The 57,671-nt window shown below is 45.3% G+C and carries 43 protein-coding genes (1 of these 43 running past the window's edge); 17 read left to right on the top strand and 26 right to left on the bottom strand.

Annotated elements, in window-relative coordinates:
• Positions 1 to 120 precede the first annotated feature (120 nt).
• Complete coding sequence (locus tag ITG09_22755) at positions 121 to 1,134, bottom strand: substrate-binding domain-containing protein (GenBank protein UPR54197.1); 1,014 nt, start codon at positions 1,132 to 1,134, stop codon at positions 121 to 123.
• 96 nt (positions 1,135 to 1,230) lie between these two features.
• Positions 1,231 to 4,329 carry a glucosylceramidase gene (locus ITG09_22750; protein ID UPR54196.1) on the bottom strand — a complete coding sequence of 1,033 codons (3,099 nt, stop codon included), beginning with the start codon at positions 4,327 to 4,329 and terminating at the stop codon, positions 1,231 to 1,233.
• Between the two features lie 65 nt (positions 4,330 to 4,394).
• Between ITG09_22750 and ITG09_22745 the strand changes: the two genes are divergently transcribed.
• On the top strand, positions 4,395 to 5,342 hold the full coding sequence (locus ITG09_22745) for an aldose 1-epimerase (GenBank protein ID UPR54195.1): 948 nt from the start codon (positions 4,395 to 4,397) through the stop codon (positions 5,340 to 5,342).
• A 73-nt stretch (positions 5,343 to 5,415) separates the two neighbouring features.
• Here ITG09_22745 and ITG09_22740 read toward each other — a convergent pair whose 3' ends face one another.
• From ITG09_22740 to ITG09_22695, 10 genes are all read right to left on the bottom strand, one after another.
• Complete coding sequence (locus ITG09_22740; GenBank protein UPR54194.1) at positions 5,416 to 7,830, bottom strand: glycosyl transferase; 2,415 nt, start codon at positions 7,828 to 7,830, stop codon at positions 5,416 to 5,418.
• 108 nt (positions 7,831 to 7,938) lie between these two features.
• Positions 7,939 to 9,030 carry a sn-glycerol-3-phosphate ABC transporter ATP-binding protein UgpC gene (gene ugpC / locus ITG09_22735; GenBank protein ID UPR54193.1) on the bottom strand — a complete coding sequence of 364 codons (1,092 nt, stop codon included), beginning with the start codon at positions 9,028 to 9,030 and terminating at the stop codon, positions 7,939 to 7,941.
• Positions 9,030 to 10,379 carry a beta-glucosidase gene (locus ITG09_22730; protein ID UPR54192.1) on the bottom strand — a complete coding sequence of 450 codons (1,350 nt, stop codon included), beginning with the start codon at positions 10,377 to 10,379 and terminating at the stop codon, positions 9,030 to 9,032. The genes ugpC and ITG09_22730 overlap by 1 nt, the downstream gene beginning before the upstream one ends.
• Before the next feature lie 17 nt (positions 10,380 to 10,396).
• A complete protein-coding gene (locus ITG09_22725) occupies positions 10,397 to 11,245 on the bottom strand; it encodes a carbohydrate ABC transporter permease (GenBank protein UPR55240.1) in 849 nt (282 codons plus the stop codon).
• Positions 11,246 to 11,291: 46 nt separating this feature from the next.
• Positions 11,292 to 12,278: a sugar ABC transporter permease gene (locus tag ITG09_22720; GenBank protein ID UPR54191.1), complete on the bottom strand. Its 987-nt coding sequence runs from the start codon at positions 12,276 to 12,278 to the stop codon at positions 11,292 to 11,294.
• A 67-nt stretch (positions 12,279 to 12,345) separates the two neighbouring features.
• The gene (locus ITG09_22715) at positions 12,346 to 13,593 is read right to left on the bottom strand and encodes an extracellular solute-binding protein (GenBank protein UPR54190.1); all 1,248 of its coding nucleotides are present in this window, start codon (positions 13,591 to 13,593) and stop codon (positions 12,346 to 12,348) included.
• A gap of 18 nt (positions 13,594 to 13,611) precedes the next feature.
• Positions 13,612 to 14,619 (bottom strand): LacI family DNA-binding transcriptional regulator, encoded by a 1,008-nt coding sequence (locus ITG09_22710; protein UPR54189.1) that lies wholly within the window; start codon positions 14,617 to 14,619, stop codon positions 13,612 to 13,614.
• 651 nt (positions 14,620 to 15,270) lie between these two features.
• Positions 15,271 to 16,611, bottom strand: coding sequence for a carbohydrate porin (locus tag ITG09_22705; protein ID UPR54188.1), 1,341 nt, complete (start codon positions 16,609 to 16,611; stop codon positions 15,271 to 15,273).
• A 375-nt stretch (positions 16,612 to 16,986) separates the two neighbouring features.
• Positions 16,987 to 19,047 carry a S9 family peptidase gene (locus tag ITG09_22700; GenBank protein ID UPR54187.1) on the bottom strand — a complete coding sequence of 687 codons (2,061 nt, stop codon included), beginning with the start codon at positions 19,045 to 19,047 and terminating at the stop codon, positions 16,987 to 16,989.
• Positions 19,048 to 19,058: 11 nt separating this feature from the next.
• The gene (locus ITG09_22695) at positions 19,059 to 19,976 is read right to left on the bottom strand and encodes a LysR family transcriptional regulator (protein UPR54186.1); all 918 of its coding nucleotides are present in this window, start codon (positions 19,974 to 19,976) and stop codon (positions 19,059 to 19,061) included.
• A 234-nt stretch (positions 19,977 to 20,210) separates the two neighbouring features.
• Between ITG09_22695 and ITG09_22690 the strand changes: the two genes are divergently transcribed.
• From ITG09_22690 to ITG09_22680, 3 genes are all read left to right on the top strand, one after another.
• The gene (locus ITG09_22690; protein ID UPR54185.1) at positions 20,211 to 21,917 is read left to right on the top strand and encodes an L-lactate permease; all 1,707 of its coding nucleotides are present in this window, start codon (positions 20,211 to 20,213) and stop codon (positions 21,915 to 21,917) included.
• Positions 21,918 to 22,122: 205 nt separating this feature from the next.
• Positions 22,123 to 23,262, top strand: coding sequence for an FMN-dependent L-lactate dehydrogenase LldD (lldD, locus tag ITG09_22685; GenBank protein ID UPR54184.1), 1,140 nt, complete (start codon positions 22,123 to 22,125; stop codon positions 23,260 to 23,262).
• Between the two features lie 447 nt (positions 23,263 to 23,709).
• Positions 23,710 to 26,565 carry an FAD-binding oxidoreductase gene (locus ITG09_22680; protein UPR54183.1) on the top strand — a complete coding sequence of 952 codons (2,856 nt, stop codon included), beginning with the start codon at positions 23,710 to 23,712 and terminating at the stop codon, positions 26,563 to 26,565.
• 121 nt (positions 26,566 to 26,686) lie between these two features.
• Here ITG09_22680 and ITG09_22675 read toward each other — a convergent pair whose 3' ends face one another.
• The 7 genes from ITG09_22675 to ITG09_22645 form a co-directional block, all read right to left on the bottom strand.
• Entirely contained in the window at positions 26,687 to 26,929 is a 243-nt protein-coding gene (locus ITG09_22675; GenBank protein UPR54182.1) for a hypothetical protein, read from the bottom strand.
• A gap of 152 nt (positions 26,930 to 27,081) precedes the next feature.
• A complete protein-coding gene (locus ITG09_22670) occupies positions 27,082 to 28,818 on the bottom strand; it encodes an ABC transporter permease subunit (protein ID UPR54181.1) in 1,737 nt (578 codons plus the stop codon).
• A 4-nt stretch (positions 28,819 to 28,822) separates the two neighbouring features.
• Positions 28,823 to 30,334: an ABC transporter substrate-binding protein gene (locus ITG09_22665; protein UPR54180.1), complete on the bottom strand. Its 1,512-nt coding sequence runs from the start codon at positions 30,332 to 30,334 to the stop codon at positions 28,823 to 28,825.
• A gap of 64 nt (positions 30,335 to 30,398) precedes the next feature.
• On the bottom strand, positions 30,399 to 31,250 hold the full coding sequence (locus ITG09_22660) for an ATP-binding cassette domain-containing protein (protein ID UPR54179.1): 852 nt from the start codon (positions 31,248 to 31,250) through the stop codon (positions 30,399 to 30,401).
• Complete coding sequence (locus ITG09_22655) at positions 31,247 to 32,005, bottom strand: ATP-binding cassette domain-containing protein (GenBank protein ID UPR54178.1); 759 nt, start codon at positions 32,003 to 32,005, stop codon at positions 31,247 to 31,249. The genes ITG09_22660 and ITG09_22655 overlap by 4 nt, the downstream gene beginning before the upstream one ends.
• Before the next feature lie 225 nt (positions 32,006 to 32,230).
• Entirely contained in the window at positions 32,231 to 33,565 is a 1,335-nt protein-coding gene (locus tag ITG09_22650) for an MATE family efflux transporter (protein UPR54177.1), read from the bottom strand.
• A gap of 256 nt (positions 33,566 to 33,821) precedes the next feature.
• Complete coding sequence (locus tag ITG09_22645) at positions 33,822 to 34,691, bottom strand: AraC family transcriptional regulator (protein ID UPR54176.1); 870 nt, start codon at positions 34,689 to 34,691, stop codon at positions 33,822 to 33,824.
• 115 nt (positions 34,692 to 34,806) lie between these two features.
• Between ITG09_22645 and ITG09_22640 the strand changes: the two genes are divergently transcribed.
• The 7 genes from ITG09_22640 to ITG09_22610 all read left to right on the top strand — a co-directional run bounded on the left by ITG09_22640 (position 34,807) and on the right by ITG09_22610 (position 42,756).
• Positions 34,807 to 35,955 carry a PLP-dependent aminotransferase family protein gene (locus tag ITG09_22640; GenBank protein UPR54175.1) on the top strand — a complete coding sequence of 383 codons (1,149 nt, stop codon included), beginning with the start codon at positions 34,807 to 34,809 and terminating at the stop codon, positions 35,953 to 35,955.
• 190 nt (positions 35,956 to 36,145) lie between these two features.
• Complete coding sequence (locus ITG09_22635) at positions 36,146 to 37,045, top strand: LysR family transcriptional regulator (protein ID UPR54174.1); 900 nt, start codon at positions 36,146 to 36,148, stop codon at positions 37,043 to 37,045.
• A 116-nt stretch (positions 37,046 to 37,161) separates the two neighbouring features.
• Positions 37,162 to 39,036: an MBL fold metallo-hydrolase gene (locus ITG09_22630; GenBank protein ID UPR54173.1), complete on the top strand. Its 1,875-nt coding sequence runs from the start codon at positions 37,162 to 37,164 to the stop codon at positions 39,034 to 39,036.
• A gap of 111 nt (positions 39,037 to 39,147) precedes the next feature.
• The gene (locus ITG09_22625) at positions 39,148 to 40,026 is read left to right on the top strand and encodes a hypothetical protein (GenBank protein ID UPR54172.1); all 879 of its coding nucleotides are present in this window, start codon (positions 39,148 to 39,150) and stop codon (positions 40,024 to 40,026) included.
• A 97-nt stretch (positions 40,027 to 40,123) separates the two neighbouring features.
• Positions 40,124 to 41,038 carry a GNAT family N-acetyltransferase gene (locus tag ITG09_22620; GenBank protein UPR54171.1) on the top strand — a complete coding sequence of 305 codons (915 nt, stop codon included), beginning with the start codon at positions 40,124 to 40,126 and terminating at the stop codon, positions 41,036 to 41,038.
• 314 nt (positions 41,039 to 41,352) lie between these two features.
• Positions 41,353 to 42,342, top strand: a complete 990-nt coding sequence (locus tag ITG09_22615; GenBank protein UPR54170.1) for a rhodanese-related sulfurtransferase — start codon at positions 41,353 to 41,355, stop codon at positions 42,340 to 42,342.
• Between the two features lie 156 nt (positions 42,343 to 42,498).
• Positions 42,499 to 42,756 carry a YdcH family protein gene (locus ITG09_22610; GenBank protein UPR54169.1) on the top strand — a complete coding sequence of 86 codons (258 nt, stop codon included), beginning with the start codon at positions 42,499 to 42,501 and terminating at the stop codon, positions 42,754 to 42,756.
• A gap of 82 nt (positions 42,757 to 42,838) precedes the next feature.
• On the opposite strand, the gene ITG09_22605 is transcribed toward ITG09_22610, so the two are convergent.
• Positions 42,839 to 44,110 carry a HAMP domain-containing histidine kinase gene (locus tag ITG09_22605; protein ID UPR54168.1) on the bottom strand — a complete coding sequence of 424 codons (1,272 nt, stop codon included), beginning with the start codon at positions 44,108 to 44,110 and terminating at the stop codon, positions 42,839 to 42,841.
• Positions 44,082 to 44,750 carry a response regulator transcription factor gene (locus ITG09_22600; GenBank protein ID UPR54167.1) on the bottom strand — a complete coding sequence of 223 codons (669 nt, stop codon included), beginning with the start codon at positions 44,748 to 44,750 and terminating at the stop codon, positions 44,082 to 44,084. Before ITG09_22600 ends, ITG09_22605 begins: the two co-directional genes overlap by 29 nt.
• A gap of 84 nt (positions 44,751 to 44,834) precedes the next feature.
• Here ITG09_22600 and ITG09_22595 point away from each other — a divergent pair, with 84 nt between their 5' ends.
• Both ITG09_22595 and ITG09_22590 read left to right on the top strand, forming a co-directional pair.
• The gene (locus tag ITG09_22595) at positions 44,835 to 46,013 is read left to right on the top strand and encodes a hypothetical protein (GenBank protein ID UPR54166.1); all 1,179 of its coding nucleotides are present in this window, start codon (positions 44,835 to 44,837) and stop codon (positions 46,011 to 46,013) included.
• 168 nt (positions 46,014 to 46,181) lie between these two features.
• Positions 46,182 to 46,643: a GNAT family N-acetyltransferase gene (locus ITG09_22590; GenBank protein UPR55239.1), complete on the top strand. Its 462-nt coding sequence runs from the start codon at positions 46,182 to 46,184 to the stop codon at positions 46,641 to 46,643.
• A gap of 16 nt (positions 46,644 to 46,659) precedes the next feature.
• Here ITG09_22590 and ITG09_22585 read toward each other — a convergent pair whose 3' ends face one another.
• Entirely contained in the window at positions 46,660 to 49,575 is a 2,916-nt protein-coding gene (locus tag ITG09_22585) for an alkaline phosphatase family protein (protein ID UPR54165.1), read from the bottom strand.
• A 142-nt stretch (positions 49,576 to 49,717) separates the two neighbouring features.
• On the bottom strand, positions 49,718 to 50,056 hold the full coding sequence (locus ITG09_22580) for a DUF1840 domain-containing protein (protein UPR54164.1): 339 nt from the start codon (positions 50,054 to 50,056) through the stop codon (positions 49,718 to 49,720).
• Between the two features lie 315 nt (positions 50,057 to 50,371).
• Here ITG09_22580 and ITG09_22575 point away from each other — a divergent pair, with 315 nt between their 5' ends.
• Entirely contained in the window at positions 50,372 to 51,562 is a 1,191-nt protein-coding gene (locus tag ITG09_22575; GenBank protein ID UPR55238.1) for a diguanylate cyclase, read from the top strand.
• Positions 51,563 to 51,590: 28 nt separating this feature from the next.
• Here ITG09_22575 and ITG09_22570 read toward each other — a convergent pair whose 3' ends face one another.
• Positions 51,591 to 51,875: a hypothetical protein gene (locus ITG09_22570; protein UPR54163.1), complete on the bottom strand. Its 285-nt coding sequence runs from the start codon at positions 51,873 to 51,875 to the stop codon at positions 51,591 to 51,593.
• A gap of 158 nt (positions 51,876 to 52,033) precedes the next feature.
• On the opposite strand from ITG09_22570, the gene ITG09_22565 reads away from it, so the two are divergent.
• Positions 52,034 to 52,900: a pirin family protein gene (locus tag ITG09_22565; protein ID UPR54162.1), complete on the top strand. Its 867-nt coding sequence runs from the start codon at positions 52,034 to 52,036 to the stop codon at positions 52,898 to 52,900.
• Positions 52,901 to 53,093: 193 nt separating this feature from the next.
• Here ITG09_22565 and ITG09_22560 read toward each other — a convergent pair whose 3' ends face one another.
• Positions 53,094 to 53,375 carry a DUF1255 family protein gene (locus ITG09_22560; GenBank protein UPR54161.1) on the bottom strand — a complete coding sequence of 94 codons (282 nt, stop codon included), beginning with the start codon at positions 53,373 to 53,375 and terminating at the stop codon, positions 53,094 to 53,096.
• Positions 53,376 to 53,682: 307 nt separating this feature from the next.
• On the opposite strand from ITG09_22560, the gene ITG09_22555 reads away from it, so the two are divergent.
• A complete protein-coding gene (locus ITG09_22555; GenBank protein UPR54160.1) occupies positions 53,683 to 54,147 on the top strand; it encodes a DUF2850 domain-containing protein in 465 nt (154 codons plus the stop codon).
• Positions 54,148 to 54,548: 401 nt separating this feature from the next.
• Positions 54,549 to 57,083 carry a chitinase gene (locus ITG09_22550; GenBank protein ID UPR54159.1) on the top strand — a complete coding sequence of 845 codons (2,535 nt, stop codon included), beginning with the start codon at positions 54,549 to 54,551 and terminating at the stop codon, positions 57,081 to 57,083.
• A 158-nt stretch (positions 57,084 to 57,241) separates the two neighbouring features.
• Here the strand turns inward: ITG09_22550 and ITG09_22545 are convergent, their stop codons facing one another.
• A protein-coding gene (locus ITG09_22545; GenBank protein ID UPR54158.1) for an alpha/beta hydrolase crosses the window boundary here: on the bottom strand, positions 57,242 to 57,671 show its 3' portion. It continues 419 nt past the right edge of the window; 430 of the gene's 849 nt are visible here — the last part of the coding sequence; the start codon falls outside the window, past its right edge; its stop codon occupies positions 57,242 to 57,244.

The following is a 57,671-nucleotide window of genomic DNA, read 5'->3' as shown; positions in this document are numbered from 1 at the left end:
TGAACGAGTAAAAGGTCTAGCCAATAATGGGGCAGAAGTATTTTAGCTTACCTGCCCCATGCCCTGCATTTACGTCAATCCGAATCATCACGGGCACACACCTTGATGCTTGTCTTGAAATTAACGATACAAAGACTTGGTCGACTCTCTCACAATCAAATCAATGGGTGGCAGTCGAGCCTCATGCCTCTCGCCAGATAACAGGTTCAAAATCGATTGAGCACATACCTCTCCAATTTCTTCAATAGGCTGTCTTAATGTCGTTAATGCAGGCGTAAAATACTTAGACGTTGGCAAGTCATCAAAGCCTATCACCGACACATCTTCTGGTACTTTGTAGCCGTGATCATGCAACGCCTTAATCGCGCCGTAAGCCGTCTGATCATTGGCCGCGAACAGAGCTGAAAAATGAATCTTAGACTCGATCAGTTCGACGGTTTTCTCGTAGCCAGACTCACTACTAAAATCACCCTGCTTAACCAGTTTTGGCATCACTTTTATGCCCGCTTCTTGAAGTGCTTTTTTATAGCCCTCGAAGCGGCTCCCAGAATCTGGCTGACTAGAAAGCCCTTTGATATGTGCAATATTTACATGTCCTTGCTGGAGGAGATGCAAAGTGGCCATATAGCCTCCAAGCACATTATCAATGTTGATCGTGCGGATGTTGTCATCAACAATGTCGTATCCTACCGCCACGACAGGAATGTCTTGAGCATACTTGGTTATGTCTTCTTTAGTCACACTGCCAGTCACGATGATCATGCCATCAACATTACTTTTCGCCAGATACTCCAGCGCATGTAATTCCAGCTTTTTCTGCCAATGCCCTGTTGCGATCACTAATGAATAGCCTTGAGCGATCAGAGTTTTTTCCATGTCGTTGAGGATACGACTGGTGTAAGGACTGTCAGGGTGTTGCACCAACACACCAATAGTTAGCGAACGTCGGTTGGTATTTTCTTGCATTTGGAAGTTAGGTTTGTAGCCTGTGTCTTTAATGGCTTGCTCAATATTTTGGCTTTTATCATCCGACACATAAGTGGTTCGATTAAGGAAGCGAGACACGGTACTGGGAGAAACACCAGCCAATCTTGCTACATCGTATACTGTTGTTTTTTTTGTTTTAGTGCGCATCTCGATACCCTAATCAAGTGACATTTGGGGAGCTTTAAGCTCCCCGTCAATTTCAACTTGCATACCACTGCTTTAGTTGAAGCCTGTGTCGTTAAGTTAATACAAGTAGGCGAATATCATCCCCGGTCTAAAGTAACGGCCAGCCGTATATTTCAAGCCAGTACTCAATAGCCATTTGTGCAAGCCTGCCAGCTTTTCTAACGGAATTTCACCGTCCATCATTTTAACAAAATTGTTAGTATCTTTCGTTAATGCTGGGTTGATACGACCGTCAGACAGCACACAGTTTTGATATTTAAGTGCACTTAGCCAGTTTTTCGCATCATTTTGAGACACTTTAAATGCTTCTATAAGATCTTTCTCATTGACAGACACAGAACAATTGAATCCCTCTGGCGCTGCAAATGGAATTTTCGAATAGTCATAGAGTGCGGTATACACGGTATCCATCAATGTTTCTGCTTGCTGCGATTTACCCGCCAAATTCAACGCAGTCGCTACGCTAAACTGAACGCCAATCCACACATCTTGCGCCTGAAAAGCTTCATGTGGGGAACCATCGGCCAGCGTCATATTTGCTACACCCAGCTTAGGGCTGTTGATCTCAAAGTTGTGCTTATAAACATAGTCTAGTGCTCGTTGTATTCTGTCTTCTGGGAAAATGCCCTCTAGACCGATGAGCTTTAAGTAGCTGTCGGCTAATAGTGCATCACCAAAACTGTTGTCAGAATCTGGCACTAAATTTAAATACTCTTGTGTAAAGGCTTGAGGAGCTGTTTCGCTCAGTAAGCGTTTCTTAGAGACTCTTTGATATACCTTACTAACATCAATTGAAGTATCTGTTTGGTTAAGATAATCATTCAGAATGTTCTTATCGGCAATCGCATCGCCAGTCAGCGCAAGCCCCAAGGTTTCCAATACTTGGTAGCCTTGTCCCGTTAAATGCTTAGCTTGAACCGGAGTGACGAAGAAATGGTAGTAACCTTCTTTATCATCCCATAAGCTTTGCTCGACAGTGGCCAAGGCCTTCTTAGAACGAGCTAAGTAGTCAGCAGCCAATTCATTCTCATTCATCAATAGAGCAAGCTCATTCGCCGCTTGAAGTCCTGCTACCCAAAGGCTCGCACAGTAAATTGAGATGCCATGAGAAGCGAGGTTATCAAAGGTATCGTCTGTGCCTCGGGTTAGTGGTAAATCATCACCTTCAGCGATCAAATTCGATAAGAAATCGATGCTTTCAGTTACCGCTTGCCAGCACTCTTTAACCACAGAGATATCTTGGGTGTTTTGGTAATGGCGGTACACCATCAGAATGTATTTGGGCGCTAAGTCCTTCCACTCTTTCACGTTGTGCCAGCTGTAAGCATCGGGCTGGATGTCGAATGGGCTGCCCAAGTCGTGGATTACCGCACCTCGAATGGCACGCACACCTTGGTACTTGTCATCAATCAATTCGGCATTCGGTGTCGCTTCGTATTCCCAGTAGCGGCGCTGAGTGAAATCTTCGGCTAAAATAGCTTTCGAGAACTCTTTCATCACACAACCATCAAGCTCAGGCAACAAGTAAAGCAGCGAAAATGAACCGTAGAAATACACGTCCAGAGAGTTAAAGAATGGGTAGTCGACACACTCTTTTACTAAGAACTTATCTTCTTTGTCCCATACCGTTGATTCCGCTAAGAATGATAGTGAGTTCATCGCCATCGTCGCATAGCGCAATGCAGAATCAGGCTGCGATATCTTGCTTTGAGCTTGCTCTAGGAAAGCCGTTTGTTGCTTCACGATCTGTTGCTCAATCGCTTCTAGCTGTGGCAATACCTCTTCTAACATCGGCAGAGCCGGTTTCGTTTGCGGGTAGAATTGCGTGTACGCTTTATCTGAATGCCAGCCATTAAGCATGACTTTGCTGTGCGCCATCACCTGTGCAAAACGCAAATCAACAGACTCACCCGCTTCCAATTCAACCTGAACCACAACCAATGCGCTCAGTGCTTCACGTCCTGTATAGATACCGGTTTGGAACTCAGTGTTGGTACGGCCTGTTTTGAGTGCGAATTCTGTTTGCTGAGCTGTCTTAGAGGTGTAGAGCGTTGGCTTCACAGAAATCGAGACCTTGCCTAATTCCGTCAAGTGGTTATCCGCTTGAACACCAAACACCACTTCGCCTTCAATATCGCTCTGATAAGGCGATTGGCTAGAGAGCTGAACACCCGTAAAACTGTGACTTTCGCCTTTTAAGTTGACCACTTCATGCTGCTGAGCGATTGGATTTTGAGACAAGGTACAAGCCGAATCTTGAATGCCATCGCGACCTTTTTGATAGGTTGAGCCAATCAAATTTTGTAGAGGTTGAGCAAGCGTGATAACGCGTGTTTGCGATGAATTATTGGTTAATTCGAAGTGATTCCAGTGCATCGGTAAAGAACAAAGGCGTTTGTTCTCTTTAACGATCGGAGAGACGACCTTACGCTTTATATTAATATCATCGAAGCTACTGTATTTATATTCAGCCAATGGATACAAAGCTTGATATTCTATATCACTGCCATTAACACTGTCTATATCACTGTCATTAAAACTATCCATATCATTATTATCACCCGCAGTAAGTGATAACAATCTCGTCGTGTCATTAATTAATAAACCATTAAAGAAATCTAAGGCGACATATAACTGACAAACAACCGATGATGAATCCGATTCAATTAATAACTTCGTCTTATTTGAAAATTCAACGTTCCACTTTGTAAAGTTAGCTTTATTTTCTTGGTAGAAGTGACCGTTTTTTAATGCTGCGCGAATGTGGTTAATCGCATTCAACATTTTTGCGCTTTCAATTTTCTTGCCATCGAACAAGGCAGGATAGAAGTTTAGATGAACACTCAACTCTTGCTCATCAATGATTTGTAGCGTGTCGATGGTCGGCACGTTCATCACCGATGCATAAAAATCATTAAAATTAATAACTTGCTCTGAGCAATCAACAAATATTCCCGGAATAAAACTAAAATTTGGCGTGTTGCCATTTGGTGTTAGTGTAAATGTGTTACCAATTCCGCCTACCGCCATACCAGTGTTTTCTGGCGTAGTGGAAATTGGCGTGTACCAAGGTTGAATAAACTCAACCGCATCACCTTTTTTGCAAAGATGTTCGGAACTTCCTGAATAGCTTGTGTATGGAATTTTATTATTCATTTTAAAACCGCCATTGAATATTTTTTTCTTCTTGTTAATATCTTTTTTAAAATGGAGACATCAACATGTTTAAAATTATAAATGAAAAATTTGGAAATATTGACTCAGTCACATTAATAAACCACCAACATGGTATAGAACTTCAAATAATCAATGGGTTTGGCGCTGTTATAAATAAATATATTGTAAACAACAGTCCATTCTCTTTTATTTGTGGTTATCAGAATTATGATGAACTGATCAACCAACATCCGTTCTTTTCCCGCAGTGCTAAATTATTCCCTTTTCCAAACCGTTTAAACTTAGGTCGTTACAGTTTCGATAACCAAAACCATCAACTTCCAGCTAACTTTCCTTGGTCTGATCATGCCGTACATGGTCTGCTTTACGACCAACCTTTTTCAATCACAAACCACGTAATCACTGAAGAATCTGCCAGTGTGACGTTGCAGTATCAAACGTCGTCTTTGCATCCTGCTTTCCCGTTTGCATTCAACCTTGAAGCGACTTTCACTGTCGATATCACGGGTAAACTCACGTCTTCAACAACTGTTTCTAACCTTGGTGATTCAGCCTTCCCATTCGGTGATGCTTGGCACCCTTATTTCTCACTCGGCACTGAATTAACACAATGTGGACTCGCTATGTCACCTTGCTCTGAAGTCATACACGAGAACGATCTTCCTAATGGTGAAAAGCATGCTTTCGACTGTTTGTCTTTGGACGATTCACTCACCAGTCAAAGCCTAAATCACTGCTTTGAATTTGATTCAAAGACAATCAATCAACTTGCGTTTACACGCTCAGATTTGTCTGCCGCTATTCACTATCAACAAGATAAAAGCTACCCATTCGTTCAGCTGTACACGCCGACTAGTGAGCAAAGTATTGCAATAGAACCAATGACTTGCCCAGCTGATGCATTCAATAACCAGATCGGCTTATTGACGCTTGAACCGAACCAATCTCAAACCTTCACTTGGCAATGCCAAGCTAGCTATCAACCAAAGTGATGCAACCAAAATAAAGCAACACTAAAGAGAAACCAAAAACCAATAAAGGGCGCATAACGCGCCCTTCTCTTTGCTAACCTAAAATAACCTCAACGGTATGCTCACCTGACGTGAATACCGGTGCTTTGTTGCCTGAAATCAGGTCACCATTGACCTTCATCTCAACGACGCCCTTACACACGTTATTTGGGTTAGTGACATGAATATGGTATGTCGCGCCACGGAACTGACGACGCACTTTGAATTCAGGCCACTCAGACGGAATACAAGGGTCCACCAGCAAACCATCCACTTCAGGACGAACACCCAGAATCCATTGTGTACCCGCCACATATGTCCAAGATGAAGTACCCGACAGCCATGCATTACGCCCTAAACCGAACTGTTTGTGCTCGTCACCCAGAATGTTTTGTGGGTAGCAGTAAGGTTCAGATTCAAAGGTATCAATGTCATCGTTCTTAGACGCTGGGTTGATTTGACGGTAGTACTCGTAAGCACGCTCACCGTTGCCCATTTTCGCTTCTGCGATCATTACCCATGGGTTTGAATGCAAGAAGATGCCGCCGTTCTCTTTCGCACCTGGTGGGTAAGTTGAAACGCCACCTAGTTGCGGATCAAAGCCGTTGTACCCAGGAGTTGAGAGCTTGATGCCATTAGCTGTGTTTAGCTTGTTGTAAACCGAATCTAGCGCCTGAGTAGCACGCTCTTGTGTCGCGAAACCAGAGATCACAGGCCAGCTTTGACCGTTGGTGTAGATCTGCCCTTGCTCGTTCTTGTGAGAACCAATTGGCAAACCTTGCTCATCAAAGTAACGAACAAACCATTCGCCATCCCAACCGCACTCGTTGACCGTACTCTGCATTTGCTGATATTGGTCTTTGAACTTAGCCGTCAGTTTCGCTTCGCCGCGCAACTCACACAGGTCTAACATATCGAGTAATGCCTTACCGTACATGTTAGCTACCATCATCGATTCAGCACCGGTTGGCAGGTTCACCGTGTCATTCCAGTCAGCAAAACCTAATAGTGGTAGACCGTGCTCACCGGTATTGGTGTAAGTAAATTCAATAGAACGACATAAGTGGTTCCAAACCGTTCCGGTTTCAACGGGGTTGCCAGCTTTGTCTTTTTGATAGAACGGGATCTCTTTATTCAAGAAGTCTGCATTGCCCGTTTCTTTCACATATTGAGTGACCGCGTAGATGATCCACAAGTGATCATCGCCGTAATAATCAGGGCGATCTTCTTCTTCACGCGAGTCACCCGCGTTCGCTTCCATCGTCGATGGGAAGAACTGGTGCATCGCAGAACCGTTAGTATTCTGCACTGAAAGCAGACGCTCAATGAACTCGCGCGCCTCTTCTGGCATATGAGTAATAACACCCAATGTATCTTGCGAAGAGTCACGGAAACCGATGCCACGTGCACCATAGCCAAGTTGATACAAAGACAGGTAACGAGACCAGTTTTTGGTGGTGTGGCACTGACGTGGGTTGTGTACGTTAAGCATCGAGTTCATTGCTAGGTCTGGCGTTTCAACCTGAACCGCTTGCAAGTATGTGTCCCAATGCTCAGCCAGTTCAGCGAATGCCGAGTCAACCACCTGATGGTCACGATATTTAGCCAATAGAGGCAATGCCGCTTCTAGGCTCTGTTCTTGTGCAATTTGTACAACCGTACGCTCTGTCTGCTCTGGAGATAGCCACCCCAGACGCAGGTTAAGTGCACCAATGTTATCGCCACGCAAACACTCTGTATTGCCAAGCTCGTCATTTTCTAACGCTTGTGGCGCAGCCCATGTACCGTAGCCAAACTGACCAAGGAATGACTGGCGATCACCGTCAAAAGACGTCGCAGGGCGATCAGCAGTCATCAGGTTTACGGCGTAGTCACGCTTCATGAAGGCATACTGCTCAAGCACGGTGTGACCCGATTCTTGTTGATGCGCTTTTAACGTCATGGTTTGTGGAACCCAATCCGCATTCAATAGCTGCTTAAGCGCATCGAAGTGTGTAAATTCGTAGACAGGCACTACATCAACGTGCAGCGCTTTGTCTGAAATGTTGGTGACCTTGATATCTTGCAACAGTACTTGGTCAGCTTTTGGCACGAAGAAGGTCGCTTCACAACGCACACCAAAGGCTTCTGCAATGATGGTGGTGTAAGACAAACCTGTGTGGTTTTCAAACTTATCCAACGGCTTCAGAGTTGGTGTGTAGAAAGGTGAGAATATTTCTACGTTGCCCGCTTCATCACGTACCTTGAGGTACATGGTCGAGCCTTTGAAATCCGAGTTTGGCAGTTGAGCAATGTACTTGGTGATGCGGTTGAGTGCCGGGTCGCCCTTACACAACAGCACGCCGCCGTTGCTATCTACAATGCCACCGAAATCTAATGTGCCCACGTAGTTACACCATTTGATCGGTGTGCATGGTGTGGTTGCTACGTATTCTTTGTTTTTATCGTCAAAATATCCGAATTTCATCATCACTATCCCTAGCCCCTCCCAAATCAGGAGGAGCCAAAACAATTTGTCGTAAGTTGGTTGGTGTCAGCTCAATGGCTGATTTGAATTGACTGGCTAGCTCGTAATTAACTAGCTCGCTAGCGAGTTCTCACTCAGTGCGTCAAACAAGTGGAAAGCATCCAAATCCAAGTAAAGCGTCAGATCTTTTACATCCACTTCAGCCGCTTGGGTTTCAACCATCAACGGTTGACCGCCAATTTCTGTTTTCAGAAGAATGCTTGCGCCCAATAATTCCTTGTCTTTGATTTTTACAGGGAATGGCAGTACGCGGTCGTGATCAACTTGCTCGGCACGTAGGTGAATGTCTGTTGGACGAACACCAAAATGCAGCGCTAGGTTCTTAGACGCCAGAGACTTAAAGCGCTCAGGCAGTGGGATATGAACATCGCCGATTTCAACGAAGTACTCGCCTTCTTTTTCAATCAGTTTTGCTTCCAACATGTTCATTGACGGGTTACCAATGAATTGCGCGACAAACTTGTTTGCAGGACGCTGGAACACCTCGGTTGGTGTACCAACTTGAGCAACATAACCATCTTTCAAGATCACAATGCGATCCGCCAGCGTCATCGCTTCGATCTGATCATGGGTTACGTAGATCGTAGTGGTTTTAAGTTCACGGTGTAGGTGTTTGATCTCTTCACGCATCACGCCACGAAGTTTTGCATCTAGGTTAGATAACGGCTCATCAAACAAGAAAACCTTCGGCGTACGAACCATCGCACGGCCCATTGCCACACGCTGACGTTGACCACCAGAAAGCTCTTTCGGCTTACGGTTCAGTAGTGGATCAAGCTCTAGCATTTTCGCCGCTTTTAGCACTTCTACGTCGATTTCTGCTTTTGGCATGCCTTTCAGTTTTAGCGCAAAGGCGATGTTCTCGTACACCGTCATGTGCGGGTACAGTGCGTAGCTTTGAAATACCATCGCCAAGTCACGGTCTTTAGCGTCGACTTTATTCATCAGCTTGCCGCCAACCACGATGTCACCAGAGCTGATGCTTTCAAGGCCAGCTAGCATGCGTAGCGTTGTCGATTTACCACAGCCAGATGGGCCAAGGAAAACCACGAATTCACCGTCTTCAACCGTAAAATCAAACTCTTTTACAACTTCAACATCACCGAATGATTTTTTGATGTTCTTAAATTCTACTTTAGCCATTATCTGTTCTCCTCAGCGCGCTCTAGAAGCATATTTCGGTACGCTATTGCGCTCTGTTTCAATGTTCTTTCTTGGGTGGTGTAATCAACGTGGACGATGCCAAAACGCTGGCAGTAGCCGAATGCCCACTCAAAGTTATCCATCAGGCTCCAAGCGAAGTAACCGTCGACTTTCACACCCGCTTCAACGGCGTTATGAACCGCTTCGATATGACCTTGGAAATAACGAACTCGTTGCTCGTCCATCACTTGTCCATTAACACGTTCGTCGTTACCGGCTGCACCGTTCTCTGTGATGTAGATAGGTGGCATATTTTCGTAACGAGCATCCAGTCTTACCAATAAATCGGTTAAACCTTGTGGGTTGATCTCCCAGCCGATGTAAGTGTGTTCAGCTTCAGTTTGCTTCACCGATTCAATATCGCCGTTCTCATTGAAGCGAGCGACATTGCGTGTGTAGTAGTTAATACCGATGTAATCAACTGGCGCGCTGATGATGTCTAAGTCACCTTCAAGGATCATCGGCATGTTCATCGCTTGGCGTTCAACCACTAACTGTGGGTATTCACCTTTCAATACTGGGTCGATGAACCAGTGGTAGTTCTCCGCTTCGCAGTAGTCTGCTGCCGCTTGGTCTTGTGGCGTCAGTGGGTAGGCTGGTGTCGCGTTAAACACTACGCCATGCTTAGCATGAGGCGCATTCTTACGAAGAATCGGCATTGCCAAACCGTGTGCCAACATTAAGTGGTGAGACGCTAGGTAGCCCTCTTTTTCGCCCTTGATACCTGGCGCATGTTCGCCCCAACGGTAGCCTAGGAATGCAGACACAAATGGTTCATTGAGCGTGGTGTACACGTCGATGTTGTCACCAAAGTATTTGCTCACCACTTCTGCGTATTCTGCGAATTTGTAAGATGTTTCACGGTTTAGCCAGCCGCCTTTATCTTCAAGGTATTGCGGCAGATCCCAGTGATATAGCGTCACATAAACTTTCATTCCACGAGCATGACACTCATCGATGATCTGGCCGTAAAACTCTAGGCCTTGCTGATTCACCACACCGTCTTGCGGCAGGATGCGTGGCCACGCAATAGAGAGACGGTAAGCATCAACGCCTAAGCCTTGAATCATCTCGATATCTTGTTGCCATAAATGGTAGTGATCACACGCCACATCACCATTGTCACCGTTATCGACCTTGCCCGGCTTCTTACAGAAAATGTCCCAGATAGACGGTGTACGACCACCCTCTTCAACGCCGCCTTCAATTTGGTATGAAGATGTCGCGACACCGAATACAAATTCCTTACTGCGTAACTTTGAATCACTTGGAAGTTGATATTTATTCATTGTTATAACCCTTAAACCTAACCTTTAACTGCGCCGGACGTTAAACCACTGATCATCTGTTTCGATGCGAACAAGTAAGTAATCACGAGCGGTAAAATAGAAATTGTGGTACCTAGCATTACCGCGCCCCATGGCGTATTCGGAATACCTTGAACACTTCGAAGTGCTTGCGTAATCACATAGTTATCTGGGTTGTTTAGCACCACGAGAGGCTGCATAAACATGTTCCAGAAGAAGACGAACTGAACGATAGCCAATGTTGCGAGTGCAGGCTTCATGAGTGGCAGTACCACGCTCCAGTACGTTCTGAACTCACCAGCGCCATCCAGTTTCGCCGCTTCAAGTAGCTCTTTTGGAATCGATGCAATCACGTGCTGACGCATCAAAAAGATACCAAATGGTGTGGTAGTGAACGGTAGCCATACCGCCATGTGGTTATCCAATAAACCTAAGAATTTCACGATCATGAAGTAAGGGATCAAGCTAAGCACAGGCGGAATCGCCATTGAGCCAACCAACATGCCAAACAGCACGTTTTTTCCGCGGAACTTAAACACTGCAAACGCGTAACCACCCATGCTACAGAACAGCAGAGAGATAGTTGTGCCTAGGAAGGCCACGTAAATAGAGTTAAACATCGCCTTCCAGAACGGCATGATTTCCAGCAGTTTTGCGTAGTTAACCGCTAAGCTATCGCCAATGGCAAAACTGATGCCCGAGCCAAAAATTTCTGAACGGTCACGTGTTGAAAGCAAGGCTGACCACACGAACGGGAATACCGTAATAATCGCTGACACAACCAGTAATATGCCGAGCATAACCATCAAGATCTTAGTCATGATGTACATGCTGCGTTCGCTTGGCATTAGGCCACTTAGTGGTGAGGTATTTGTCTTAATTGATGTCGACATATTAATGTTCCCCTAAGCCTTTCTTACCGAAGAATATAAATTGAACCAAGGTACACGTTGCGATGAGAGCGAATAGCAGCCAAGAGATTGCTGACGCTGTACCCATTTCTAACCATTCCCAACCCACTTTGTAGAGGTACATCGAAATGGTTAAACCAGATTGACCTGTACCACCCGTACCACGTGTTAAAACGAACGGTTCTTCAAACATCTGCAAGTTGCCGATGATGGTCATTGTGATAGCGAAGAAGATAAACGGACGAATCATAGGCAGTGAGATATTCCAGAAGCGGCGGAAAGCATTAGCGCCATCCATACGAGCTGCTTCTAAAATGTCTTTCGGAATCGTCATCAAACCTGTGGTGTACAGAACAATGTTAAAACCTGTGTATTTCCAAAACACCATGATTGCGATTGACGGTTTCACCATAGTGGCATCGTCTAGCCAGCGGATTGGTTGGAAATCGTTAACCCAAGCGAATGCCCAGCCAAACAGTGTGCTATCGGCGAGAGCCATTAGCGTTTGGTTGATTATTCCTGAGTTAGGAGAGTACATGTTGAAGAAAATCAGTGACGCTGCGACCGTTGATGTAATGAACGGAAGAAAGTACGCCGATGTTAGCCAGTGACGCATACGGTCACCCATTGAAACCAGCATGTAAGCCACTGGAATTGCAACCAAGTGTTGAGCCACACCTGACGTAACCGCTAGCCACAATGTGTTCTTCAACGAACGCCATAACCATGGGTCAGTCAATGCAATGTGATAGTTCTCAAAACCAACGAACTCCATCGCATCCATGCCTCTTACCGGGTTCCACTCGTGGAACGACAGATAAACAGAGAACAACAGCGGGAAGATCCCAAATACAGAAAAAATGATCAGAAACGGCAGAAGAAATCCATACGGTGAAAGCGCTTTCAAATTTAGGCGAGAAAAAAAGCTTTGCTCCGAAGGTTCTATCGTTGTGCTCGCTGTATGATTCATAGTAACGACCTCTTAGAAAAGGAAGCGCGTTATCCACGCTTCCTCACTTACTTAAAAAAAGAACAAATTAAAGATTACGGGTACGACGCTTAATTAGACGCTCAGCCTCTGCAAGCGCAGTCTTGACGTCTTTACCTTCATCAAGCACTTCCATCAATGCGTTCTCTAGAATAATAGAACGTGCAACGTGGTCACCTTGAGCCGGAGAAACTGGCTTGATATTTTGCGCAACTTCAGCAAATAGAAGACGTGCTTTTTGTCCGCCTAGGAACTCCATCTCTTCTTGGAACAACTCATCGTCATACGTCGTTACGTTTGCAGGGAAAGCAGCAATCGTTTCGAAATGCTTAAGTTGAACTTCACGATCAGTCGTCATGTATTCAATAAGCGCCCAAGCTTCATCTGGGTTGTCTGATTGAGTTGGAATTGAAAGGAATGAACCGCCCCAGCTGCCGTAGATGCCATCAGGTAGGTTTTCTACTGCCCACTTACCTTTAGTTTCAGGAGCGATCCAGTTGTTTAGGTGACCAAGTAGCCAAGCGCCAGAAAGTTGAGTTGCAAATGTGCCGTTGCGGAAGCCTTCGTACCATTCGTTAGACCAAGCCAGAATACGACCGTCTAAGCCTTTGTCGCGAATCTCTTTTGCAACTTCAAAAGCGTGAACAAAACGCTCTGATGTCACAACTGGGTTGCCATCTTTATCGAAGTACAGACCTTCGCCTTCAGGAACGGTCGTGAAGATAATCGCCTGTGCAACGTCTGCTGCTGAAGCGATAAGTTGGACGTTTTGCTCTTTCAGTTTTTCACCAGCGGCGATGTATGAATCCCAATCTTTGATTGCTTCTTCTACATCAATACCCGCTTTTTCAAACACGTCAGTGCGGTAGTACATAACACCAGGACCTAGGTCGACAGGAATACCGTACATGTTGCCATCAGCGCCTTTACCTTGTGCCCATGCGTAAGGTGCGAATCGTTCTTCGTATTTATCTGCACCGTAGTTTTCAGACAGGTTAACTAGGCCGCCAGAACCCACGAATGGACCAATTTTCTCGACATCCACAACAATCACATCACCCGCACCAGAACCCGTTGCAAGGTTCGTTGTCAGTTTCGTGTGGTGGTCACCGTGGTTGTTCATAAGGTAATCAACTTTGATACCCGTTTCCTTTTCGAAATCAGGCAGCAATACCTTTAGGCTGCTGTCAAAATCAGGGAAACCGTCAAAGCGAATTTCTTTGTCAGCGGCATTCACGGCTGTTGTACCTAATCCTAAAGCAACCGCGCATGAAAGCGCTAAGGTCTTAAATTTCATGTTCTATCCTTAATATTTTTATAGGGTAACTGGTAAATCCGATACCGAGTTTCTAGTGACCAACGTCGGCAGCAATTTAAAGTTCACGTCATGTTTTATTTTTTTTAGCTTTTGTAGAGTGAGCTGCACTGCTTCAATGCTCATCTCTTCAATTGGGAAATTAATGGTGGTCAAACTAGGGGTCAGATAACGCGCGAAGATGGTGTTATCAAAGCCCACCAGTGAAACGTCCTTCGGAACAGACAATCCCTCCTGATGTAAGACTTCGAATGCGCCAAATGCCATGTGATCATTCGAAGCAAATACTGCTGTGAAATGACACTTACGATTCATCAGCTTTTTCATAGCGCTGATGCCCGTCTCTTCAGTAAAACCCGCTTCCGAGACTAAGGCTTCATCGTATGGCACACCTGCTTCTTCCAAGGCCTTTCGATACCCCTGCAAACGCCCCCTAGCATCTGCTTTATCTAAAGGCCCGGTAATACACGCGATATCTGTATGTCCCTTTTGCAAAAGATATTGAGTAGCGAGTAGCCCCCCGACTTCGTTATCAATATCTATGCAACTCATCGCCATTTCTGGGATGAAGCGGTTAATCAAAACCACAGGGGTCCCCTGTTCTTCCAATTCAATTAAATAGTCATCACTCAGCAGTTGAGTATGAAGAATCAAAGCATCAACTCGACGCCCCAATAAAAACTCTACAGACTCGCGCTGCCCTTGCTCAGTGTTAGAACCCGCCGTGACGACAGCGTGGTAACCAAAGCGGCGTAAGTTCTCTTCTATACAATGCAAAATGCCTGAATAGAACGAACCGCCAAGTTCTGGAACAACAACACCAACACTACCTGTACGACTTGAAGCCAAGGCTTGAGCGATGGAGTTCGGACGATACCCCAACTCTTTGATCGCTTTTTCAACCTTTAGCTTCTTGTCATGACTGACTCTACTGGTGCCATTAATGACTCTAGACACTGTCGCCTGAGACACACCTGCATGTTCTGATACGTGTTTAATTGTCGCCACTCGAACCTCGATACTTCATTAGCTTGTAACCGCTTACAAAACGATTATTAAGAAAATACGTTTTAGTTGAAGTGAGTGTCATCACACTAAACCCGGCGCTAAAAAGGCCAGTTATGGAAATCATGAAAGCGCTTACAGATTCCCTTCACGCCATGAAACTGTTTCATGAAATCATGAATCCATAGTTAGTCAGTTTTGTTAAAAGCCTTAGTTCAGTGAAGGAGTTCCAATACACCTATTGGCGTATCAAATACGATTGATATCTAGCATTACCACCATATAACCTATTGATATAAAAGGGTCACGATACAAATTAGTCATTGCGAACACTAAGGATAAAGCAGGGTACGCGAGGTAAGTTAAAATAATATGAAACGAGGTATTGAAGACCTCATGGAGAATAGATGAGAGGTAATCCCAAATGATAGAACAGATATTCAAGACGAAAAAAAGGGCACAAAAATGTGCCCAAGAATGGAGTTAATTGAAACGTGCCCTAATCAATCTGCCTTTAGGGCTAAAATGGACAGTATTACTTACTCTTTAAAAGCATAGGTATTTCAACGTATGCTCTTAATAAGCATGGATATTTGAAAGCATCGCTCTTTGAAAATATGCCTAATTCAAAGAGCTGCTGTTTCTAGCTTGTGATTACCACCAAGCTTCAAACATTGCACCGAATGACAATGTATCAACGTTGGTTGTCTTCACTGTGTTGCCTTTCGTTTCTACATCACCCACTGTTGTGTAGAAACGAAGCATGGGACGGCTCCAAGGTAAGCCACCTAGAGAAACGTTTTGAGACAGCGTTACTTTCCACGCGTTCTCTTCGCCGTCGTCATCATAATCAACCATGCCGTAGCCAGCTTCTAACCATGTAGAGTGAACATCATTCCATTGGTATTGTGGACGAACGATACCCGCATATTCCGTGTTCTCACGGTCTAGATCTGAACCAGAGTTGTCTTTGTACGACACTAAGTAATCGATGATGAAGTTGTCTGACGCCGCGTAGTTACCTTCTAAACTTGCATAGAAAGTTTGGTAATCACCTTTCAGCTCAAATACAGATGAGTCTGCACCGTCACCATACTTAACAACCAACTTGTTAGAATCACCTAGCCCAAGAGTCGCACCTACAAGGTATGCAGTTTCATCACTGTATTTTTTACCTTCAGTTACCACTGGCACCATAGTGTCTGTATCTGGATCGTATACATACTCAGTTGTCGTTGACGTATCCGCTTCGCTCGATGCAAAACCGTAGTTCGCGTAGAAATCTAGGTTACCAATACCAGCGTCAATGCTGTGTAATTTAGCGGTTACAGCGTATCGACCGTTGTCGTTCACTAGGCCGCCTTTCACTTGGCCAACAAAGCCCATGTCTAGCTTGGCACCACCGAAATCTAGGTTGTTAAAGCCAGCGCCTTGACCATCGTGTGTCATCCAAAAGTAATCGTTCAAACCTTGTTGTGGACGTTGATGGAAGTCACGACCAGCCCACATATAAAGTTCTGGTTGGCTTTCAAATACGTTGGTTACACCAGCGTACATTTTTTTCATACTTAAGCCGCCGTCGTCAGCCCAAGCGTCTGCTTCCCAGTGGTCAGCCATGAATACGACGTCCCAAATCGCACCATTGTCAGCTTGGAAAAGCTTAGCTAACTGAACTTCACCACCATTGGCTTCGTTACCCAAACGACCAACAGATCGACCTGTTGTACCGATGTCTACGTAACGCTCATCACCACTTTTGTAGTGAGCACCGTAACGAGCGTAACCAGAGAAGACGATACCCTCCGGTACTTTTGTTTCTGCAGTTAGTACCGCTGGTTGCTGGTCGTTAACATAAGTAACATCAACAACTCTAGACTCTAACTCTTGGATTCGTTTTTCTAATGCTTCAATATCGGTGTCAGCAGCAAAAGAAGAGAGTGAAGCAAGCGATGTCGCCACTGCGACCGTTATTGGCAAAAGCTTAAATTTTTGCATTGTAATTCCCTATTATTTTTTTGAGTTTTCATCGAACAGGGAAATATTAAGCAATGAAAGCGTTGAAAAGTTAGTTGCTGTTCACACTGATAAATCAGCCTCAAAGCCATGAAACTTTTAGAGTAATCACCAGATATAGTTATTTATTTAGAATCAGATAGATAGACGTAAAAATTCGTAATAATACGGCTTGAAATCGCTTTCATTTCATCAGTAATGGCGGGGTCTATCACGGAAAAGAGTGTGGTGGAGCGAGGTAAATATGGTGCAATTTTGATTGGTTTTCATAAATATGAAAAAACCTCAAAATCTAAGGGCGATTTTGAGGTTAGTGATTCAACTTCAAGTATCAGTTTTATGGAATCAATCCATTATTTAAAATGAATCTAGAGACTCAATCCCCATATTGAACAGGGTAAACGCATAGATATCGGCAGTGAGATCGATCGCTTTACTCAGCGGCATTCCAGCACCATGCCCTGCATTGACGTCAATACGAATCATCACAGGCGCATCACCTTCATGCTTATCTTGCAGCTCTGCAATGAACTTATAAGAGTGAGCAGGTACCACGCGGTCGTCATGATCAGCGGTCGTGACAAGAGTCGCCGGATAATCAACGCCGCGTACTACATTGTGAACGGGTGAGTAACCAAGCAAGTATTCAAACATCTCTTTATTTTGCGCTGATGTACCGTAGTCGTACGCCCAGCCTTCACCAGACGTGAAGGTGTGGTAACGCAGCATATCTAACACCCCAACAGCAGGCAGAGCCACTTGGAAAAGCTCAGGCCTTTGTGTCATACAAGCACCCACCAGCAAACCACCGTTAGAACCGCCGCGAATCGCCAGCTTGCCACTGCTGGTGTAATTTTCTACGATTAAGAACTCGGCTGCGGCAATGAAGTCATCAAATACGTTTTGCTTCTGTTGTTGTATACCCACTTTGTGCCACGCCTTACCATACTCGCCACCGCCACGCAGGTTCGGCACTGCATATACGCCACCCAGTTCTAGCCAACTGCCCACCGTACCCGAGAAAGAAGGCGTTAGGCTAACATTGAAGCCGCCATAGGCGTACAACATAGTTGGGTTATTATCGTCCAGTTTTAGTCCCTTCTTATAAGAGATAAGCATCGGAACCTGAGTGCCATCTTTTGAAGTATAAAAGACCTGCTTAGATTCAAATTTGTCCGACTCAAACGGAGACTCAGAGCGCTGATAGATTTCCGAGCTGCCAGATTCAACATCAAACGAGAAGATAGTCGGCGGCATAACATAGTTGGTAAAGGTGTAATAAAGCTGAGTTTGCTCGTTTTTGCCACCCAAGCCACTGGCTGTTCCCAGCCCGGGTAAATGGATCTCACGAACTAGGTTACCTTGGTAATCCAACTGCTCAATCTGAGACACCACATCCACCATGTAGTGGGCAAACAAGTAACCGCCACCCGTGCTAATGTCTAAAGGCTGTGGCTTCTCAGGGATGATATCGAGCCACTGTTGATTGCGAGTATCAAAGCTCACCACCTTGCCGTTCGGTGCATCAAGATTGGTATATAAGACGAAGACTTCGTCTTGGTTATCGATTAGGTAAGTGTCGCTATCCACATGATCAATCAGCGTATTCAGCGATTGTTCCTCTAAACCTAGATCGATATAGAACAGTCTGTTACCTGATGTCGATTCTTTACCAAGAATAATTAAGTAACGATCGTCTTCGGTGGTGTAGCCGGACACATAACGGTGCTGCTCAGCGTTGTTCGCACCAAAGATCACCTTGTCGCTCGCTTGCTCTGTGCCCAACTCATGAAAATACAGCTTATGTTTATCAGTACGAGCTGAAAGCTGACTACCGTCTGGCTTATCGTAGCTAGAGTAATAAAAGCCACGGTTACCTAACCAAGAGATGCCGGTAAATTTTGCGTCGGTAATTTCCGTTTCGAGCTGTTGCTTAGTCTCGGTATCAATCACGAAGATCTTGCGCCAGTCGCTACCGCCTTCAGAAATGCTGTACGCCACCAAGCTGTAGTCTTTTGAGAACGAAACAGAGCCCAGTGATGTAGTGCCATCTTCCGAGAAAGTATTCGGATCTAGGAAAACTTCAATCGACTGACCTTCTTTCTGACGATAGAGAATGCTGTGATTCTGCAGACCATCATTCTTATAGAAGTAGGTGTAGTCACCTCGCACAAACGGCTGCGAGCTCTTTTTGTAGTCTTGCGCTTTTGCTAGTCGCTCTCGCAATTCCGCGCGATACGGGATTCGAGCAAGGTAATCAAACGTGACTGTATTTTGGCTCGCCACCCACTGCGCAGTTTCGTCACTTCTATCGTCTTCTAACCAGCGATATGGGTCTTCGATTATCTGACCAAAATAGTCATCGCTGACGATCTGTTTATTGGTGATTGGATATTGATACTCTTTTAAATAGCTCATCGTGATCCTTATTAAAAATAGTGAGAAATCGTCAGATAACGAGTTCTAATGTGTTCAATCAATAACTTAATCTTGTTGGGCGGCTGGCGAGTAAAAGGGTAAACCGCATAAATACCGAGCTTCTTGCCCACTAAGTCAGGGAAGATGTCCACCAGCTGACCGTTGCGTATATCGTGATAAACCAGACATCGTGGTACGTACGCCACTCCATGTCCGCCTAATGCGGCTTTTCTTAGCGCCGTCGCATTGTCAGTCGAGAAAGAGCCCGAAACACGCACTATGTATTTGTCGTTGTCGGTACAGCCATCTTTACTGTGCAAGAACTGCCATTCGCTGGCACCCGTTGTTTGATAGGCGTATTGCAAGCAGTTGTGCTGCACCAAGTCTTTAGGCAGCATCGGCTTGCCGTTTTTAGCAATATAAGATGGCGAAGCACACACCACCCATTGCGAATCCAATATATGACGGGCAATCAAGCTGGAGTCTTCCAGGTAACCCGTACGAATCACCAAGTCCAACCCATCCTCAACCAAATCGACAAAGCGATTGTTAAGCGACATATCGACCGTTAAACCTGGGTGCATATTACAAAACTCGGCAACGGCGTCTGCGAGAATCAAATCTCCGGAGATAGTAGGCACTGACATTTTGATATGACCACTGACATTTTCACCAAAGCCTGAAACTGCGTCCATAGCCTCTTGCGCCGCCTGCTTCACATTTTTAGCGCTGTGTAACATTGCCTTGCCCGCCTCGGTCAGGGTCAATTTACGCGTCGTTCGATATAATAATTGCACGCCAATTTCTTCTTCCAATCGCGCAATTCTCTTACTAACTACCGAATTTGTAAGGTTATTTTGTTCTGCCACCTTACTAAAACTACCCAGTTCAACTACCTGTGAAAACAGGATCAAATCGTCTGCTCGCATCTGATTATGCCAATTTTGGAATTAATTATTTTCATTATTTCCCTATATCAATAAAAAATAAAGGGGTAAATTCACGCCAAATTAACAAAACAATTACAAAAACAGTCATTCCAATTACAAGAGTCGCCCAAATAAGGTTCCCGTTTAGAGGCCAGAGCGACTCAAATGACGACAAACCATAACGTGATCTTTACTTCAAACATGAACGTTTGAAAACAGTACGAGGAAGTACCCATGAGTGAAACTCTACTAGCTTTATTGGCCTTTTCGCCAATAGTTGTTGCAGCGATTCTACTGGTTGGCCTGAACTGGCCAGCGAAAAAAGCGATGCCAGTGGCATTCGCACTAACCGTTGCTATTGCCCTATTTGCTTGGGATATGTCTAGCACTCGCGTGTTGGCTTCCGTATTCCAAGGTTTCGGCATAACCGTGTCGGTTCTCTGGATTGTGTTCGGCGCCATCTTCTTATTAAACACTTTGAAGCACACCGGAGCTATCACCACTATTCGCAATGGCTTCACGGATATATCCGCTGACCGTCGCGTTCAGGCAATCATCATAGCTTGGTGTTTTGGTTCATTCATCGAGGGCGCATCTGGCTTCGGTACACCTGCAGCTATTGCCGCTCCACTACTGGTTGCTATCGGCTTCCCAGCATTAGCCGCGGTACTGATGGGCATGATGATTCAATCTACGCCAGTATCATTCGGCGCGGTTGGTACACCTATCATTGTTGGCGTAAACAAAGGTTTGGATACGCACAACATTGGTGAAAGCCTGATTGCCAATGGTTCAACATGGGATGCTTACCTACAACAGATCACATCAAGTGTTGCGATCATCCACGCCTGCGTTGGTGTGATGATTCCTGTATTGATGGCGATGATGCTGACTCGCTTCTTCGGTAAGAACAAAAGCTGGACTGAAGGTCTTGATATCCTGCCGTTCGCACTGTTCGCAGGTGCTGCTTTCACTATTCCTTACGCACTAACAGGTGTTTTCCTAGGTGCAGAGTTCCCATCACTGATTGGTGGTTTGGTTGGCCTAGCAATTGTTGTAACAGCAGCAAAACGCGGCTTCCTAGTACCAAAATCAAAATGGGACTTTGAAAGCGAAGACAAGTGGCCAGCAGAATGGCTAGGTTCTTTGAAAATCGATCTAGACGACACTCATTCAAACAGTAAGCAAGGTCATAAGAAAATGAGCATGGCGATGGCATGGGCACCTTACGTGCTGCTCGCTGTCACTCTCGTTGCTAGCCGTGTGAGCCCTGAGTTCAAAGGCCTACTTAAGAGCGTTAGCCTTTCGTTCAGCAACATCCTAGGCGAGACAGGCGTAAGCACTGCGATTCAACCTCTGTATCTACCTGGCGGTATCTTGGTATTCGTCGCACTGGTTGCTGTTCTAATGCAATCACGCAGCACAACACCACTAGCTAAAGCGTTTGGTGAGTCGAGCAAGACTCTGATTGGCGCAGGCTTTGTACTGGTGTTCACCATCCCAATGGTGCGTATCTTCATTAACTCTGGTGTTAACGGCGCTGATTTAGCAAGTATGCCAGTAACCACTGCAAACTTTGCAGCTGACCTAGTTGGCAGCGCATTCCCAGCGTTAAGTGCCACAGTTGGTGCGTTAGGTGCCTTCATTGCAGGTTCGAACACCGTTTCAAACATGATGTTCAGCCAGTTCCAATTCGAAGTAGCACAAACTCTATCTATCTCTAGTGCTGTGGTTGTTGCTCTGCAAGCCGTTGGTGCAGCAGCAGGTAACATGATTGCGATTCACAACGTGGTAGCCGCATCGGCGACCGTAGGCTTGTTAGGACGCGAAGGCGCAACACTACGTAAGACTATCATCCCAACGTTCTACTACTTAGTAATGACAGGAATCATCGGCCTAGTGGTTATCTACGGCTTCAAAATGACAGACGCACTTATGTAAACCATAAGTCGTTACAAAAGCACTTGGCGTTAATACTCAATTCCCCGACTGCAACACCGTCTAATAAGACAGTTGATGAGTTTCGGAATGGATACTAAAACACATCAACACCCTCGGGTATTAACGCCACTTTATTAAGAATAACAAGCAGCCCAAGCCAAGCTCTCACAGAAGGGCAACATCCCAAGAATTTAGGACTGAAATTATGATCATATCCGCATCGACTGATTACCGCGCCGCAGCAAAAGCAAAATTACCACCGTTTCTTTTTCACTACATTGACGGCGGTTCTTACGGAGAACATACCCTACGCCGCAACACGGCCGATCTTGCAGAGATCGCGCTCAAGCAGCGTGTACTTAATGACATGTCGGACCTAAATTTGGAAACCGAATTGTTTGGCGAAAAGCTGGCGATGCCGATTGCCTTAGCTCCGGTTGGACTAACAGGCATGTACGCACGACGTGGCGAGGTACAAGCTGCAAAAGCTGCGGACAACAAAGGCATCCCTTTTACCATGTCCACCGTGTCGGTATGCCCGATTGAAGAAGTCGCACCTAAGATTGAACGCCCAATGTGGTTCCAGCTTTACGTGTTAAAAGATCGCGGCTTCATGAAGAACGTATTGGAACGTGCAAAAGCGGCTGGCGTGACAACACTGGTCTTTACGGTAGACATGCCTGTACCCGGCGCTCGCTACCGTGACATGCACTCAGGAATGAGTGGCCCAAATGCAGCAATACGCCGCGTATTTCAATCTATGCGTCATCCTAGCTGGGCCGTTGATGTAGGTTTACTCGGTAAGCCACACGATCTTGGCAACATCTCGACTTACCGCGGCTCTCCAACCAAACTGGAAGATTACATCGGTTGGTTAGGTGACAACTTCGACCCATCGATTTCGTGGAAAGACCTAGAGTGGATCCGTGATTTCTGGGACGGCCCAATGGTCATCAAAGGCATTCTTGATCAAGAAGATGCAAAAGACGCCGTAAGATTTGGCGCAGACGGCATTGTGGTTTCAAACCATGGTGGTCGTCAGCTTGATGGCGTTCTATCGAGTGCTAAAGCCTTGCCTGCGATTGCAGATGCAGTAAAAGGCGACACTAAGATTCTGGTCGACTCTGGTATTCGTACTGGCTTAGATGTGGTTCGTATGATGGCGATGGGCGCAGACTGCACCTTGCTTGGCCGCTCTTTCGTTTACGCGTTAGCGGCACAAGGACAAGCAGGCGTTGAGAATCTACTCGACCTGTATGACAAAGAGATGCGCGTTGCAATGACTCTAACTGGCGCAAAGACAATCAAAGACTTAACTCTTGAATCTTTGGTGGGGCTAGATTAATCGGCTACGACTCAGATTCAGATTCAGATTCAAATTCAAATTCAAACTAATGCTTTGGTCTACTTAGACTGAAGTTCAATCGGTGTCACAGCAATTCCACTGCCGTTGTGACACCGTTTAAGCACTGGAAAATAAAATAAAAAACTAGGGCGTGTTGATCTTTCGAGCTGATTTTTGCAGCGAGTTGCTGGGTATTTATACAAGGCAGAGGCGTCGATGTGTAGCTAGCCTACATGAGAAGCCGATAACGTAGTAGAAATGGCCAGCAAACGCTGCCCGAAGGGTTCGGCTAAAAGCGTTTTACTCTTTGTTGAGGGGGATTTGCTTAGAGTGACTAGGCTACTTCCCCCTCGCCGCGATTAAAACGCTTTTATCTCGAACAAAATTTAACCACGAAAGGTCAACACGCCCTAACCAGTGCCAAATAAGAAGCACAAGGAAGCAAAGATGGAGACAAACACATCCCATGAGCGAGTAATAGACGCACAAGCTTATCAGCAGCTTGAAGCGATACTGGCTCAAAAAATAGAAACGGAACGCATTGTCACGCAAGAGGCAAAGCGATTGGCTTACGGCACCGATGCGAGTTTTTATCGCTTGGTGCCGAAAATGGTTCTAAGGCTTAAAAACTTAGACGAAGTCATATTCACCATTCAAAGCTGTCGAGAACTCGGTATCCATTTTACTTTCCGTGCAGCAGGCACCAGTCTTTCAGGACAAGCCGTTTCAGACTCGGTACTCATCACACTGACCGACGACTGGCGCGGTCATGAGATTGTCGATAACGGCAATCAGATCATTCTTCAGCCCGGTGTGATTGGCGCCGATGCCAACAAATACCTTGCCCCTTTCCAACGTAAAATCGGCCCAGATCCAGCTTCAATCAATACTTGTAAAATCGGTGGTATCGCGGCGAACAACGCCAGCGGCATGTGTTGTGGTACTGCGCAAAACTCTTATCGCACCGTCGAGAGCATGAAAATCGTATTAAGTGATGGTTCCCTACTTGATACAGCAGAGAACGCCAGCGTTGAGGCTTTCAAGCAATCACACAAAGCGCTGTTTGAAGGCATTATTGATTTACACAGACAGACTAGCTCGAATCAAGAACTGGCAGACAGAATCCGCCATAAGTACCGCCTCAAAAATACCACGGGCTACGCGCTTAATGCATTGGTCGATTACCACGACCCAATTGAGATCATCAAACACCTGATGATTGGATCAGAAGGCACGCTAGGCTTCATCGCAGAGATCACCTACAACACGGTTATCGAACACCCAAACAAAGCTTCGACCCTGTTGGTGTTTGCCGACATCGAACAAGCAAGTAAAGCCGTTACTACGCTATCAAAAACACCCGTTGCTGCCGTTGAATTGATGGATGGCAGAGCACTGCGTTCAGTGGCTGATAAACCGGGTATGCCTGCATTTATGCCAAGCTTGGATCTAGAAGCCGCGGCTATTTTGGTTGAATCACACGCCAGCTCCCAGCAGGACTTAGATTTACAATGTAAATCAATTTTGGATGCCTTGGCTGAGTACACAATTGTTGAATCGGTGCCTTTCACTTCCGATCCAAAGACAGTCGCAACCCTATGGGGGATCCGTAAAGGCATGTTCCCTGCGGTTGGCGCTGTGCGTGAAGTCGGCACGACGGTCATCATTGAAGATGTAGCTTTCCCAGTCGAGAACCTAGCGAACGGTATTCGAGAGCTACAAGAGCTGTTCGATAAATACGACTACAGCGAGGCGATCATTTTCGGCCACGCCCTAGAAGGCAACCTGCACTTTGTGTTTACCCAAGGTTTTGATAGCCAAGAAGAGATCGACCGTTACGGTGGTTTCATGGATGATGTAGCCGAGCTTGTCGCCGTGAAATATCAAGGTTCTCTGAAAGCGGAACACGGCACGGGTCGTAATATGGCACCCTATGTGGAGTTAGAATGGGGCAAAGATGGTTACGCCTTGATGCAACAAATCAAAGCGCTGTTTGATCCAGAAAGACTGCTCAACCCCGGCGTTATTATTAACGACAATCCAAATTCACACATCACCAATTTGAAGCCAATGCCTGCTGCCGATGACCTTGTCGACCGCTGCATTGAGTGTGGCTTCTGTGAGCCGGTATGTCCGTCTCGTACGCTGACTCTGTCACCACGCCAACGTATTGTGCTGTATCGCGAGTTACAACGCCGCCGAGCTGCAGGGGAAAAAATAGAAGCAAGCGAGCTAGAGAAGACTTTTGAATATCAAGGTATCGATACCTGTGCGGCAACCGGCCTATGTGCCGAGCGTTGCCCAGTGGGAATCAACACCGGTGATTTAGTGAAGAAGCTTCGTATTGCTAAATATCAGAAATTCACTCCAATCGCTAAGTGGACGGCGGATCATTTCTCGACCACCACTAAGCTGACCAAAGCCGGTCTAAAAACCAATCAAGTAGCGAGCAAAGTACTAGGTGCCAACACGGTCGGCAAGCTCACCAACGGCCTGCGCTCAATGACCAAAGGCGCGACACCGGTTTGGATGCCAGAAATGCCGCAATCCAATAGCCACTCACTCACGGCTTCACCAATGACAGCCGCAACATCGAACAACGCTAAGAAGGTGGTTTACCTCCCTTCGTGTGCGAGTCGAACCATGGGGCAACAGAATGATGCGGGCGATCAACGTCCTCTGACTGAAGTGACCATGTCTTTACTCAACAAGGCTGGATTTGAGGTTATTCTGCCGAAGAAGCTCGATGACCAATGTTGTGGCATGCCTTACGACAGTAAAGGCATGACCGACTTAGCTCAATCGAAGGCTCAGCAGTTGGAAGAAGTGCTATGGCAAGCCAGTCGTCAAGGTGAATACCCAGTACTAATGGACACCAGCCCATGTGCCAAGCGCAGTATTGAGCAGTTCACCAAGCCACTAGAGGTGCTAGAGCCAACAGGATTTGTGAATCAATACTTGCTTGAACACCTGACACTTGAGCCACTGCAAGAAACCGTGATGCTGCATGTGACGTGTAGCTCTCGTCGAATGGGTTTGGAAGGCGCGATGTTGAATCTTGCTAAAGCCTGTACCGAAGAGGTCATCGTTCCTGAGCATATTCAATGTTGTGGTTGGGCGGGTGATAAAGGCTTTACTACGCCAGAGCTGAATGAGGCGGCAGTACATCCACTCAAAGAACAAGTGCCGAGCAACTGCACTCGCGGATTCAGCAACAGCCGAACCTGTGAGATCGGTTTGTCACATCACAGTGGCATTCCGTATCAATCAATCTTGTACTTGGTGGACGAAGTGGCGCAATAGCTCCACTCATACTGCGAGCAATGTGCTCTAGCTTAAAACGAAAAATGGCAGCCCAATCAGGCTGCCATTTGTTTATTCGATTTTAAACGTGCTACTGAGCTAACGCATAGAGAACTAACGGTTAGAGAGTTAGGCGCATCAACTCTTCTGGTGAGTAATGTTCTGCTTCTGCACCTTTGGCGATTAGGTCAATCACTTGGAACTCGCTCATGTCACCAAACTCTTTGGTTAAGTAATCACGAAAGGCTTTCTCATTCGGCCATTTACCGCGCACGATATAGCCATCTTCTTTGTCGAAATCTTCCGTCTCAAAGAAAGAAAAGTCGGTCATACCAATATTGTGGCAATACAAAACGAGATACATGTTGAATCCTTTACACTTAACTAGGGCCTGTTTAACTTTCGAGCCGATCAAAAAGCGTCTCTAAAAAGCAGGGCTAAGGTTACAACATAAATGCTAAATCGAATACCCAATCGGATCGTCAATTTAGAAACCTCAGCGACCGGCTCTTTTCGTTAGTCATCAAACATCATGTTGATGGCAGCCCCTAACAAGATCAGCCCAACAATTGGCCCCATGACTGCTAATGGCGCGCGCTCAATGTATGGAAGGTTCTCTGCGATCATCAAACCCCATTCAGGTGTTGGTGGCTTTGCCCCTAATCCGATGAAGCTCAGCGAGGTAAGACTTAGAGTGATAACCGGTAGCCTCAACATCGCGTGTCTTAACAACGGTGGCAACACATACGGAAGCAAGTAGAAACGGAAGATTCTAAGCTTACTGGTGCCCCATAGTGGCGCGAGGTGTGTATAAGGTTGAGCCTTGGCTTCTACGATCAAGCTTGAGCAGTGCGCGGCTAACGGCGCCCACGACACCAATACAATCGCGATTAAGGCACTGTTCGGATTCATCCCCGTTAAACCTGCAACAAGCAAGCCTGCGATGATGTATGGGATACCCTTAGTGATCTCGATAAGGCCTTGGCTAAAACGGGTATTGAAGCCCATGATAATGCCTGTCACCAAGCTCAAGAACGTTGCCAAAATACCCGCTTGGAAGGTCGCGACCATACCAGAACCGATTCTTGCTAACAGGTCTCGTCCAATACCATCTGCACCCAATGGCGCTTGCCAGCTCGGTGATGCCAAACGTGCGAATTGGCTGGTGTATGGGTCTCGGAATACCGCCCAAACCACAATAGCAATTAAGAATGAGAAGATCGCAAAAGCAGTGACACGCTTGGCGCGGCTCTGGGTAAAACGAAACGAAGAGTGACTACTAATCAGCTTGCCGCTTTTCAGGCTGTGACCCAGAATCAACTGCTGAACAAACAAGCTGATGCTGCTTACTGCAATCGAAAACAGCAACAATACCAGTAGGCCGCCTTGTAACATCGGCAGATCTTGCGCCTTCGCAGCACCAAGAATCATGCGCCCGATACCCGGGATCGAGAAGATAAGTTCAACCGCGACTGCGCCACCCGTTAAGCCAATCACGATCATCGCAATTTGTGGGATCAGGCTGCTCAACGCTCTTTTCAGCGCAAAGCGAATAATTTGATTGGAGTGAACGTTGGCACTGAGCCAAGTGATCACCCAAGGTTCATTAAGAACGCGTTGTAAACTGTCTCTGAGTAAGCGACTAAACAGGCCGCTAGCAGGCAGTGCGAGCGCTAAACTCGGTAGCCAGATATCTTGCCAGCCTTGCCAACCATACGGTGGTAGCCAACCTAACCAGATAGAGAACACCAATATTAATACCGAGGCCACCACGTACTCTGGCAAGGATATTAATACGGTGCTTAAACTGCTGTAACTCTGCCCTAGTTTGCCCTTCTTCCAACTGCGCAAGGTAGCCAGTAAGCCTGCACCGCACAGTACGAAAGTCATCACCAATGCGCTAGACATCAAAAACAGAGATGTAGACGATGTTTTTTGAATACCTAATGCAACCGAAGAACCATCAATCCAGGATTTACCTAGATCACCAGAAAATGCATTTCCTATCCAGTCGATCAGGCGCTCACTTGCCGAACGGTCAAGCTGAAGATCAGCACGTACCGCCGCTAATGCTTCAGGCGTAAGCAGGTGTTGTTGCCCCGCTCTTGCACGCAGGATGGATTGGCTTGGGTCGATGCCTGCAATGTCAGGCATCAAGCCAACAAGAATCACCACCACGATCAATGAGGCGATTCTTGATAACCAAGGCGTCAAGAGAAATAAGGTTCGACGCAGAGTCTCAGCAGATAGCATCTATTTAGTTAGCCTGTTTCGCTTTTTTGACTTGTGTAGTTTGGTCAACCAAGCGACGCTCACTTGGGTCACGAACCACATTGCTCACGCGCTCGCTTTCACCTTGAATCACACGTTCGTGAAGCAGTGGAATAGCAGCGAAGTCGTTAAGGATTTTTTGCTCAGCTTCGATGATCGCTTGCTGACGCAGTGCACCTAGTGGTTGCAGATCAGCGTGAGTCAACGCTTGGTCGACTTCTTGAGAGCAGAATTGACCAAGGTTGAATGAACCCTTACAGCCAAAGTCACTCATCATGTAAGCCACTGGGTCACCCGAATCTAGAACGGTTGCACGAGAAAGAATGAACGCATCAAACTTACCTGATAGCGCATCGTTTTCAATCTGAGCGTATTCACGGATATCCAGCTCAACTTTGAAACCAGCCGCTTCAAGTTGCTGTTTAAGTAGTGCTGCTACTTCTGGAAGCTCAGCGCGGTCGGTAAAGGTACCGATAACAATGCTTTCACCGTTTGCTTTTAGCGTTTTATCGACTGCTTGACCTTCAGGTCGAATCGGCTCAGCCCAAGCAAGAGCAGGACCTAATAGGCCTTGCGCAATATCCGCGTGGTTTTCATAAACGGTATTCACGATTTGCTCACGGTCTACCGCAGCAGCCGCGACCTTACGCAGTTCAATATCGCTAAATACGCCTGACTTATTGTTCAGGTAAAGCGTGTTGGTACGAGGCATTGCTACTTCGTAAAGCAGGTTCGGATCAATGGTCGCGATTTGTGACACTGGCACAGCTTCAACAATGTCAGCCGTACCTGTTCTTAGAGCTGCCGCACGAGCAAAGCCGTTAGGAACGTATTCTGCAATTACAGATTCAACTTGTGCTTTTTCACCCCAGTAACCATCGAAACGTTTCAATTTCGCGCTAGTTGTACCGTTAATTTCTGTCAACTCAAACGGACCTGTACCTGCGCCAATTGGGCTCACACGACCATCTTCTTGGTACGCGCTTGCTGCAAGAATCGCTAATTGAGGGCTTGATAAACGGCTTGGTAAAAGAGGGTCATCAAAGCTGGTTTTGATCTCTACGCGGTAGTTGTCCATCGCTTTCACTTTTAGCTCTACACCATCTAGGATGCGTGGCTTAGGTGCCGCTTCCAGCGCTTTCTGTAGTGAGTTCACAACAGAATCTGCCGTTAATGTAGAGCCATCGTGAAACTTAACACCTTGGCGAACCGTGAATTGCCAAGTCAGTGGATCAACGTGTTTCCAATCCGTTGCCAGCATTGGCTCAGCTTCTGAAGTTGGGCTCAGGTTCACTAGCGTTTCAGCCGTGCTCCAACGTGATAGTTTGAACGCGTCATCAGAAAGAGGCGATAGGCCCGTTCTTGGTGGCTGCATCATCGCAACACGAATTTCAGATTTGACCGCCGCATCGCTCGACTCTGGTTGAGAGTCAAAACAGCCCGTCAAAGGCAAAGCCAGCGCTAGAGCGCAAGCCAGTTTAATTGAATTAAAACGCATAGTTATTTTTCTCTGTAAGCTGTGTTTCGTTAATAAGCTGTATTTCGTAATAAATAAGGTTGTATTAACAAGTAGATTTCGAAAGAGGCTGAGATTGAATCAGCAACTGAGTCGCAGGATGAGCAGGTACGCTCATCACTTGAGGTGTCGGTCCATGCTCCACCATTTCGCCATGGTCAAGAACCAGAATTTCTTCACAAAGCGTCTTTGCTGCGCCTAAATCGTGTGTCACCAAAACGATGCGCATATCGCGCTTCTTTTTCAATGAAATGAGTAAATCTAACAACCTTTGACGGTTCACCGGGTCAAGGCTGGCGGTCGGTTCATCAGCTACCAACACTGCGGGTCTAACGACAAGCGCCCGAGCGATAGCCACACGTTGAGCTTGGCCAGTAGAAAGCTGATTAGGTTTCAGTGATAGCAAAGTGGCAGGTAAGCCCACGTCCAACAGCGTCTCTTCAATGATGTTTTCATGGTTGCCAGAAACATCTAAGTTGCTTAGCGGCTCGGCTAAGATCTGTCGAACGGTATAGTAAGGATTGAGGCTGGTGTGTGGTTCTTGAGGCACCAATTGAATCAAGCGACACACCGCGGCTTGCGCTTTGCTATTGCGAATAGGCAGCGAATGACCAAACAGGCTGATTCGCCCCACCGTTGGCTCTTTAAGGCCAAACAGCAGTTCAATCAGCGTTGATTTACCGGCACCAGAGCGTCCAACAATAGCTAGGCTTTTGTCTTCAACATTGAGGTCGATGTTCTGTAGCGCTTTAAACGCCTTACCACCTAACCAACTCGGTATTGAGTAGTAATGCACACCGACATTCTCGAACTTAATCTCAATCGGTGTTTGTGTTTCTGAATCTATCACTGGCATTAACGGCGAGACTTCTGAATTTAATGATAAGGTCGAACTCATGCGATTAGGTCTCTCAATGAACAGCAGAAAGCGTGAGAGCTTGATTCAAGCGCGTGTTTTGGTGCGCCATAAGCCACCACTCCGCCATCATCGATCACCAATAACTTGTCACACGCGAGCGCGCTGTGCAGGTCATGAGTGATAAGCAGGCCACCAATTTGTCGCTGTTTAACATTGTCGCGAATCAGCTTGAGTATCTCTTGCTCTGTCACCGGATCTAGCGCACTGGTTGGTTCATCCGCAATGATGATATCGGCGTTACTCAACAAGCCAATCGCAATGCACACTCGTTGACGTTGCCCTCCAGAGATTTGGCTCGGATACAACGACAAGATGGTTTCTGGATTTGGGAACCCTAACTGTACTAACAGTTCGGTGAGCTTGATTTTGTCTTGTGATTTAAGCTTAGTGCGAGTTCCCGTCAATGCCAAACTGAGTTGGCCTTCAATAGAAACAAGAGGGTTTAACGCTTGAAGTGCATCTTGGAAGATAACCGCCGGTCGTTGTGCTGCAGTTCGTCGCAACATCGGCAAACCACACACCGCTTCACCAGATAGAGAAATATGGCCTTCAACCTGCACTGTTTCTGGCATAAAGCCCGCAATCGCACGTGAAAGCATCGACTTACCAATGCCTGAAGGGCCCATGATCGCCAACAGTTCTCCTCGATACACATCGAAGTGGATATCTTGGAAAAGTGTTCTTGAAGAGGTTTTGATCATTAGTCGGTCAACAGACAATAGTGGGGCGTTCACGCAGATACTCATAGATAGATGTTATAACATAACAACTTTATCATTTAGCTGAAGTGATGAAAAGAGAACATTGAACCGTATCGCATTTTATTTGTTTTTTTTTGACCGGTTTTCATTAGGGTGAGTTGACCTTTCGAACTGATTTTTACAGATACAAAAAAGCGCCCTTTAAATTTATCGTATAACGATAGTCAGGCGCTTTCATAATGAATCAATACGAGTTCGCTAGTGATTAGCCACCGATGCATCTTCTATTGGAAAACACTTTTGCTTAACTTGCGCGATGAACGGATACAAGAATGCAATACGTCCAAGATAAAACAAGGTGAACGCCAACCACAGACCATGATTGCCCCAAATATCGATAGTGAATGCCTGTACTGCTAAGAATACCAACAAAGTCGCGATGCTAGAGTCTCTAACCGGACGCGTGGTTCCCGTTCCGGTAAAGATGCCGTACACCGTTAAGCCAAAGCCAGCCACTAGCGGGAACACGATTAACCACGGAGCCATCTCTTGGTACAGAGTGACTAGCGCTGGAATATCAGTAAACAAGAAAACAATGCTGTCTTTAAATACCAAGGTCAAAAACGTCAGTGCGACAATAAAACCCGCTGTCCATTGGAAGTTAAGTCTTAATACACGATCTAACATTGAAGGATTCTTCTGTCCTACCGCCTTACCAGCAAACACACTCGATGCGTTGGCAATACCATCAAACATGTAGCTAACAATAAAGGTCACCTGCATCAAGATCGCGTTAGCGGCCAGAACATCGGTGCCTAGTTGAGAGCCTGTACGCGCCATCATGTTAAAGAACACCAAGATACAAATCGTACGTAACAGTAGGTCAGTGTTTGATGAGATGATTGTCGACAGGTCTTGCTTGGTCATCTTCGAGCCTTGCAGGAACTCAGAGACCGATATGTTGCTGGTTTTCATAACCAGCGTCATACCAATCGCAAAGGTGGTAACTTGTGCAATCAAACTTGCGTAAGCCACACCTGCAACGCCCAAATCGAAATAAAGTACAAACACCGCATCTAAGACAATGTTCAACACATTGCCAAACACTTGTGTGTAAAGGACTTCTTTGGCTTTCGCCTGCCCCATCAACCAACCAATAATGGTGTAGTTGAGCAACACAAAAGGCGCACCATAAATCAAAATACTGAAGTAGATATGCGCATGCTCGGCCACATTGGCTTCAGGCTCTATCACCCACATTGCGCCTTGCCAGATGAGCGGTTGTATCAAGATAAAGATCAAACCCACCAAACCAGACAGCACAAACGGACGCATCAAGCTACCCGCTAAATCAGAGCGATTGCCCTTACCCAATGCCATCGCACTTTGCCCGGTCGTACTGACACGGAAAAAGCCAAACAACCAGTACATGGTGTTCATAATGATGGTGCCGATAGCCACGCCTCCAATCAGTTCAGCAATACCAAGCTGTCCGATCACGGCGGTATCCACGGCCCCAAGCAGAGGCTGAGTCACCGTTGAGATGATGAAAGGGAAGGCGATTTTCAGATAATCTTTGTGGGTAATGGTCATATATTCTAGCGAGTGATATTAAGAACTATTTGCAATTAGAAAGCGATGCTATCGTTTAATCCGTACGTTGTCATCATTTACTGGGGTAAATTATCAACAAAGTACCTTTATCTTAATTCACCTACATAAAAATGCCTGTTGTTATTGGCACTGGTAATTCGTCTCAACACAACAGCAAAACTTGATTCAAGAAAACACCACAACCATCGATTAACTGAATTTTTATCCTCGATCCAAATGGACGGCTTAAAATCAGTTAGTAAAAACTCACCGGAAGGTAGAAATCCAACTCAAACACTTCATCGGTGTTGAGAAAGTGATTCTGATGATAATGCACATAAGCCGGGGTAGAACGCTGCTTGAAGCCAGACGTAGGTAGCCACTTTTCTAATACCATACTGATCTGTGGTAGCAGCTCACCATAACGGCCATTGAGTCTAAACACCGCATGCAAACCGCCCGGAATCACCATCTGGTTCACGACACTGCGATACTTAATCGGCTCACCAATTGCGATACACGCCACATAGCGACACTGATCCATTTCAACCCAAGCAGGGTTTGAGTGATGCAAACCAAACTGGCTCGAAAAGTCACGCTGTTCTGAGTTCGCCCACGCTTTCAATATCAACCATGCGTTGCGAATGGAGCGGTTATAACCCGTATGTCGAACATAAGCCGCCATGCGCTCCGGTGTTTCAACGATCTTCGGTTCGGGTAACACTCGCTGCGCCACGTTCAAATAGCCCGCCGCGACTTCGGGATCTTTCAAATAGGGTTTTTCTGCTATCTGTAAGTCGTGTTTACGCCATTCTCCCGGTGACATGTTAAAGGTCGCTTTGAATGCTCGGCTAAATGAAGATACCGAACTAAAACCACATTTACTGGCAATCTCCACCACTGACGACGTGGTATCGAACATCAATTGGTTGGCCGCATACTCCATTCGAGTGCGTCGGATATATTGGTGCAACGACTCCCCGACCACACTTTTAAAGGTGCGATGAAAATGTTGCTCGGAATAAGCCGCAATCTCGGAGAGCGCTTTGGCAGACAAAGGCTGACTGATATCTTGGTGAATATGGAACAGAACATCATTGATTCGGGATATGTGTTGTCGTGACATTTTTCAAATAGCATAAATGGACATGTTTATGAGCATAAACGGACACGCTTGTTTTTACAATTGCCGTGTAATATCAAGCGATAGAATAAAAACGAAAAACGACGAGACACAACACATGGAAATCGCACAGTCATTACAACAGATTCAATCTTCATACATTCGAGAGATCCTCGCAGCCGCAAGCGATCCAAATGTCATTTCATTGGCCGGTGGATTACCTGACGAGAAAACATTCCCTATCGATTTAATGAAGCCAACGTTAGAAAACCTAGCGAACATGCCGGAAGTTTTCCAATACGGTTCGACCGCTGGCTATGGCCCCTTGCTTGAACACTTAACACAAAGCTACCAATTGCCAGAATCCCACACAGCAATGATCTGCACAGGGTCTCAGCAAGGGTTGGATTTGATTGCGCGTGCGTATGTTGATCCGAATGATGTGGTTGTAATGGAAGCGCCAAGCTACTTGGGTGCGATGCAAGTGTTTGGCTTGGTTCAAGCGAACATTGTGACTGTGTCTCAAACTGAATTTGGCCCTAATCTAGACGAACTAGAAACGTGCTTTGAACAGCAATCGCCAAAGATGTTCTATGCGGTGCCAGATTTCCATAACCCGACTGGCGTTTGTTGGACAACGGAAACTCGTCAAAAAGTGGCTGAGCTGTGTATCAAATACAACGTAGCATTCATTGAAGATGCGCCTTACCGTGAGCTGCGTTTCACAGGCACAGAGCTGCCGTTGGTTTCTTCGTTCTGCCCTGACAACTCTATCGTTCTTCGTTCATTCTCTAAGATTGCATCGCCAGGCTTACGTATTGGTGCGGTGACAGGTAAACGCAGCTACCTTGAGCCACTGATTAAAGTGAAGCAAGGCGCAGATTTACACTCAAGCGTTCCGATGCAAGCACTGCTTGTTGGTCTTCTCAAGCATGAAGATTTCAACCTGCACATGGAAAACATTCGCACGCTGTACAAATCTCGTTATGAAGTGCTGTTTTCAGAACTAGAAAAACAACTGCCTGCAGACTGTGTACTGAAAGCAGTAGACGGCGGGATGTTCATTTGGGTAGAAATCCCAGAGTGCGACACCTTCGAACTGGCTAAAACTCTACTCTCTAATGGTGTGGCGGTTGTACCAAGCCCAGTATTCTATCCAAAGGCTGACGAAGCAAAAGCTGCACTGCGTTTAAACTTCACCAATGCCAACCCAGAAGAATTAACCGAAGCGGTGAAACGCTTAGCGGAAGTACTTAACCAAGCGTAATCGCTGGTTAGATAACACAGATTAATACCAAGGCCCTGCTGTATTTTTACAGCAGGGCCTTTTTGCTTAAGAACACACAAACATACGATTGTGCCTGATATTTTCCATCCATGATGAAGGCTTACTTTCGTTTTTAAGACTAAACTGCTAAACATTACTTAATAGTAAATAATAAGGCGCACGACAAACTATGGATCTAAACCTTTTAAAAACATTTGATGCTGTAATGAAGGCCCGTAGTGTTAACGTCGCAGCAGAAGCTTTAGGGATCTCTGCCCCCGCCGTCAGTCAATCGCTAAATCGACTAAGAGATCAGTACAAAGATCCATTGTTCGTGCGTGAAGGTAGAGGTATCTCACCAACCAATTTTGCAGTCGAACTCCATGCGGAAGTTCAAGAACCTTTAAGCCTGTTAATTAACGGCGCTAAATCACGACAGCATTTTAATGCTCAAACAAGTCGACGTACTTTCAGAATCTCCAGCCACAAAGACATTGATATCTTAGTGTTCCCTTGCCTAACCAAATACCGAGAGCAGCATGCCCCAAACACAACCATACAAGCCGATATTGATCATATCGACGAGCAAGCTCGACAAGCTGATTTAAGGCAAAGAAAGGTAGACGTGATCTTATCAACTGTTCCTCTGGAAGAGCATGGCTATCACAACCTGAAGCTGTTTGAAGAAGAACTTATCGTCGCACTAAGTATCGATCACCCCCGTATTCAAGGCAGTATCTCCGTTGAGCAATTCTTCTTTGAACATCATATTCTGTGGCAGACTCAAAGGATGGATAACTACACGCTCAATTCAGTTGCTTGTGAACGCCTACCAACTCGAAAAATCGCCTATACAACGGGATCAGGGCTAACAGGACTAGTCTTGGCTCAAAGTACTGACTGGCTTTGTGTTAATGCTCGTTCATTAGCAAACAAAGTCGCAGGTAGCGGAAAATATCAAATCTTTGAATTACCGTTTAAAGCCGAGCCTGTCCCTATTTACATGACTTGGCATCATTCTCAAAATAATGATACGGGACATAAATGGTTTAGGAATGCACTTGAAGCCATAACAAGGATAAACAATTAAGTAATAGTTAATTATTGTTTAAGTTTCACTCTATCGATTGATTAAACCTTACGTCTTAACATCTCTCTCATCGACGGGCCGAATGGTCGAGTCCGTAAATTTAGAGAGAATCACCAATGAAAGCTTCAAACTTTTTAACTCAGTCAATATGCATCGCACTTCTTACCACAACAGCGAGTTCAGCGTTCGCAATGGACCAAAATCTAGTTCGCAGTTCTGACCCAACTTTCTTCACCAACGACTCAGTACAAAGCCACTTAGCAAAAGTGGTCTGGGAAGACGCAGAACACAACAAAGCCTTCATCGAGAGCTCTGAATACATGCCAGTTGCCATGACTGAATTTGCAAAGCAGATGACACCAAAAATTCAAGAAATCGCACCGGGAAAACTCTACTCAATCTCTGGTTTCCAATTAGCTTCAACTCTTGTAGCCGTTGGTGATGACGGACTTATCATTGTTGACCCTGGTGAAAATGATACCGCAGCTAAAGAGTCAATGGAGGCATTCAACCAGTTTTCAACACTGCCTGTTAAAGCGGTAATTTACACACACCGTCATCCAGACCACGCCTTTGGTGCTGCTGGTTGGGGCGTAACAGAAGAACAGGTTAAGTCAGGCGAAGTAAAAATCATCGCATCAGATAACTTTATCCCCAACCTTGTGAACGATGTTGGCGTAACAGGCAAAATCCTGACTCAGCGTACGGCTTACGCGAGTGTCTACTTACCTAAAGGGGAAAAAGGTCGCCCTGCTCACTTCGGCCTAGGCCCAACATTTACAGCTGGCCCTATTTCTTTCTTCATGCCTAATGTCTTGGTAAGTAATGATGAGCCATTGAAAATTACCGTCTCTGGTATCGATATGGAAGTATTTGGTGCTTACGGCGATGCGGGTGACGATGAAGTCGATATCTACTTCCCACAATTCAAACACGTACACGGTAGCGAAACGATCCAAGGCGAAACATTCCCGAATTTGTATACACTGCGCGGTACCAAATATCGTGATGTTCAAGAGTGGTACAAAGGCATTGATACGCTATCTGAATACGCACAAAAATCGAATACCTATAGTGGTTCTCACATGCGAGCATGGATTGGACACGACTTCATCAATGAGCGCATAACCAACTACCGTGATGCGATTCAATTTGTACACGACCAATCAATCTACAACATCAACCGCGGTATCAAGCGCGATGAGTTGGCAGAAAAAGTTGTACTACCAGAGAACTTAGCCAACGACCCTTGGTTGGGTGAATACTACGGTACAGTAGCGCACTCAGTTCGTAATATTTACAACGGCTATCTTGGCTGGTGGGACGGTGATGCTACCAAACTTGCTCGTCCGGGCGTGAAAGACATGGCTCAAGATTACGTTGATGCGATGGGCGGCGAAGATAAAGTCATCGATATTGCTCGCGACGCGTATGCTGAGAAGAACTACGGCTGGGCGGCAGAAGTGCTGACTCACGTGAACAATGCAGATCCTGACAACATGGAAGCGCGTGACCTAAAAGCGCAAGCACTTCGTGAGTGGGGTTATGCTCAAACCAACATTTACTGGAGAGGTTATGCGATTTCTAACGCAGCAGAATTGGACGGCACATTAGATCGCTCTGTGGCATGGGATTTTGCTAACCCAGCCATTGTGAAGGTGCTACCAACCACCAAAATCTTAGAAACCGAGCGCGTAAACCTAAACGCAGACCGTGCTCAAGGAAAAGAATTATCTATCAACATTAAGGTATCTGACACCGGAGAAGTCGCGAACTACACGGTACGTAACGAGATTGCTGTTTTCTCTCTAGAGCAAGATCCAAACGCAGATGCAACGTTAAGCGGCAAGAAGTTAGAGGTTCTGGGTTATTTCGCCTCTAGCGATGTCAGTAACGCAACCATCGAAGGCAACAGTCAATCAGTGGATACGTTCTTTAGCTTGTTCGACCATAACAAAGCGAATGACATCAACCTAGTTCTACCTAACTAACACGCCAATTCACCATCAATGTCGATAGATATAGCGGTTCCATTTGGAGCCGCTTTTTTAGCGCCAAATAAAAGATTTTTAAGCACCAGAAAAAATCAAAGAGAGAAAAACATGAAAACTGTACCACTCATCGCATCTATATCGCTGCTCTTATTAACATCGAATGCGTTTGCTCAACAAAACACTTCCGACACAACAGATATCATTCAGAAGACTTCGCCTCAAGAAGTGATGCCGTCGACAGAAAGCGCCACACCTGAAAAAGTCCAAGACATGTCTGATCCGCTCGCGGTTTACACTCAAGCGGGTTTCGGTATCTCAGACAAAGGGCTCAATATCAAAATCGGACAATCTTATGATACGGGCAGTGATATCACGATGGGAATGAACATCGTCGAAATAAAAGGGGTGGCAGGCGAACAGCTAGGGTGGTCAGGCTCGAACCACCGCGATGATTCAATCGATAGTGTTCGTTTTCGTAATTTCACCGTTGATAAGACTAATGGCCAAGGGAAACAAATCGATTTGAATTACAGCGTCGAGCAAGAACAGTTAGACGCTTCATACAGCTTTATTCAAGCGCTACCAAAATGGGGGGCGATACAGCTCTATCCTTTGGCTGGAGTTGGCGCTCGTATCATGAATGGTCAGGTTGATAAAGTGGTCGATACGGATTCTGGCGCTTATGAAATCGACACATCTGTGGGCTACACAATTCCCGGTGTATATGCCGTGGTAGGTATGTACAGCCGCATCACGGTCACCGAAAACATTTGGATTAACTACAACCCAATGTGGTTAACGTCGATTGCTGGTTCTGACTCGTTTGTTGACCAAGGCATGGCCGGAGATAGCAATATCTTCACCAATGAGTTGTCGATTTCCTATCAATTAACACCGCGTTTTAACGCAAGATACTATGCAAACTGGACTCAAGATCAAGACTACTTTGAAGGTGACCAACGTATTGAATTCAACTATCAGTTCTAAAGCGTAGAGAATTCATTGATAGTATCAACATTGTTGACATTGAACGGTCTTTAGGATTATTGTTGATACTATCAACGTATATTTCTATGGAGTGAGTATGTCATCGGTTATGCAGATCAGAAGCGAGTTACGTTATCTCGTTCGCGAGCTTGGACTATTGGATAAAAACTGCCTTAATTCAGGCTTATCACTGACACAAGTCCACCTTCTTACCTACCTGCGTAAGAATGGAGTCACACCCTTTTCTGAGCTCAGCGTACAGCTCAGCGTAGAAAAAGCCTCTCTTAGCCGAACCCTCAACTCTCTGGTTGAAAAGCAATATATCGAACCATCTTTGAGTGAGACGGATAAACGTCAGAAGTACTTTTCACTCAAAGCTGAAGGATTGAAAAGGTTAGAAGAAGCCGATGAGTCAGCCAACAATGAACTGTCTCAATTGCTGAACCTGATGAGCCCAGAAGATACGAAAAACGTGATTGATGGGTTAAGAACATTGCGGCTCAGCGCTTTTCAGAAAAACGCCACGCACAACAAAGCCAGAATTCAGCTCGAAGCTTGCACTTCGGTATACCGCACTGAGATCGACAGTTTGATCAGAGATACCTTTTCGGGTGAACAAAGTATCCCACAACATCTCATTCCATTATCTCCTGACATTCCTCAGAAATGGTGGTTAGCACGTTCAGGAGAATATGTTTTAGGCGCCGTAGCGGCATGGGAGAGCGATAGAGAATGGCACTGGGGGCGATTTGTTGTCGACAACCGATTCCGCGGCCTTGGCATAGGAAAAGCATTGGCTCGTTACTCATTAGTTCAGGCGTCGAAAGACATCAACGAAATCTATATCGAAGCGCGCGACACAACCGTCAATATCGTAAAAGGACTCGGTGGAGAGGTTTTAGGTGACAAGTTCGACTTCTATGGGATGCCCGTAACGCCGATGCGATTAACGAGAGAGCGACTCAATGAAGCAACTGAAACTCAAGAGTTTACGCTACCTACTCACCTGTAATTGAGTCATAAAAGATTAAGTGACTCAATACATTACTCGCCTGCCAATCATTACTCTTTGGCAGGCCTGCATGTAGCAATCCTGTTACCTATTCATCCCACTTCATGAGCATGTATCTTTGCAAGCCTAAAACCACACAAATCAAAATGATAAATAGCCCTACTTTTGGTTGGTTTTCGTCCTACATTGGCTTGGTTATACTGCGGCGGATTTTAATAAGCCAATATGGGTAAACCTGAGTGAATCAAACTCAGTCGGTACCATAAAAGGCAACCGCTCTGGATTTACGTTCCAGCTCGCAGAAAGGAAAAACCATGTCTCAATATGTTGTATGTGCTCTGTATAAATTCGTAGCACTTGATGATTACCAAGAAATTCGCCAACCACTCACTGACGTGTTAGAAGCCAACCAAATCCGCGGTACTTTGTTACTTGCGAGTGAAGGCATCAACGGCACCGTTGCGGGTAAGCGTGAATCTATCGACGCCCTTCTTAAATGGTTCAAACAAGACCCTCGCTTAGCTGATGTGGTTTACAAAGAGTCGTTCAACGAAGAACAACCGTTCAATCGCACCAAGGTTAAGCTTAAGAAAGAGATCGTAACCATGGGCGTTGAAGGTATCGACCCTCGCCATGTTGTCGGTACTTACGTTAAACCAAACGAATGGAACGACCTCATCTCTGATCCAGATGTGATTTTGGTTGATACTCGTAACGACTACGAAGTCGATATCGGCACGTTCAAAAACGCAGTAAACCCGAACACAGAAACCTTCCGTGAATTCCCTCAATACGTGGCAGATAACCTCGACCCTAAGAAACACAAGAAAGTCGCGATGTTCTGTACTGGCGGTATTCGTTGTGAAAAATCAACAGCATACATGAAAGAGCAAGGCTTTGATGAGGTCTACCACCTTGAAGGCGGCATTCTTAAGTACTTAGAAGAAGTACCAGAAGAAGAGAGCATGTGGGAAGGCGACTGCTACGTATTTGATGGCCGTGTTGCGGTAAACCACCAGCTAGAAAAGAGCGATTACGATGTGTGTAATGCTTGTCGCTTGCCAATTACTGACGAAGACAAAGCCTCTGAGCACTTCGAGAAAGGCGTAAGCTGCCCTAAGTGTATTGATAAGCACAGCGACGAGCAAAAAGCCCGTTTCCGTGAACGTGAAAAGCAAGTTCAACTGTCGAATGCTCGTGGTGAAACCCACGTAGGCGGCGATGCAGCTCACCTTATCGATCAACGTAAGAAAGAAAAGCTAGCGCACAAAGAGCAGCAGCGCTCTGGTAAGAAAGCGAAGTAGTTTTTAATATTACTAAAATAACAAAGGGCATCAGCGAATCCACAATGGAACGTTTATGCCCTTTTTTGATCCTGCTCTCGCTTTGTGTTTAAGAACACATTTATCTTCAAAAATAGACTCTATACTGAAGATAATTCGACTAGAGAGGAAGTGCCAATGCTCAATGAAAACCATGCCTTTATCTTAGATTTCCCAGATCTTAAATTAGACATTGTTCAGCTCAACCACGACGACGAAAAATTCAAAGCAGACATGCAGAAATATCACCAACTCGACTACGACATCCGTCAGCTAGAAATCTCTGGCAGCCCTATCGATGACGACAGCATGCACAATCTCAAAGTAGAACGCATGGCGCTGAAAGACTCGCTACACAAACAGCTCACTCGCCATCATGCGCTTAAGCTCGTATAACAACTCATTATGCAAGTGTGGCTAACTTGGCCACACTACTGCTCTTCTCTATGGGTTCTTTTTTTGTAATTGGAATTACCTGTTACCCAACCTGTCTATCAGCTGAGAAATCTAAATAAGTACTGAATTGAAGTCCATCATCTTGAGTTTCAAAACTCCAACCCATTCGCTCACAAATTCGTTGCACAATCACTAGTCCACAACCATAACCAGCATTGTAAGTCTCATTGCCATCATGACGATTAGTGATCATCAATTTAGAACCTGTCACCTCAATTCCAACATCACCAATACTGTAGCTAAACGCGTTCTTAATTAAGTTATTCAATACAATAGTAATAAAGCTCTCTGGTGCATACACAGTGACAGTCTCCTTGACGTTCAGATCATAACTAGCATCCTGCTTAGCAAACAAAGGCGCCATTTCAAGCAACTGATTCTGAACTTCGGCTGACAGGTCATAGTGACCGAAATGGTGCTCATCGATACTCTCTTTACCAAGTAGCAGAAACATTTCAGTCAGCACTCGCATCTGTTCACTCGCTTCTTGCAGGCGGTTAATCGCTTTTAACGCAACAGGAGGTTGATTGGGTACTTTAGTTAGCAGATCAGCCGACCCTTTTATCACCATAATCGGGGTTCTAAGTTCATGAGAAGCAAATCGATTGAACTCCTCTTCCCGCTGAAAAAATCCTGAAATGTGATTCTTTGAATCTAAAAGCGTTTGCTCAATATGTCGTGTTTCAGCGTAAGACGTCTCAACTTCAAAGCTTGGCTGCTCAGGGTGCATTTGCCCTATTTTCTTTTCTATTTGATTGAGTGGCCTCGACAGCGAGCGTACAACATAGATCCCATACAAAACCATAAAAATGGACGTTAAACCGCCAAGTATGAGGGTATAGTTGTGGAGGCTCCATTCATACTCGTCGAGGTAGTCGTCGGCGTCATCTTGAAACAAGATATACATCAGCCCTTTGCCTGAGGGGTGTTCGAATACGTAAAAATGTTTATCTTCTGTACCTAACAGATGTTCATAGAAACCGGGCTCTTTGTATCGAGCTAACCAGTTGGGCAGTTCCCTTTCACTCCAATAGGTTGAAAACTCATTTTTATTCGGCAACAACGCATCTTCGCCAAGCAACTGATATTCAGACGTATAACGATTAGCTTCAGTGTCTAGCCAGTGATGGAGGCTGATAACTTCCATCTGGTTTTCAGCGATATAAATCACTGTCCAGAAAAGGCCAAACATGACCAAGGTCATCAAACCAAAGCTGCGACGGATTTTTCGGTAGATACTCGGGTAATCGCCGTGATTTGAGCCGTTATGCTTTGAGTCGGTAACCTTGTCCATGAATAGTCTCTAATCGTGAATGTTTAAATCCTTTATCGAGCGCGTTACGCAGGCCATAGATATGACTTCGAAGTGCATCACTGCTTGGCGATTCATCACCCCAAACGGAATCAATCACTTCAGTTCTTGAAACAATCGCTGGCGCGTGTCGCATAAGGACTTTTAGTATTTTTAACTGGATTCGACTCAACTTAATTAGCCTACCTCCTCGGTATACCTCGTCGGTCTGCGAGTTGAGAGAGATATCGGCAAAACTCAGCTTTCCGATGTCTTGGCGTGGTCCTCGGCTTGCCAATGCGTTGAGCCTTAAACTGAGCTCTTGCATTGCGAAAGGCTTCACCAAGTAATCATCTCCACCCGCTTGAAAGGCCGCTATCTTGTCATCCAACCTATCTTTAGCGGTTAAAAATAGAATTGGCGTAGGGCACTGCACCTCTTCTCTTAACTTTCTAACAGCGGAGATGCCGTCTAATTTAGGCATCATTATGTCCATGATAATCACGTCATAATGATTCTCAGACGCTAACTTTAACGCCGCTTCTCCATGATAAGCACAATCGATCACCATCCCTTCTAACTCTAGGTAATCGGCAATGGTTTCTGCAACATTGTGGCTGTCATCAACGATCAAAACTTTCATCGATTTATTTCACCTTTCTTCACGAGTGCTTCACGTTTGAGTTTATAAGATACACCCTCAATAAACCAAATAAAGAGTATATAGATGAAAAAGTTAGCGCTGATTTCAGTTGTCGGTTTAATTCTAACTGGCTGTGGCGGTAGTGACAGCAATAGCAATGGAAGCAACGATAACAACACGCAAGCTCCATCAGCAGTTCAAGGTACCATTGACTCTGTTTCTGGCAACACCATTGTTGTGAATGGCTATAGCTATCAAGTAGACGGTGCGAACTATGCAGGCGAAGATGTGGCAATTGCAGACCTAGAAAAGAACATGATGGTCTCTATTTCATCTAATGCTCGTAGCGCTTCAGCTAACACTGGCGGAGCTCAAGTTGCTCTTGAACCGACCATCGTCGGTCTTATTTCAGACACCAACCACAATAATGGCACATTTAAAGTTAATGGCATCGCATTGACCTTTACAGATCTGTCACGTGAAATTGAAAATGGCGATTGGGTTATGGTCTCTTCTTTACCAACAGCGAATACAGGTTACAAAGTGCTGTCTGTAGTTAAATTTGAACCGTCAGATGAATACGAAACGGTTGAGGTTGAGGGGTTGATTACTAACCTGAACCTAAACACACTAACATTCAATTTAGGTGGGTCTCTCAATGTCGAGTATACAATCGATAGTATTGACAATGACTCTAATGAATCAGAGTTAGCTGATGGGCTTTGGGTTGAAGTGACAGGTAAAATGCTCAATTCAACACTGATTGCTAACAAAGTAGAAGTAGAGGACTTCGATGAGCTTGAAAGTGACACCGAAATCGAAGGTATAATTACTTCAGTAGCAAACGATAAATCATCATTCAATTTAAACTACAAGGGTCGCTTTGTTGTCAATGACAGCACTCGTTACGAAGATGGTAACAAGTCAAACCTAAGAGTAGGAGCAGAAGTCGAAGTAACAACGAAACAAGCTAACGGCGAAAATGTTGCTACCGAAATCGAATTTGAACACAACGATGATTCACAAGATTGGAATGACAATGACATCGATTTTGAAGGTGTGGTTCAGAGTATCGACGAGCAAGCATTAAACTTTGTTATTCAGACGACCTCTGGTAATCAAACCGTATACGTTAACCAAAATACTCGCTATGAAGATGGCCTAAGTTTCGATACTTTACATGGTCAACGTATTGAGGCTGAAACCTACAAAGTTAATAACCAGTACATCGCGAGCGAAATCGAAGCAGAAGACAACGACTAACGCATAAAACATCGTTGTTATTAAGTTCAGAAGCCATGCACTACGCATGGCTTTTTTGCATCAAAATAATCCACACGACAGATGAAGCCTACCTTTTCAACTATGTTACTATTTGCTTATTCAAAAGGCGTTTAATAAGGAAGTAAAGTGGCAATAAAAGAAGAGAACATACAATTCCGGCTCGTTTCAAATTCTGAATTTGAAGCTCTGTTTGCGTTTGTTAAGCCAGGGCTCTTCATACACGTAGATAACGTTTTCGGCTGGGACGACGACTTTCAACGTCAACGCCTAATCAATGATTATCATCCCTCTTGGTTTCATAGGATATACCATAAAAACGAAAGAGTAGGACTCGTCTGCTTCAAGCCTTACGGCAACGTATACCATGTACACCTTCTGATCATTTTCCCTCAATACCAAGCTCAATCTCTTGGTAGAAAAATCATGTCACTCATCCACGAAAAAGCCCATCAAGAACAACGAAACCAAGTCACTCTGTCGAGCTTTATAAGTAACACTCACGCCATTAGTTTTTATCAGGCGCTTGGCTACCAAATTGTTGATGACAGCGATGAGGATTTTGCGGGGATGGCTCTCAATCTAAATGACCACGCATACACAGCTAATTAGGTAGAGAGCTAAATCACTAGCGCTCGGCTGACACATCCAACTTATTCAGCAACGACGGAAAGCCCCAACCATTCTCGCCTGCGACCACCATCTCTCCGGTCAAATATTCAAACAGCGTAGGCGCTAACGAGCCATTGGCTTGGATTTTTAATGGTTGTGAGTTTTCACCAATTGGCGTGCCCCAGAAACCGATGAATGCGTCTTTCTCTAAGTAGTCTTCACCAGCATGACGGCCCGGAACCTTGGTGTTGTAGCCAATTCCCGCTTTAGGGAACAAGTTAACCGTACCAGCCCTATCTTCAAGGTAGATATTAGCCAGTTGATTCACTGAATCTGGTCGAGGTGTTGGTTGCGTCAATGAAGTCCACTCAGCACTGCTACACCAGGTTGTCACATTCGCCTTAACCGCTCGGTTAATACACTTTTCTACTAGCTTGGAATAATGCGAAAAGTCAGCCTTGCTTGGTGCCGCCAAATATGGGTTGAGCGTTTGGGTGTTGAGTAAAATTGGAGGTCGATTTGCATCCAAAGATTCGTAGAAAAGCTTGTCGCCCTCGCGTGTGATCAATTCATCGACGCGCTTTAAATCACGGTTGCCGATCACACGAACAGCGCAGCGTTGTTGATCACATGTGCTTTCTCTTACGACCATGTAATCAAGGCTTTCAGGTAACCGTTGCACGATCTGAGCAACCGCATCAATACTCTCACCTTCAGGCGCAGCAAGCGGTGTCCATTGTTTGAGTTCTTGATAGATGGGTTGCACCTTCCAACCTTGGCCTGAATTAAAGAAATCCATCATAAAATTACCGCCAGCAGTCGAAGCGACCACCACATCCAATTCCTTCGAGCTTGGGTAGCTTAGAGCATTGGTGATTTTTGGCCCTTCACCTTCATCTGATGATATTTTCTTAACGACTATTGGGTAATCTAGTTCTGCTTGTAAGCCTTCAAATACTTGCTTCTCAGGATTAAGCGCGTAGAACACTGGTGTTAACCCGTGATCGCCCGCCATGCCCCACAGGGTTTTATCGTAGACACCAGCACTGCGGTAAGTCGCTTCAATTTGACGAATCCAGTAATCCAATCGGTTTAGCTCTCCGGTTGGCATTAAGATCTCATCACTAAAAGGTCCTGTAAAATGCGCGAAGTGATCCGGCCATGGGTTATAAACCAAGGTGTAGTCCGGCATCCCTTTTCCATCGAGTTCAGCGTACTGAGTGATAGCTTGTTTAACCTGAACTTTCTTAGAATATTTGGTGAAGAAATCAAAACCTGATATAGATTGATACGCTTCGATATCTTCAGTCAAGGCTGCACGCTTATCTCGTAGAGTCACTTCTACTTCAGAACGTTCTTGGAGCTCTTTAACGCAACGTTTCTCTCCATAATCACGTAACGACTCTCCCAAACCTAAGTTCACGAGACCATCGTAAGTCGTGTGCGCATTCCAATCATACTGGGCGTTGCAGTTCAGCGTTTTGAGGTAATCAAGACGATCAAACATGGTTTGTACCTTGTTGCTTGCCATCAACACATCCAACTGCAGGGCATCATTACCAAAGAAGTAATACGCACGATCGATCTCTCGATCAACAAAGTGGAAGTTAGGAATGCCAGTACCACCTTGACCCGAGACTTTTGCGCCAGTCTTAATTATTGGTAGGTTACGAACGCTGATCGTCGGAGTTGAAGAGATGCCAACTCGGCTAATATTGTCTCGATGCTCTTGATAGAGATTTTTGAAGAAAGGCAAATAGTGCGGATCGCGGTAAGTTTGTTCAGACAGAACCTCCATAAACCGAACCTGCTGTTGGTGTTCAGGCTCAATCACTTTTTCTAGCTGAGGTTTATATTGCGCTCGATTTTTATGATTTTGGTAAGCCACCGAAATGAAAGGCGCATTCTCATCGACTAAACCTTCAATTAAGCCTTGCTGTAAACCATCGACCGTCACTTGAACCGCAAAGCGCTTGTTCTGTTGGGATTCTAAGAACTGAATGAGTGCATCAGGCTGGTCATTGAACGCTTGTTGCATCCACTCATCGAGCGCTTCTGCTCGTTCTTCTTTAAACACAAATTGGCGGTAGGCTTTAAGCAAGTTTAAGCGCACAAAATCGATGAGCGTAATGGTAAGGGCTTGCGCTTTATTGTTCGGCTTGTCGGCGTTTTCTGGTTTGCCATCTTCAGCGATCGCAAGCATTGCTGACTTCATATCGCCTTCATCCATCCCAGAAGCCGCTTTATCGATTAACTCGACAATGATCGGTTGAATTTGAGCGATGATCGCCAAATCTTCAGGGCTGTTCGTTAAATAGGTGTAGTTCTCTGGGAGGGTGTCCATATCTTGCCAAACACCGATTTCAAACAGCGCATCGTAGATAACGACCATGTTGGCAATGAAATGTTCATCAATGCGAATCCCTTCATGGTGGCCTGTCGCTTCCGTCGATGTATCTGGCTCCTTGTGCTCTGAAACCGGCTCATCACCGACATAATAGAGGCTATGTTCAAAGCCTTTTAATGCCTCATCATCATAGACTGTCGACAAATACCCTTTGAATACATCTTCACTCCCCAAACCTGAATAGCGGTCGTAGTAACTATAGAGAAAGTAGCCCAAGGGAATTGAATAGGTCGGATTGGATAGCTGAGCGATCACTCGCGCTTTTGTTTTGGCATCCAAAGGCAGCGCGAGAATGTACGCGTCTAATGTTACGCCGCCAATCGTGAAAAGTGCCGCGTCGCGAGTAAGCGTAGCTGAGTAACTTAAACTTGAAAGCACCTGGTTTTTCAGAACTTCACTAGAACTGAATACGCCACCAATGACAGGCGTTGTCGAAATATCGGCAAGGCTCGGCGCTGAAATAACGGCCAACGAAAGAGAACCAACTAAACTGGTGTAGCTACGTGCTCGGAAATAGAAGCCCATTAAATACCCTTCAGTTCAAGATGCGTTTATAAATATAACTTATTGTTTCAGTATACTTTCATTAGTCAACTTATGTTCAACTATGCAATATAAATTAAAGCTTCAATGATATTAAACTCAACCTTTTCAGTATTAAATAATCCTACAAACGCTTGCCGCTGCCGTCTTCCCACATCACTTCGCATTCATCCTTGATGGCGGCTTTTAATAATTCAACCAATGGGAAAGCTCGGCTTCCGATATTAACAGGCGCTTCAACAACCTCTTCTTCATTGTCTTCATCAGTATTTTCTTGCTCTACAGGTTTGTTCTGCTCTGCTGCAATCGCAGCACGTAAATTATCCAGAGCTTGAGAAACCTCTGAAGCATCCATAGCGCCTGGGATAGTACCGCTATGCCCAAGCATCTTAATGAACTGAAGACCAACCTCACCAAACATCGTGACGCTAGCATGAGCTTTACAACTAAAGGTAATTAACATAATGAGCCCTTCTTAATTTTGGTCGTTTACAAACTATGTTGAGTAACTCACTGGAAAGCAAGTAGATAATGATCAAACAACGGTTACAAATTTGATGCCTAAATATAATGTTCTAGAGATAATCCGCACCGTCGGTGATATACATCACCATTTGGGATTGGTTAAATACTCTTTCATATGAAACCTTGATAGTAGTCACACTAAATAGACATCTAAGCCTCTGCATAACTTGTTATTTATTCTACTATTAACACCATAATCAAAAACTTTGGCACAGATCACATGAAAAGGCTCGTCGGCAGACACCTAGAAGAAATGGCGGACATACGATCCACCCGTAAGCAAAAAATTGTCCACTCCTTTTCACTAACTGCCGCTGCGTTATTCATTTTCTATACTTGGGCTTACTTCCAAGGCCAGCATTACACGCTGTCAATGTTCGAATTGAGCTTCGCCATCATTGCCATTTCCAACGCGTTTTATGTAAGAAAAGTCATCAATTCTAAGTATTCCGAATTAATTCTAAGTGGTGTGCTGCTGGTTCAAGGGGTCATCCTATTTTTGTACAGTCACGCCATTCCCGATCGAATCCTTTGGCTTTACCCAATTCTGGCTGCGGTCATTTTCATTAATGACTTCAGAATTGGCATTATCTTCAGCACCTCGTTTTGCTTGTTCATTAGCACCTTAATTACAGCGATGCCCAACAACTTTTCTTTGCCATTTAACAGCACACACAGATTTATTCTTAGCCTGTTTACCATGAGCTTGGTGTGCCACACATCTGCCTATTACTACACAAAAGCCGTCAGTTATATTCAACGCCTTTATAGAGAAGGCATTGAAGATCTGGCCTATAGAGACCAACTTACCGGCTTGGCAAACCGTTGGAGCTTTGAACGCTGGGCAACAGAAAAACTAGCGACAGTGGACAGTGAGCAATCACTTACGGCATTGGTCTTTTTGGATATTGATGACTTTAAAGGCATTAACGACAACTACGGACACGATGTTGGAGACAGTGTCTTACAGCATTTTGCCAATCGCTTGAGTAACAACATTCGAACCAGAGACAGAAAAAGCCACGAATACGATTATTCCATCGCGCGCTTTGCTGGAGACGAGTTTGTTTTGATGCTCTACGATGTACCAACTCGTAAGGACCTAAACGGCATTTTAGATAGGATTTGCGGGCTGTTCGAAAGTGGTTGCCAGACAAACGAAAGGATCAAAGAGTTGACGCTAAGTGTTGGGGTTGCTTTATATCCGCAAGATGCACAAGAATTACATGAGTTAACAAGATGCGCCGATAAAGCGATGTATGTGGCCAAACACTCAGGAAAAAACCGATATGCTTATTATCACGACAACCCAGTATCAACCTTGATAGAAGATTTGCCAACAACCCTCACCAGCTCAGAATCTGATGCATCTGAACTTGAAAAGTGTCTTGAAACGAAAGTGGAAGGGAACAATGTAACGCTGTTAAAAACGCGTCAACTCTAGCCATGAATATCGCTTGTAACTAAGCAAACTAACCAGCCATATACATAAGCCAAAGGCTCACTAACCCGATCACAATGATCCATACGACTTGACGTGTTCGGTTTGGGTTATTCCCTTTAGGTCGCCTCACTACAGTTTTAAAAGCGGCTTGCTTAGCAGACTGAATAAACGGTCCCTCAATCTCACGCTTTTTCACGCGGCGTTTCACTGCGCTGTTTGCAACTTCGGTAAAACGCTGACTTTGCTCCGTTGTAAAGTCGTTATCAAAACCCATCCGACCATGCCTTTCGCCATGTTTTTGCTGAACTGCCATAGCGGCCTCCTTGACGGTCTACTCTCTATTCAAGTATAGACACAATTTCATATTGTTACCTGTTCAAGATTTTCGAATAAGTCACTCAACGCTATGCCATCTTCTTTTGAAATCAAATTACATAAACTACAGCTATTCAAGTTTATGAGGATTTCAAAATGACGAATGTAAGAGCGGTAGATCATGTGATTACAGCACATGCCACCTCAGATGGTGATGGCGTCAAGATCCAACGACTCGCTGGTTTTAATAACGCGCGCTTCTCTCCATTTTTGATGATTGATGAACTCAAATCAGATGAAAGCAAAGACTATGTTGGCGGTTTTCCTCCTCATCCTCACCGTGGAATAGAGACGCTCACTTACATGCTCCAAGGTCACTTCCAGCACAAAGACCACATGGGTAATGTCGGTGAACTTCGCAGCGGTGGTGCACAATGGATGGCCGCGGGTCGTGGTGTAATTCACAGTGAAATGCCGATGATGGAAGAAGGCGCATTGCACGGTTTTCAGATTTGGATAAACCAGCCTGCAACACACAAAAAGCAGCCAGCGCAATACCATGACTTCCAAAGTGAAAGCATTGCAGAACATCAAAACGAACAAATCGGTTTACTGAGAGTGATTTCCGGTGGGTTTGAACTGCATAGCCAAGCTGAAACGGACGCTATACAAGCACAAGGTCCATTACAAACGACAGGCGTGCCATTAAGCGTTGCGGATTGGCGAGCGAATTCAGGGCAAAAAGTGACGTTAGGGACTGATGTTAAGCATAATGCTATGGCTTATGTTTACCGAGGCACTATCCAGATCGGCGACAAAGTCATCAACCAAGGTCAACTGGCCTTACTAACAAAAGCTGAATTATTGTCTTTAGAAAGCCTAGAAGATTCAGGTGTCCTGATTTTTTCTGGTCAACCGATTAATGAGCCTGTTGTGCATTATGGTCCGTTCGTCATGAACTCGATGGAAGAGATTGAACAGACTATTCAGGACTACAACAACGGCGTTTTTGAGACTTACTAATGCCCGAGCTTTGATCTTTAATGAGCTTTGAAAAAAGTACTGAAGAGGTTTAACAACGAACAACGAATTTTGGTCGTCCATTTGATGGCTGTAAAAACAAGTGACACTATCCACTGCCGGTTACTATCACTTATTTAACCACGCTCCTAGAGCGTGGTTTTTTCTTATTTAACAGAAACTAATTTCAAGCTTCTTATAGGTACTCACACAAGTAAGCCGTTGCTTCTTTTACTTGCAAGTCGAAAGAAGAATCGCCCGCAACGTCAAAAGATTCACCAGATTGGTATGTTGTCCAATCCTCATCACCAACACGCTTTACAATCAGAGCGCCTTTAACCACGGTCATCTTTTCTGGTGCAGCAGTACCGAATGTGTATTCGCCCGCCGCCATCACACCAACACTCACATCAGCACCAGACTGGTTAAACGCTAACGACTTAACGCCCCCTTCAAAGTATGTGTTTTCTTTAATCATTGTACTTCCTTGTTATCTTCAAATTGCAGTTATTGGGCTCAACGAATAAGCCTATGCGTAAACTTAGGTGATAATTGTTTTAACCAATTCACGGCTTTCCCACAAGAAATAAATACGCATAGCTTAAGCATTTCGACAGTTGAGATGCATTGATTAAACAAATACCGTTAGAAAAATCGAAAATTATCCAAAGCAACCCATTTATCTAGAACATTCGATCCTGCTTCTAACTCTTATAACAATCTTTGCAAACTAAGATTTTAATTTATAGAATTAAGAACGGTACATGTGAGGAAATGAAGAGATAATGGCAAAAAATCCCACTAAAAGCAGAGATCTATTTGCCAACTCGCTACTTTACGGCTTCCTATTAGCTGGCTTTATGATTGCCCTCACCGCAAGCTATTTTGCTTATCAAGCCCACCAGCAATCTGTCAGTCCAAGCAATGTCCATGGCACATGGATAGAAATTGGTGCTCCCCCATACAAAACAGATATTCTGACTCTTTCAGACAATGGCGTGATGATGAACCATCGCTTCATCAGCACTTCATTTGATTTTGATGGCAAGGTTGTCACTATCAATACAGGTTCTGGACCAACGGTTTACACCATCAGTGGCACCTACGATTCACCTCGTTTAAAGCGACTCGTTCCAAGCATCCCTTCACAACAATTCATTAAAGAGGGCTATGAAGACACAGCCGTGGGGGATACCCACAGTGTTATGCAGCAACGACGCGCTTCACTGGCAGAGCAATTCAAAAGATAGCCCTCGCTCCCCTAAGAGCTCTCAATACGCTTTAAGCACGCTCTCAACACCCTTTAAATACCTTACCTAACGTTCAATACTCTGTGATGCTGCTTCAAGGTTGCGATATTTTCATATAGTTTGTCGCACCTTTACATGACTTCATGTCGTGTAATTTCACTTATGAGATTTTCATTCTGAAGACGGTTTTATTTTATAAAACATGGACTCAGCCTCTCATTCATTAAGCAACAGAATTGTAACAAGATACAATTTTTTAGCTGTCCATCGAAAACGGATTTATTTTCAGTTATGAAATTAAAACTCTCTCGAATACTGACAGGGAAGCTCCTTCAAAACTGATTGGAGCCGTTTATGGGGCCATTTGGTTCTCGTAACCTTCAAGGAATGAGAGAAATAGTATGATTCGTATTAATACCTGTGCGGCAAGCATTGCTCTAGCGCTATCAGGTACAGCATTAGCTGCACCAACAGCACCTAGCATCGACATGTACGGTTCCAATAACCTGCAGTTTTCTAAAATTGAACTCGCGATGGAAACCACTTCTGGCTACAACCAGATGGTTAAATATCACGATAAAGCGAAGGTCGACGTTAAGTTCAACCAATGGAGCGGAACGTCAGGAAACACGTACAACATCTACTTTGATGGCGTTAAAGTAGCCACCGGCCCAATCACTGGCAGCCAAACCACGGCTTCATTCGAATACGGTCAAGGCGGCTTGTTCGAAATGAAAATCGAAGCGTGTGATGAAACAGGCTGTAGCATAAGTGCACCCGCTCAGATCACTATCGCCGATACCGATGGCTCACACTTAGCACCACTTGCGATGAACGTCGATCCAAACAACAAGTCATACAACACAGATCCAAACACAGTAGTAGGTACTTACTTTGTTGAGTGGGGTATTTACGGTCGTGATTACACCGTTGATAACCTACCCGCTGACAACTTGACCCATATCCTTTATGGCTTCATCCCAATTTGTGGTCCTAATGAATCAGTAAAATCAGTAGGCGGCAACAGCTACAACGCACTCATGACAGCTTGTCAGGGTGTAAACGATTACGAAGTGGTGATTCATGACCCTTGGGCAGCTTTCCAGAAGAGTTTCCCTCAAGCTGGTCATGAATACAGCTCACCGATCAAGGGTAACTACGCAATGATGATGGCGCTAAAACAGCGCAATCCAGACTTAAAAATCATCCCATCGATTGGTGGTTGGACACTGTCTGACCCATTCTTCGATTTCACTACAAAAGCGAACCGCGACACGTTCGTTGCATCGGTTAAGAAATTCCTCAACACATGGAAATTCTACGACGGTGTGGATATCGATTGGGAATTCCCTGGTGGAGGCGGTGCTGCGCCAGACCTTGGTGACCCTGTAAATGATGGCCCAGCTTACATTGCACTGATGGCAGAGTTACGCGTGATGCTGGATGAGCTAGAAGCTGAGAATGGTCGTACTTACGAGCTCACTTCTGCGATTGGTGTTGGTCACGATAAGATTGAAGACGTGAACTACGGCGATGCTATCCAATACATGGATTATATCTTCGCAATGACTTACGACTTCTACGGCGGTTGGAACAACGTGTTAGGTCACCAAACAGCACTCAACTGCGGTAACTTCATGCGCCCTGGTCAATGTGATGGCACAGGCCTTGATGAAAATGGCGAACAATACACTGGCCCTGCTTACACCACAGACAACGGCATCCAATTGTTGCTTGAGCAAGGTGTTCCAGCGAGCAAACTTGTGGTTGGTACAGCGATGTACGGGCGTGGTTGGGAAGGCGTATTACCATCATCACTTTCAGATCCTAGCGACCCAATGACTGGCGTAGGTAATGGCAAACTGACCGGAAGCTCTGCTCAGGGTGTATGGGAAGATGGCGTTATCGATTACAAAGGCATTAAAGCGAACATGCTTGGTGCAAACAACCAAGGCATCAACGGCTTTGAATATGGCTACGACGAAATGGCAGAAGCACCTTACGTTTGGAACCGAACTTCAGGAAAGTTGATTACATTTGATGATGACCGCTCAGTGAAAGCAAAAGGCGCGTACGTTCGTAGTCTTGGTCTTGCGGGTCTATTCTCTTGGGAAATTGATGCAGATAACGGCGATATCCTGAATGCAATGCATGAAGGTCTAGCAGGTGGCACAACAGATCCTGTAAACCGTAAACCAACGGCAGCTGCGGGTGCCGACCAATCGGTTGAAGGCCCAGCTTCTGTTTCTCTAGACGGCAGTGCTTCAAAAGACAGCGACGGCACAATTGCTAGCTACGCTTGGTCACAAGTAAGCGGAACAGCCGTAACTCTGGCCAACGCGAATGCGGCTGTTGCGAGTTTCGATGTTGTTGAAGTCGCACAGCAAGAGACACTGACCTTTAGCCTAACCGTGACTGACAACGAAGGTGCTACGTCTACCGACACCGTTGTTGTAACGGTAAACCCTAAAGACACAGGTCCAGTTAATACCGCTCCAGTAGCAGTAGTTACCGCTCCTTCTGAAGTAAATGCGGGTGATGTAGTAGTGGTTGACGCTTCGGCTTCTAGTGATGCAGACCAAGACACACTAAGCTTCACATGGGATGTACCAGCAGGTATTAACGCAACAGTACAAGGCGCTTCAGTAAGCTTTGTCGCGGCGGAATACACGCAAGACACGGTACTGAACTTCTCTGTGACAGTGAGCGATGGTACAGATACATCAGTCGCGGCTGCATCAGTGAAAGTCCTCAAGAAAACCACAGGCGGTGGCACATGTACTAACGCTTGGGATTCAAGTGCGGTCTACACTGGCGGCGACCAAGTGACTCAAGGCGGTAAGGTTTGGGAAGCGAAATGGTGGACAACAGGTGAAGATCCAACAACGACAGGCCAATGGGGTGTGTGGAAAGAGATCGGTCCTGCAAGCTGCTAACTAAAAACAGTGTTTAGTTAAAGACTGACTAAGCATCAACTCAATCCCTAAAACAAAGGCCAACCAGAGAATGTCTGGTTGGCCTTTTTATTTACGTTTTCTGATCTGTTAACTTACGATTTTTTTACTGATGGTCTTTTTAATGACGCTCGTTGTGCTTAGCTAATTAAGTTATCAAAGCTCTCGAATACTTGTGGGCACTTCATCACTCGCCCATGGCCTTGGCCTTGAGTGGCAATCAAGGTAACGCGACCCATTTCATTAGCAGCACGCTCAGACACATCAAACTTAGTAAACTTGTCTTGCTCATCATGAACAATGATCGTCTGTGACTCACGAAGCGCTAGCTTTCCATATGGATCGACAGACTGAATTGGGTAGTTAAACTGCTCTTCTACTTCTCCAACTACCGCCTCAAACAACTTCATTGAATAACCTGAACGTGCAACGCTACCGAATAGGTTTTCGAGGTAATCCAATACTGGAGCAATCAACAACAGAGGTTTGTTTTCCAACTTAACATGCTTACATTCCAACGCAGAAGCAGTCCCCATGCTGTGACCGACCAAACCAGCCACTTCACCAACT

The organism is Vibrio cyclitrophicus (assembly GCA_023206055.1).
GTDB lineage: Bacteria > Pseudomonadota > Gammaproteobacteria > Enterobacterales > Vibrionaceae > Vibrio > Vibrio cyclitrophicus_A.
Note: the sequence above shows the minus strand (reverse complement) of the source record. Positions and strands in the feature narration are given on the sequence as shown.

Bases quoted from the DNA above. Each gene is read 5' to 3' on its own strand.
- ITG09_22755 (UPR54197.1), bottom strand. From the start codon at position 1,134: ATGCGCACTAAAACAAAAAAAACAACAGTATACGATGTAGCAAGATTG.
- ITG09_22750 (UPR54196.1), bottom strand. From the start codon at position 4,329: ATGAATAATAAAATTCCATACACAAGCTATTCAGGAAGTTCCGAACAT.
- ITG09_22745 (UPR54195.1), top strand. From the start codon at position 4,395: ATGTTTAAAATTATAAATGAAAAATTTGGAAATATTGACTCAGTCACA.
- ITG09_22740 (UPR54194.1), bottom strand. From the start codon at position 7,830: ATGATGAAATTCGGATATTTTGACGATAAAAACAAAGAATACGTAGCA.
- ugpC (UPR54193.1), bottom strand. From the start codon at position 9,030: ATGGCTAAAGTAGAATTTAAGAACATCAAAAAATCATTCGGTGATGTT.
- ITG09_22730 (UPR54192.1), bottom strand. From the start codon at position 10,379: ATGAATAAATATCAACTTCCAAGTGATTCAAAGTTACGCAGTAAGGAA.
- ITG09_22725 (UPR55240.1), bottom strand. From the start codon at position 11,245: ATGCCAAGCGAACGCAGCATGTACATCATGACTAAGATCTTGATGGTT.
- ITG09_22720 (UPR54191.1), bottom strand. From the start codon at position 12,278: ATGAATCATACAGCGAGCACAACGATAGAACCTTCGGAGCAAAGCTTT.
- ITG09_22715 (UPR54190.1), bottom strand. From the start codon at position 13,593: ATGAAATTTAAGACCTTAGCGCTTTCATGCGCGGTTGCTTTAGGATTA.
- ITG09_22705 (UPR54188.1), bottom strand. From the start codon at position 16,611: ATGCAAAAATTTAAGCTTTTGCCAATAACGGTCGCAGTGGCGACATCG.
- ITG09_22700 (UPR54187.1), bottom strand. From the start codon at position 19,047: ATGAGCTATTTAAAAGAGTATCAATATCCAATCACCAATAAACAGATC.
- ITG09_22695 (UPR54186.1), bottom strand. From the start codon at position 19,976: ATGCGAGCAGACGATTTGATCCTGTTTTCACAGGTAGTTGAACTGGGT.
- ITG09_22690 (UPR54185.1), top strand. From the start codon at position 20,211: ATGAGTGAAACTCTACTAGCTTTATTGGCCTTTTCGCCAATAGTTGTT.
- lldD (UPR54184.1), top strand. From the start codon at position 22,123: ATGATCATATCCGCATCGACTGATTACCGCGCCGCAGCAAAAGCAAAA.
- ITG09_22680 (UPR54183.1), top strand. From the start codon at position 23,710: ATGGAGACAAACACATCCCATGAGCGAGTAATAGACGCACAAGCTTAT.
- ITG09_22675 (UPR54182.1), bottom strand. From the start codon at position 26,929: ATGTATCTCGTTTTGTATTGCCACAATATTGGTATGACCGACTTTTCT.
- ITG09_22670 (UPR54181.1), bottom strand. From the start codon at position 28,818: ATGCTATCTGCTGAGACTCTGCGTCGAACCTTATTTCTCTTGACGCCT.
- ITG09_22665 (UPR54180.1), bottom strand. From the start codon at position 30,334: ATGCGTTTTAATTCAATTAAACTGGCTTGCGCTCTAGCGCTGGCTTTG.
- ITG09_22660 (UPR54179.1), bottom strand. From the start codon at position 31,250: ATGAGTTCGACCTTATCATTAAATTCAGAAGTCTCGCCGTTAATGCCA.
- ITG09_22650 (UPR54177.1), bottom strand. From the start codon at position 33,565: ATGACCATTACCCACAAAGATTATCTGAAAATCGCCTTCCCTTTCATC.
- ITG09_22645 (UPR54176.1), bottom strand. From the start codon at position 34,691: ATGTCACGACAACACATATCCCGAATCAATGATGTTCTGTTCCATATT.
- ITG09_22640 (UPR54175.1), top strand. From the start codon at position 34,807: ATGGAAATCGCACAGTCATTACAACAGATTCAATCTTCATACATTCGA.
- ITG09_22635 (UPR54174.1), top strand. From the start codon at position 36,146: ATGGATCTAAACCTTTTAAAAACATTTGATGCTGTAATGAAGGCCCGT.
- ITG09_22630 (UPR54173.1), top strand. From the start codon at position 37,162: ATGAAAGCTTCAAACTTTTTAACTCAGTCAATATGCATCGCACTTCTT.
- ITG09_22625 (UPR54172.1), top strand. From the start codon at position 39,148: ATGAAAACTGTACCACTCATCGCATCTATATCGCTGCTCTTATTAACA.
- ITG09_22620 (UPR54171.1), top strand. From the start codon at position 40,124: ATGTCATCGGTTATGCAGATCAGAAGCGAGTTACGTTATCTCGTTCGC.
- ITG09_22615 (UPR54170.1), top strand. From the start codon at position 41,353: ATGTCTCAATATGTTGTATGTGCTCTGTATAAATTCGTAGCACTTGAT.
- ITG09_22610 (UPR54169.1), top strand. From the start codon at position 42,499: ATGCTCAATGAAAACCATGCCTTTATCTTAGATTTCCCAGATCTTAAA.
- ITG09_22605 (UPR54168.1), bottom strand. From the start codon at position 44,110: ATGGACAAGGTTACCGACTCAAAGCATAACGGCTCAAATCACGGCGAT.
- ITG09_22600 (UPR54167.1), bottom strand. From the start codon at position 44,750: ATGAAAGTTTTGATCGTTGATGACAGCCACAATGTTGCAGAAACCATT.
- ITG09_22595 (UPR54166.1), top strand. From the start codon at position 44,835: ATGAAAAAGTTAGCGCTGATTTCAGTTGTCGGTTTAATTCTAACTGGC.
- ITG09_22585 (UPR54165.1), bottom strand. From the start codon at position 49,575: ATGGGCTTCTATTTCCGAGCACGTAGCTACACCAGTTTAGTTGGTTCT.
- ITG09_22580 (UPR54164.1), bottom strand. From the start codon at position 50,056: ATGTTAATTACCTTTAGTTGTAAAGCTCATGCTAGCGTCACGATGTTT.
- ITG09_22575 (UPR55238.1), top strand. From the start codon at position 50,372: ATGGCGGACATACGATCCACCCGTAAGCAAAAAATTGTCCACTCCTTT.
- ITG09_22570 (UPR54163.1), bottom strand. From the start codon at position 51,875: ATGGCAGTTCAGCAAAAACATGGCGAAAGGCATGGTCGGATGGGTTTT.
- ITG09_22565 (UPR54162.1), top strand. From the start codon at position 52,034: ATGACGAATGTAAGAGCGGTAGATCATGTGATTACAGCACATGCCACC.
- ITG09_22560 (UPR54161.1), bottom strand. From the start codon at position 53,375: ATGATTAAAGAAAACACATACTTTGAAGGGGGCGTTAAGTCGTTAGCG.
- ITG09_22555 (UPR54160.1), top strand. From the start codon at position 53,683: ATGGCAAAAAATCCCACTAAAAGCAGAGATCTATTTGCCAACTCGCTA.
- ITG09_22550 (UPR54159.1), top strand. From the start codon at position 54,549: ATGATTCGTATTAATACCTGTGCGGCAAGCATTGCTCTAGCGCTATCA.